32 protein-coding genes and 2 pseudogenes are annotated in these 43857 nt (G+C 60.0%); 9 read left to right on the forward strand and 25 right to left on the reverse strand.

Annotated features, from left to right (window positions below):
* A pseudogene (locus ABHR76_RS02120) lies at window positions 1-203 on the reverse strand (hypothetical protein); the annotation flags it as partial.
* Window positions 204-439: 236 nt separating this feature from the next.
* The gene (locus tag ABHR76_RS02125; protein ID WP_006235238.1) at window positions 440-976 is read right to left on the reverse strand and encodes a PTS sugar transporter subunit IIA; all 537 of its coding nucleotides are present in this window, start codon (window positions 974-976) and stop codon (window positions 440-442) included.
* Between the two features lie 576 nt (window positions 977-1552).
* Here ABHR76_RS02125 and ABHR76_RS02130 point away from each other — a divergent pair.
* On the forward strand, window positions 1553-2725 hold the full coding sequence (locus ABHR76_RS02130; protein ID WP_035136612.1) for a Fic family protein: 1173 nt from the start codon (window positions 1553-1555) through the stop codon (window positions 2723-2725).
* Between the two features lie 353 nt (window positions 2726-3078).
* Here ABHR76_RS02130 and pyrE read toward each other — a convergent pair whose 3' ends face one another.
* Window positions 3079-3759, reverse strand: a complete 681-nt coding sequence (gene pyrE / locus ABHR76_RS02135; protein WP_117655467.1) for an orotate phosphoribosyltransferase — start codon at window positions 3757-3759, stop codon at window positions 3079-3081.
* Window positions 3760-4196: 437 nt separating this feature from the next.
* Here pyrE and mgtA point away from each other — a divergent pair, with 437 nt between their 5' ends.
* Window positions 4197-6965, forward strand: a complete 2769-nt coding sequence (mgtA, locus tag ABHR76_RS02140; protein WP_138113775.1) for a magnesium-translocating P-type ATPase — start codon at window positions 4197-4199, stop codon at window positions 6963-6965.
* 182 nt (window positions 6966-7147) lie between these two features.
* On the opposite strand, the gene ABHR76_RS02145 is transcribed toward mgtA, so the two are convergent.
* A complete protein-coding gene (locus ABHR76_RS02145) occupies window positions 7148-8449 on the reverse strand; it encodes a helix-turn-helix transcriptional regulator (protein WP_346976693.1) in 1302 nt (433 codons plus the stop codon).
* Between the two features lie 440 nt (window positions 8450-8889).
* Between ABHR76_RS02145 and ABHR76_RS02150 the strand changes: the two genes are divergently transcribed.
* The 4 genes from ABHR76_RS02150 to ABHR76_RS02165 all read left to right on the forward strand — a co-directional run bounded on the left by ABHR76_RS02150 (window position 8890) and on the right by ABHR76_RS02165 (window position 13187).
* Window positions 8890-9627 carry a DUF4428 domain-containing protein gene (locus tag ABHR76_RS02150; RefSeq protein ID WP_022094560.1) on the forward strand — a complete coding sequence of 246 codons (738 nt, stop codon included), beginning with the start codon at window positions 8890-8892 and terminating at the stop codon, window positions 9625-9627.
* Between the two features lie 24 nt (window positions 9628-9651).
* A complete protein-coding gene (locus tag ABHR76_RS02155) occupies window positions 9652-10974 on the forward strand; it encodes a hypothetical protein (RefSeq protein WP_346976694.1) in 1323 nt (440 codons plus the stop codon).
* 48 nt (window positions 10975-11022) lie between these two features.
* The gene (locus ABHR76_RS02160) at window positions 11023-12264 is read left to right on the forward strand and encodes an SPFH domain-containing protein (RefSeq protein ID WP_346976695.1); all 1242 of its coding nucleotides are present in this window, start codon (window positions 11023-11025) and stop codon (window positions 12262-12264) included.
* Window positions 12265-12344: 80 nt separating this feature from the next.
* A complete protein-coding gene (locus tag ABHR76_RS02165; RefSeq protein WP_346976696.1) occupies window positions 12345-13187 on the forward strand; it encodes a hypothetical protein in 843 nt (280 codons plus the stop codon).
* A gap of 109 nt (window positions 13188-13296) precedes the next feature.
* On the opposite strand, the gene ABHR76_RS02170 is transcribed toward ABHR76_RS02165, so the two are convergent.
* The 4 genes and pseudogenes from ABHR76_RS02170 to ABHR76_RS02185 form a co-directional block, all read right to left on the reverse strand.
* Complete coding sequence (locus ABHR76_RS02170; protein WP_195919558.1) at window positions 13297-13917, reverse strand: response regulator; 621 nt, start codon at window positions 13915-13917, stop codon at window positions 13297-13299.
* Window positions 13914-15413, reverse strand: coding sequence for a sensor histidine kinase (locus ABHR76_RS02175; protein ID WP_346976697.1), 1500 nt, complete (start codon window positions 15411-15413; stop codon window positions 13914-13916). The genes ABHR76_RS02170 and ABHR76_RS02175 overlap by 4 nt, the downstream gene beginning before the upstream one ends.
* A complete protein-coding gene (locus ABHR76_RS02180) occupies window positions 15410-17293 on the reverse strand; it encodes a histidine kinase N-terminal 7TM domain-containing protein (protein WP_346976698.1) in 1884 nt (627 codons plus the stop codon). The genes ABHR76_RS02175 and ABHR76_RS02180 overlap by 4 nt, the downstream gene beginning before the upstream one ends.
* 139 nt (window positions 17294-17432) lie before the next feature.
* Window positions 17433-18863, reverse strand: a pseudogene (locus ABHR76_RS02185) (6-phospho-beta-glucosidase).
* Window positions 18864-19321: 458 nt separating this feature from the next.
* Here ABHR76_RS02185 and ABHR76_RS02190 point away from each other — a divergent pair.
* Entirely contained in the window at window positions 19322-20428 is a 1107-nt protein-coding gene (locus ABHR76_RS02190) for an ATP-binding protein (RefSeq protein ID WP_138113764.1), read from the forward strand.
* 195 nt (window positions 20429-20623) lie between these two features.
* Here ABHR76_RS02190 and ABHR76_RS02195 read toward each other — a convergent pair whose 3' ends face one another.
* From ABHR76_RS02195 to ABHR76_RS02230, 8 genes are all read right to left on the reverse strand, one after another.
* Window positions 20624-21268, reverse strand: a complete 645-nt coding sequence (locus tag ABHR76_RS02195; protein ID WP_138113762.1) for a DUF4867 family protein — start codon at window positions 21266-21268, stop codon at window positions 20624-20626.
* A gap of 135 nt (window positions 21269-21403) precedes the next feature.
* Window positions 21404-21892 carry an S-ribosylhomocysteine lyase gene (locus tag ABHR76_RS02200; RefSeq protein ID WP_138113760.1) on the reverse strand — a complete coding sequence of 163 codons (489 nt, stop codon included), beginning with the start codon at window positions 21890-21892 and terminating at the stop codon, window positions 21404-21406.
* A 202-nt stretch (window positions 21893-22094) separates the two neighbouring features.
* Complete coding sequence (locus ABHR76_RS02205; protein ID WP_175406100.1) at window positions 22095-23105, reverse strand: LacI family DNA-binding transcriptional regulator; 1011 nt, start codon at window positions 23103-23105, stop codon at window positions 22095-22097.
* A 182-nt stretch (window positions 23106-23287) separates the two neighbouring features.
* Complete coding sequence (locus ABHR76_RS02210) at window positions 23288-24706, reverse strand: 6-phospho-beta-glucosidase (RefSeq protein WP_040360109.1); 1419 nt, start codon at window positions 24704-24706, stop codon at window positions 23288-23290.
* 146 nt (window positions 24707-24852) lie between these two features.
* Complete coding sequence (locus ABHR76_RS02215; RefSeq protein ID WP_138374337.1) at window positions 24853-26301, reverse strand: PTS transporter subunit EIIC; 1449 nt, start codon at window positions 26299-26301, stop codon at window positions 24853-24855.
* 70 nt (window positions 26302-26371) lie between these two features.
* Complete coding sequence (locus ABHR76_RS02220) at window positions 26372-27211, reverse strand: PRD domain-containing protein (protein WP_040360113.1); 840 nt, start codon at window positions 27209-27211, stop codon at window positions 26372-26374.
* Between the two features lie 249 nt (window positions 27212-27460).
* The gene (locus tag ABHR76_RS02225) at window positions 27461-28435 is read right to left on the reverse strand and encodes a nucleoside hydrolase (RefSeq protein WP_346976699.1); all 975 of its coding nucleotides are present in this window, start codon (window positions 28433-28435) and stop codon (window positions 27461-27463) included.
* A 4-nt stretch (window positions 28436-28439) separates the two neighbouring features.
* Complete coding sequence (locus tag ABHR76_RS02230; RefSeq protein ID WP_346976700.1) at window positions 28440-29435, reverse strand: ribokinase; 996 nt, start codon at window positions 29433-29435, stop codon at window positions 28440-28442.
* A gap of 186 nt (window positions 29436-29621) precedes the next feature.
* Here ABHR76_RS02230 and ABHR76_RS02235 point away from each other — a divergent pair, with 186 nt between their 5' ends.
* On the forward strand, window positions 29622-31865 hold the full coding sequence (locus ABHR76_RS02235) for an acyltransferase family protein (protein WP_346976701.1): 2244 nt from the start codon (window positions 29622-29624) through the stop codon (window positions 31863-31865).
* A gap of 543 nt (window positions 31866-32408) precedes the next feature.
* Here ABHR76_RS02235 and ABHR76_RS02240 read toward each other — a convergent pair.
* The 8 genes from ABHR76_RS02240 to trhA form a co-directional block, all read right to left on the reverse strand.
* On the reverse strand, window positions 32409-33605 hold the full coding sequence (locus ABHR76_RS02240; protein WP_271737788.1) for an Nramp family divalent metal transporter: 1197 nt from the start codon (window positions 33603-33605) through the stop codon (window positions 32409-32411).
* 74 nt (window positions 33606-33679) lie between these two features.
* Complete coding sequence (locus ABHR76_RS02245) at window positions 33680-35524, reverse strand: magnesium transporter (RefSeq protein ID WP_195361873.1); 1845 nt, start codon at window positions 35522-35524, stop codon at window positions 33680-33682.
* A 328-nt stretch (window positions 35525-35852) separates the two neighbouring features.
* A complete protein-coding gene (locus ABHR76_RS02250) occupies window positions 35853-37259 on the reverse strand; it encodes a polysaccharide deacetylase family protein (RefSeq protein ID WP_346976702.1) in 1407 nt (468 codons plus the stop codon).
* A 72-nt stretch (window positions 37260-37331) separates the two neighbouring features.
* A complete protein-coding gene (locus tag ABHR76_RS02255; protein ID WP_195361872.1) occupies window positions 37332-38087 on the reverse strand; it encodes a PRC-barrel domain containing protein in 756 nt (251 codons plus the stop codon).
* Entirely contained in the window at window positions 38087-38476 is a 390-nt protein-coding gene (locus tag ABHR76_RS02260; protein WP_035136593.1) for a YtxH domain-containing protein, read from the reverse strand. The genes ABHR76_RS02255 and ABHR76_RS02260 overlap by 1 nt, the downstream gene beginning before the upstream one ends.
* A gap of 136 nt (window positions 38477-38612) precedes the next feature.
* Window positions 38613-39446, reverse strand: coding sequence for a cyanophycin synthetase family protein (locus tag ABHR76_RS02265; protein WP_346976703.1), 834 nt, complete (start codon window positions 39444-39446; stop codon window positions 38613-38615).
* Between the two features lie 24 nt (window positions 39447-39470).
* Entirely contained in the window at window positions 39471-40844 is a 1374-nt protein-coding gene (locus tag ABHR76_RS02270) for a hemolysin family protein (RefSeq protein ID WP_006235739.1), read from the reverse strand.
* 110 nt (window positions 40845-40954) lie between these two features.
* Window positions 40955-41638 (reverse strand): PAQR family membrane homeostasis protein TrhA, encoded by a 684-nt coding sequence (gene trhA / locus ABHR76_RS02275; RefSeq protein WP_346976704.1) that lies wholly within the window; start codon window positions 41636-41638, stop codon window positions 40955-40957.
* Window positions 41639-41824: 186 nt separating this feature from the next.
* On the opposite strand from trhA, the gene ABHR76_RS02280 reads away from it, so the two are divergent.
* On the forward strand, window positions 41825-42790 hold the full coding sequence (locus tag ABHR76_RS02280) for an alpha/beta hydrolase (protein WP_138374333.1): 966 nt from the start codon (window positions 41825-41827) through the stop codon (window positions 42788-42790).
* A gap of 163 nt (window positions 42791-42953) precedes the next feature.
* Here the strand turns inward: ABHR76_RS02280 and ABHR76_RS02285 are convergent.
* Window positions 42954-43857, reverse strand: a 904-nt coding sequence (locus ABHR76_RS02285; RefSeq protein WP_346976705.1) for a DUF362 domain-containing protein, incomplete at its 5' end; no start/stop codon positions are given.

The following is a 43857-nucleotide window of genomic DNA, read 5'->3' on the forward strand; positions in this document are numbered from 1 at the left end:
ATACCCAGCTGCTCGAACTCGTCGCCCGAAGCCTCCTCCAGACCAGAGAGGAAGTCGTCGCCACCGTTCTTGACCTCGTCAAACTGCGTCGTAAGATCCTCGGTGATGAGCTCCTCAACCGAAGGACCTCCACAGCCGGAAAGCACGACCACGCATGCAACCAAGACGGCCATGAGGGGCGCAAGCAGCAGCTTCTTTTTCATGTTGTTCCTCCCAATGAGCGGCACCGCGCTTCCCGGACGCGGCACACGTTGTAATAAGTAAGCCCATACTATCCACTTATGAACACCCTCGGCAACGCGAAGGCGTGGTCGGTTCGTTTTAGCGTCCGAACGGTTTGCAAGCCCGCCCAACGTGCAATAAAACGCTTCCCCACGGTGCAATAAAAAAGGTGGCCGGATAACCCGACCACCCTTGCACATCCTTTGGATGCCGCAGCTTACTTGCGGACGACCTTGACGATGGCATCACCGGCAGCGACGGCGGACTCTGCCTCAACGGCAAGCTCGACGTCGGCGAACTCGGCGGTGTTGGACACGGCCACGACGACACAGTCCTTGTAACCGGCGGCAGCGATCTTGGCGCGGTCGATCTTGAGTATGGGCTGGCCGGCCTTCACGACGTCGTCGGCCTTGACGAAGCCCTCGAAGCCGTCACCGTTCATGTTGACGGTATCGACACCAACGTGCACCAGAACCTCGATGCCGCTATCGGACTGCAGACCCACGGCGTGACCCATGGTGACGGTCACCTTACCGTCGCAGGGAGCGTAGACCAGATCGTCCTCGGGCCACACGGCACAGCCCTTGCCCAGAACCTCGCCACCAAAGACGGGATCGGGCACGTCGGCCATCTTGATGACCTTGCCCTTGACGGGCGAGCACAGCACGTCGGCGCCAGCAGAAGCAGAGATGGAGGCCGGAGCAGCGACAGCCGCGGGCTCAGCCTTCTTCTTGAACATGTCAAACAGACCCATACGTTTTCTCCTCTTGATTAAGCGCAACGTTGTGCGCATGCCTACAGTAATTATAGTGCCAAATGGTTCAAATGCTAAGGTGGGGACTCGAATCGCGAGCCCTTCCCGGTAGTGCTCGTGGGACGAGCATCTCCTTTGCATTGCGGGTCGATAAGCCGAGTATCGTCTGCGCACGGGACGGGCAGAAGCGGGCGCACCAAACCCGATACTTCTTTTCGCTCTCGAGTCCTGCCGCCGCCCCGTCCCTGGCACTTCCTGATACCGACCGAAACGTGCCAAAATAAACCTATCCCTTTTTGGTAGGTTTGGCGAGTGTGGATTTTTGGACGCTTAACTAGCGAACGTGGATAATCTCCCACTTTGAGGCCGTCACCGAGCCAAAACGGGAGATTATCCGCTCTCATTTTGGATAACCCCCCCTGTACCAAGCCGAGCTCCATGGTCAAGTAATAACGACTTCTCGTCATTAGATTGTTTACATCAATTCTAATAACTATTTAATTCTTAAACTCGTTATTAGAATTGATATGATTAGCCTAATAACGAGTTTCCGGCACTAAAGATATGGAGGGCGCGATGCAAATCGAAGAGAACGGCCAGGGAACGCTCCGCAATAATCTATCGGGGAAATTGGCTTACTATTCGTTTTTTCCAACGCCCTTGCAATCATTGAGGCAGCTAAACCTCACCGAGGAAACCTATCGCACGCTTTCCGCATGCTCACGAAAGCTTGGAGAGCTTGAAGGCATGCTCTACTTTGTTCCCAACGCCGACATGTATCTGACAATGTACGTGCGCAAAGAAGCACTCCTTTCTTCGCAAATTGAAGGAACCCAGTGCACGTTTGACGACCTACTTAGTCCATCGCAAACACAACTCCATCATAAAGATGTCGCAGACGTCGTGAATTACGTCCGTGCTGTCGACCGCGGCGTAGAACTGCTCAAAAAGATGCCCTTGTGCACGAGACTTCTTAGGCAAGTTCATGCGGTCCTGCTGGACGGAGTGCGCGGAACGGAGAAGAATCCAGGCGAGCTGCGCTCCTCACAAAACTGGATTGGCCCCTCAGGCTGCACCATTGCAACCGCATCGTTTGTCCCTCCAAACATTGAAGATTTGAGTAACACGCTCCAGGACCTCGAACGCTTTATCAATGAGCCTCAAGTCGAAATGGATCCGATTGTGCGGGCGGCGCTCGTCCATTACCAATTTGAAACTGCCCATCCATTCCTAGACGGAAACGGTCGCCTGGGCAGGCTTCTCATTACACTTATGCTCATCAATGATGGCGTTCTTCATTCTTGCTTGTTCTATCCATCGTTCCAGTTCAAGAAAAACCGAAGCGAGTACTACCGGCAACTCACATCCGTAAGGGAGAGAGGCACTTACGAGGAATGGATAGAGTTTTTCTGCAACAGTCTTCTCGAGAGTGCGAAGGACTCGGTAGGGTCTTTAAAAAACCTTGTTGACCTCCATAACCGTTCCACAGCAACCATTACCGAAAATCTCGGAAGGACTGCTGCAAACGGGCAAAGGCTGTTGGGCATTCTTGAAGAGCACCCCATCGTCGACACCGCATTCATCGCTGCCCAACTCGATATCGGCAGGAGTACCGCGAGCTCGCTCGTCAAATCATTTGAAGAATTGGGTATCCTCCGTCCGCTCGACGAGTCAAGACAGAGATACCGGCAGTACGGGTATGAAGAGTATCTTTCGATTCTCAGGGAAGACGCCGAGCCGATTAGATAGGCATCGCAGCCCAGGCAAATTAAAGCGAGCGTGGATAATCTCCCACTTTGAGCCCGCACACAGGCCAAAAACGGGAGATTATCCACGCTCATTCCTGAGTAGTCATTTATGAACGTCCCCAATGACTAGTCCGGCAACGCCGATGTTTCGGCAACGACAGCGAGCGAGCCGCATTCGGAGCAAGACGACGCCGCAGGTAGAGAACGGACAGCGAGCGGGTCGCATTTGAGGCAAGGTGACGTGAAACGAAAGGGCGCTGACCTTCTGGTCGCGCCCTTGAAGTTGAACGTCAGATTGTCCAAATGCGGCCCGCGCAGCGTCGAGCAGTTACGGCGTTTGGTAAAACGCCGTAACTAACGTGCTCCGTACTGCTCGTAGTAGGCGTCGATGGCGGTCTTGAGCTCGTCATCGATGACGACCTTGCCGTCGATCTCGTGGTTATAGAGGGTCTCGACGACCTCGGCCATGGAGACGATGCTCGCGACGGGGAAACCGTACTTGGCCTCGATCTCCTTCTGGGCGGTGGTCACGCCACCCTTGCCGACCTCCATGCGGTTGAGGGACACGATCAGGCCCTTAATCTCGACATCGGCAGCAGCCTTGACCTTGGGATAGGTCTCGTCGATGGACTTACCGCTGGTGGTGACGTCCTCGACCATGACCACGCGGTCGCCGTCCTGGGGCTCATAGCCCAGCAGGTTACCCTTGTCGGCGCCGTGGTCCTTGGCCTCCTTGCGGTCGCAGCAGTACTTGACCTCCTTGCCGTACAGCTCGTGGTAGGCAATTGCGGTCACGACGGCCAGCGGAATACCCTTGTAGGCCGGTCCAAACAGCACATCAAAGTCGTCGCCAAAGTTATCGTGGATGGCTTGGGCGTAATACTCGCCCAGCTTCTTGAGCTGATAGCCCGTCACGTAAGCGCCGGCGTTCATAAAGAACGGGGACTGACGGCCGCTCTTGAGCGTAAAGCTGCCGAACTTAAGAACGTCGGACTCGACCATAAACTTGATGAACTCTTGCTTGTAAGCCTCCATGCGGGCTCCTCTCGTAATCGCGTACGTGCCTTCCAGTTTAGCGCAGGCGAAGCGTCGATGCGGGCGCGCTTTGGGGCCACGGCATTCTGTAAAGGCTTTGTCAGGGGAAATGGTTTTCCGAACAATGGGGTTGACATGTCAAACCCCCTCATCAAGAATACGGGCGGATTAAAAAGGGGTACGAGATACCCAAAGCGCGCTGCGCTCAGCCTTTAGGAGGTGTGCCATGGAAGGCAGTCCTAGTCGAAAAACCTGCATGTCGCCCTCGGCACGCCGCGAGGACTCCGCACACGCATAAACGCCACCGGCAGATCGCCAAAACCACCACAAAGGCGCGCTGCACCCTTTGTGGGCTCAAGAGCTTGACGTGAGCGACATCTAGGTTTTTTGAAGCAAATACGACACGTACGCTAACTCCCCTCAACAAGGAGGACCCTATGCTGATGCTCAAAACCGTCACGGTACTCGAAGCCATCTCCAAGCGCCGCCGCACGGCGCGCCCTGCCGCTCATACCGGCCTATCCAAGAACACCATATTCGCCGCCACCCATAGTGCCGAGGACGCCCTCGTACTGCTTGACGCCACGGCAAACGGCCTCACCGTCGAGCAGGCAACTGAGCGCCTGAACGCCGTCGGCCCCAACACCATCGAGGCAACGACCAAAACGCTCGCCCGCCGCATCGCCGACGCGTTCATCGATCCCTTCGCCGGCATCCTCGCCGCGCTCGCGCTGGTCTCGCTCTACATCGACGTGCTCGCCGTACCCGAGCCGCAGCGCGACCCCTCCACGGTCATCGTCATCGGCATCATGCTGCTGGTATCGGGCGGTATGAAGTTTATCCAGGAAGCCCGCAGCGGCAATGCGGCCGAGGCCCTCAAGGACCTGGTCTCCAACACTTGCACCGCCCTGCGCGACGGCGAGCGCATCGAGATCCCCTTCGACGAGCTCGTCCCCGGCGATGTAATCCGTCTCTCTGCCGGCGATATGGTGCCAGCAGACGCCCGCATCATCACCGCGCGCGACCTGTTTGTGATCGAGTCCGCACTCACCGGCGAGAGCGAGGCCGTCGAGAAGACCACCGCCGTCACCGTCGTCGAGGGCGCCGACGGCTCCGCACTGCCACTCTCTGCCTGCAAGAACATCGTCTTTACCGGCACCTCCGTGCAAAACGGCGCCGCCATGGCGCTTGTCGTTGCCACCGGCTCGGACACCTACCTGGGCGGCATCGCCAAGATGCTCAACGGGCGCGGCGAAAAAAGCGCGTTTGACCGCGGCGTCTCGAGCGTCTCCATGCTGCTGGTGCGCCTGATGCTCGTTATGGCGCCGGCCGTCTTTGCCATCAACGCCGCCACCAAGGGCAACGTCATCGACGCGCTGCTGTTCGCCACGAGCGTGGCCGTGGGCATCACGCCGCAGATGCTTCCCGTCATCGTGACCACGAGCCTGTCGCAGGGCGCCAAGGACCTCGCCCGTCGCCAGGTTATCGTCAAGGAGCTGCCGGCGATTCAAAACCTCGGAGCGATGGACGTCCTGTGCTGCGACAAGACCGGCACCCTCACCGAAGACCGCATCGTGCTCGAGCGCTACCTCAACACCGATGGCAACGAGGACGCGCGCGTGCTGCGCCATGCGTTTTTGAATAGCTTCTTCCAAACCGGCCTCAAAAACCTTATCGACCTGGCCGTAATCGACCGTGCCGATGTGACGCCCTCGACCGTCGTGCCCGATTCTATGCTGGACCAGAGTCTGCGCGACCGCTATACCAAGGTCGACGAGGTTCCCTTCGATTTCTCGCGCCGTCGCCTGAGCGTAGTTGTCGCCGACGCCCAAGGCAAAACCCAGATGGTTACCAAGGGCGCTGCCGAGGAAATGCTCGAGATCTGCTCCTTTGTCGAGATCGATGGCATCGCTCAGCCGCTCACCGACGAGAAGCTCGCCCAGATTCGCAAGCAGGTCGCCGGACTTAACGCCGAGGGCCTACGCGTAATTGCCGTGGCGCAGAAGACCAATCCGCGCTGCGTGGGCGAGTTTGGCATCGCCGACGAGTGCGACATGGTGCTGATGGGCTTTTTGGCCTTCCTCGACCCGCCCAAAGCAAGTGCCGCGGGCGCCGTCGCCACCCTCGAGGCCAAGGGCGTGGCGGTCAAGGTCCTAACCGGCGACAACGACCGCGTCGCCGCCACCGTCTGCGAGCAGATTGGTATCGATGCGAGCAACGTCTTGCTCGGCTCCGAGATCGATGCGCTCGATGACGCCGAACTTGCCAAGCGCGCCGAGAAAACCCACCTCTTCGCCAAGCTCTCGCCGCTGCAGAAGGCGCGCCTGGTACGTGTCATGCGCGAGATGCTCGGCCACACCGTGGGCTTTATGGGCGACGGCATCAACGACGCCGCCGCCATGCGTGCGAGCGATTGCGGCATCTCGGTCGATTCGGCCGTCGATATTGCCAAGGAATCCGCCGATATCATCTTGCTTCAGAAGGACCTGGGCGTGCTCGAGCGCGGCATCATCGAAGGCCGCCGCACTTACGGCAACCTGCTCAAGTACCTCAAGACCACGGTGAGCTCCAACTTTGGCAATGTGCTGTCCGTGACCGTCGCGAGCCTGTTCTTGCCGTTTTTGCCCATGAGCGCCCTGCAGCTGGTACTGCTGTCGCTGGTCTACGAGATCGTGTGCATCGCACTGCCGTGGGACACCGTCGATGACGCCTGGACTGCCCGCCCGCGTGCCTGGGACGCCGCATCCATCAAGGGCTTTATGCTCGAGCTGGGCCCCGTGAGCTCGCTGTTTGACATCGTGACCTTCGCCGCGCTCTTCTTTGTCGTGTGCCCCGCCGCCGTGGACGCAAGCTGGTCCGAGCTTGCCGCCGCGGGCGACGTCGCGGGTATGGCGACCTTTGCTGCGCTCTTCCAGAGCGGCTGGTTTGTCGAGTCCATGTGGTCGCAGACACTCGTGGTCCACATGTTGCGCTCCCCGCATCTGCCGAGCCCGCGCGACCACGCCGCGCCCGCATTGTGCGTTCTTACCGTGCTGGGCCTGGCGCTCGTCACCTGGCTGCCGGCAAGCCCCATCGCCGATGTGCTCGGCCTCATGCCGCTGCCCACGAGCTTTTTTGGGCTGCTCATTGGCATCGTTATCGCCTATATCGCGCTCACCCAGCTGGCAAAGTGCCGCTACATTGCCCGCCACGGCGAGCTGCTGTAGCAAGTAGACGGAAAACACCCTGCCAGCTGCCGTTGCCACTACCACAGCTGCCAACGCCGCTGCCGCTGCCTCTGCCGCCGCCGCAGTCTATCCCCCCAGCAGTTGCGGTGAAATAGTCCCTAAATTAAAGCCCCGTGACTTTAATTTAGGGACTATTCCACCGCAACTTATTGGGAGGTTAGCTAGTCCTTGGGTGTCCAGGACCAGAAGAAGTTGATAAGGGCCACACGCGAGGCGGTACCGGCCTTTTTGTTGATCGAGGAAATGTGGCGATAGAGCGTGGAGCGCGAAAGAAAGAGCGTTGTGGCGATGTCCTGAACGCTCTGGTCCGAAACGACCAAGACCTCAAGAATATCGCGCTCGCGCTCTGTAAGCCCAAAGGTGGCGACGAAGGCATCAAGGCGTTCATCGGACGTGAGCTCCGCTGCCTCCACGGGCTCGGGGTCGGAGCATGTGGGCGCAAGATCCCCACCAAGATCGTCGGTGGCAAGCGGCAGTCCGTCCCGCATCGCGGCATCATCGGCCCGTTGCCCCAACTGCCCCAGCAGCGTAATCGCAATGCCCACAAACATCACGAGCGCCGCACCGACCGCAGCCAGCACATTTTGACTCGAGATAATCGCCACTGCCGGCGCCGTCACGAACATCGAGCACACGTTGTTGACGACGCGACCCATGCACGGCCAAAAATATGACCAGCGCGCATAGAGCGAGACGGCGGCATATTTTGTGGTAAAGAACACCACGAAAAAGCCCAAGCCCAGATAAAAGATGATCGTGGCAGCAAGCTCGTTGCCGCCATTGCCATCGACGATGAGCACAAAGAACGAAAGCGTGGACAGTATGGCGGCACATGTCATGCCGATATTCATATACGAGCGGCCGTGCAGGTCAAATAGTGCGCCAGCGACCAACGAGCTCACGACAAGCAGCAGGCGCGGCCAATCGCCCAAATCGACGGCTCCGACAGCATGCAGGGTCGTGAAGCCCGCGTTGAGAGCGGCGAATACGCTGGAAAGATACGCCGTCGCCACGGTCAGGCGAACTACGGCGCGACGGAATGCCGCCTTTGCCTCGGGATCGTCATGCCACTTGGCGCCATATTCCAGAGCATCTACCGAAAGTGCGGCGGCGCGCGCCAAGCAGGGCGTTCGCGCAAAGCGCCTCGCAAAATTTGCATGAGCAGTCGATCCGCAGTAGCCCAGCGCGCAGCACGCCACCAAACCGCCGGTAATTACCACCTCAACCTGAACCGCCATAATCAACAGCAGCAATGCCGCCACCAGCAAAACGCCCGTGACGTCACTCGTCGCGTCAATGGCATGGGGACGGCGATAGTACAGAATGGGACGCACAAAAAAGCCAATCACGCTCGCGCCGATGACAAGGCTCTCATAAATAACGACCTCGTTCGGAGACACGAACTCGGCCATGCGCACATCAAAAAGATACTCGCACGCCAAAAACGTGAAGAAGAACAGCACCAGGCATATAATCTCCCGAATGCCCCGACGCAAATATGCGGTTGTGTCTCCCATGCCCCTCATGGTTAACCCCCAGCCGCTCAATTGTCTGGAAATCTATTTTAATAAAGAACCAGTCTCAATATCGAAGCCAGGCTTGAAATGCTGCAAATTTGACCCCAGCCGTTCACGTCACACCGCGGTTTTGAGCCTCATGGACCAGAAGGGGCACGCGCGGCCTCTAGCTCGGCAAGGAGTGTCTCCAACTGCCACTCATTTAAGTACGTCCCCAATGAGTGCCCAATGACTACCCGCGGCAAGGAGTGTCCCTATGTGTCGGATGAAAAATGGGCCATGTGTCCCAGTTGTGGAGACTCCTTGAGCCGTCTGGGTATCGCGAAGGATCGCGCACTCCCCCATCATCAAAAGTGACACACGCTACCAGTTGGTGGGAGGCAACCATGGGCTTCTTTGACAAGATGTTCGAGAAGAAAGAGTGCGCGATTTGCGGTACCGAGCTGGGACTTCTAGGTAAGACAAAAATCAATGAAGGCTACCTGTGCAAAGAGTGCGCCGGCAAGCTCTCCCCCTACTTTCACGGCTATCGCTCCAGCACCGCGGACGACATCCGCGAGCAACTCGCCTACCGCGAGGCCAACGCCGAGCGCCTGGCCTCGTTCAACCCCACGCGCACGCTTTCTGCCGGGCGCACCAATATTATGCTCGATGAGGACGCGGGCCTGTTGATCATCACTTCGCAGAGCCGCTGGCGCGACGCCAATCCCGACATCATCGAGTTCTCGCAGGTACTCGGCTGCGATATGGATATCGACGAGCATCGCACCGAGATCTATCGCGAGACCAAGGACGGCGAGCGCGAGAGCTACAATCCGCCGCGCTATGACCTGGATTACGACTTTAACCTGACCATTCACGTCAACACGCCGTACTTTACCGAGATCAACCTGCGCGTGAACGACTCCACCATCGATCAGCGCGGCTCCATCGAATACCGCGAGGCCAAGCGCCAGGCAACCGAGGTCCGCGACGCGCTGGTGCAGCTGCGCCAGGAGACGCGCGATAGCGTCGTGGCCGCCAAGGCCCCCAAGACCGCGGTCACCTGCCCCTTCTGCGGAGCCACCACCATTCCCGATGCCAGCGGGCGCTGCGAATACTGCGGCGGCGCCATCGGCGCATAGCCTCCGGCAGCGAAAGGACCGATCATGGCCTTCGAGAGCGTCAACTATCAATGCCCCGCGTGTGGCGGCCCCCTTCACTTTGCCAGTGCCGAGCAAAAGCTCGTCTGCGACTACTGTGACTCGCGCTTTGAAGTCGAAGAAGTCGAGGCCCTCTATCGCGAGCGCCAGGACAAGGCCGACGCCAAAGCCGATGCGGCAGCCGCAACGCCCAAGCCCGTCGCCGACGACGCGGTGCAGGAGCTCGCCCAAAACGCCGGCTACATCTGCTCGTCGTGCGGCGCCGAGCTCGTGTCCGACGGCACCGTCGCCGTCACCACCTGCCCGTACTGCGGCAACTCCGCCGTGGCGCCCGGCCAGCTCTCGGGCGACTTCTCGCCCGACCTAGTAATTCCGTTTAAGCTCGGGCGCGATGACGTCACGGCCGCACTCAAGGAACACTACAAGGGCAAGATCTTGCTGCCCAAGAGCTTTGTCACCGGCAGCCACATCGACGAAGTCCAAGGCGTCTACGTGCCGTTTTGGCTTTACGGCGCCCGCGTGGACGGCGAGGTGTGCTTTGATGCGACCAACGAGACCGTAACCGAGGAATCCGACCGCACCGTCACGACCACCGACCACTACGATGCCTACCGCAAGGGAAATATCTCGTTTAAGCGCGTGCCCGTCGACGGATCGTCCAAGATGCCCGACGGCCATATGGACGCCATCGAGCCGTTTGACTACGACGCGCTACGCCCGTTCTCGGTCGCGTATATGCCCGGCTACATCGCCAACCGCTACGACGAGGATTGTGAAACCTGCAAGGCGCGCGCCGAGCGCCGCATGGAGGAGAGCACGATCTCGGCCCTGCGCGAGACTGTTGTCGACGAATATGACGATGCCACGGTCGAAAGCAAGCAGCTCGACTACACCTGGGAAGACAGCGACTACGCCCTATTCCCCGTGTGGATGCTCTCTACCTCGTGGAACGGCAAGAGTTACCTGTTTGCTATGAACGGTCAAACCGGCCGCATGGTCGGCGAGCTTCCCTGCTCCAAGCCCAAGCTCGCCATCGCCTCGATGCTGTTCTTTGTGATTGGGTTTGTCCTCTCCCAGATTCTCTTTATGGGTGGGAATGCCTTCGATCCGGACTACCTCACCTTTGATGTCGAGGGCGTCCTCATCAACATCGTCGCGCCGCTGATCATCGTAATCATCGCAGACGTGCTGCTGGTGGGCCAGCTCAAGACGGCCAACGAGGCCACCCACGCCGATTGCTACTGTGGCGGGCTCGACCTGACCGAGAAGCACGACACCTTCAGCCACACCGAGACCACCGTTGTCATGAAGGGCAACAAGGACGATTAGCCATTCTGACCAATACCACCCGGCCTTTGACGAGAAAGGAAGATCACCATGGGACTCTTGAGAGCTGGATTGGGAGCTGCCGGCGGCGTCATGGCCGACCAGTGGAAAGAATTTATCTATTGCGAATCGATGCCCGCTGACGTCTTGGCTTGCAAAGGCAGCAAACGCACCGGCGGCCGCAGCTCCAACACGCGCGGCGAGGACAACGTCATCTCCAACGGCTCGGTCATCGCCGTCAACGACGGCCAGGGCATGCTCGTGGTGCAAAACGGCAAGATCATCGAGGTTGCGCTGGAGCCCGGCGAGTTTGTCTTTGACACCGGCAGCGAGCCGAGCGTCTTTAGCGGCAACCTGGGCGACTCCATCAAGGAGACGTTCGCCAATATCGGCAGCCGTTTTACCTTTGGCGGCGACGCGGGCAAGGACCAGCGCGTCTACTTTATCAACACCAAGGAGATCATCGGCAACAAGTACGGCACCGCCTCGCCTGTGCCCTTCCGCGTGGTCGACAACAACATTGGTCTGGACGTCGACATCTCCGTGCGCTGCAACGGCGAGTATTCGTACCGCATCACCAACCCGCTGCTGTTCTACACCAATGTGTGCGGCAACGTGACCGATAGCTACACGCGCGATAAGATCGACAGCCAGCTTAAGTCCGAGCTGCTCACCGCCCTGCAGCCCGCCTTTGCCAAGATCTCGGAGATGGGCATTCGCTACAGCGCCATCCCCGGTCACACCACCGAGCTCGCCCGCGCGCTCAACGAGGTCCTCTCGGCCGACTGGCGCGACCTGCGTGGTGTCGAGATCGTGAGCTTTGGCGTCAACTCCATCGCCGCCTCGCAAGAAGACGAGCAGATGATCAAGGACCTGCAGAAGGCCGCGGTCATGCGCGATCCCACCATGGCAGCCGCCAACATCGCCAGCGCCCAGAGCGATGCGATGCGCGCAGCAGCCGCCAACCCCAACGGCGCGATGGCAGGCTTCATGGGCATGGGCATGGCGGGCGGCATGGGCGGCATGAACGCCAGCCAGCTGTTCGCCGCCGGCCAGGCACAGCAGCAGGCCGCCCCGCAGCCGGCTCCGGCGTCCGCGCCCGCCCCGGCTCCCGCCGCCGCACCTGCGGCCGGCGCATGGACCTGCAGCTGCGGCGCCACCAACACCGGCAAGTTCTGCTCCGAGTGCGGCAGTCCCGCGCCCGCCCCGGCACCGGCCAAGTGGTTCTGCCCCAACTGCGGTAGCGAAAACGGTGGCAAGTTCTGCAGCAATTGCGGAACACCCAGGCCCTAGCCCCTCTACCTGGTAATTAGCGGGGGATCCGCCACCCCCGCATTTGCTTCTATGGGTTTCGTTCGATAAAGGAGGACACCATGAAGACAACGTTCAAAAAGTCCGTACTCGCATTTCTGACATGCGTTCTGGCGCTCGCCTTTGCCCTGACGGGCTGCAGCGGCGGCGGCAAAGACCCCAAGGCCAACTTCGTCGGCAGCTGGCAGTACTCGGGTGGAACCTTGGACGGCGAAGAGCTCACCGATGAGTACATGGATATGCTCAAGGAGTGGGGCCTCAACTGTATCCTGATCCTCGACGAAGACGGTACGGGCGTCCTCGACATGTTCCTTGAGGTCGCCGACCTGAAATGGGAGGCCAAGGACGCCACCACCGTAACGATTACCGCCGAAGATGAGTCGCACGACCTGAAGCTCAAAGACGACAAGCTCGTCCTTGAGGTGGACGGCGACAAGCTCATCTTTACCAAGTCCGACAAGGACCTGTCCGGCACGGTGAAGAAGGATCGCGAGGCGGCCGAGAAGGAAGAAGAGATCGATGAGGCAGTCGAAGACGACGACGTCCAGAGCATCGAAATCTCCCCCGCCGTCACCGTCGCCGATGACGACCTGTGCACCATCACCATCACCGAGAAGTTCAAGGACGACTGGGGCGACATCGGCTTTGTTGTTAACATCACCAACAAGAGCGACAAGGACCTGACCTTCTACGCTCCCTCCGGCAAGACCAATGTCAACGGCACCATGAAGGACCCCTGGTTCTCGGCTCACCTGATGCCCGGCACCAACGCCACTGAGGAATTCACATTCTCGAGCGGCGAGCTTGACAGCCTTGACGACCTGGTCAACACGACCATCGGCATCGACGCCTACCTGACCGATTCCTACGAGGACGTCGCCTCTTACAGCGCAACCATCGCGTAGCGGCATGTAACATCAGCCGCGGATTGGCGGACACATCCGCGCACACCAGGCGGGGCCGCAGGAGTTAATCCTGCGACCCCGCCGTTTTTATGCCGATGCGCGACGAGCTTTAGCGCTCCATGTTGGGAACGATGCTGCCCTCGGTCACCGCGTGCACGGCCAGGCGCATGATGTTGTCGTAGCCGGTCTTGCTCAGGATCTCCGAGATGCGACGCTTGATGGTGCCCTCACTCATAAACAGCTCGGCCGCGATCTCGCGACGGCTTTTGCCCTCGCAGGCAAGGCGCAAAATCGATAGCTCGACATCATCGAGTGCCGCCGTACCCGAAAAAATGCTCTCGGGCGGCTTGGGAAACGTGCAATAGCCCGCCAACGTGGAGCGCATCACGGCGAACAGCTCGTCGATACCGACATTCTTGTACACAAAGCTATCGACGCCCGCCTCGCGAGCCTGATCGACAAAGGTGATCTCGGGCATGCCGGTCATGATAATGATGCGGCACTCGGGCAGCTGCTCCTTGATGCGCGCCGCCGCCACGATGCCGTTGGAATCATGCTCGGTGCATACGTCCATCAGTATCATGTCCGGACGCTCCTTGAGCGCGACACCCAAGGCCTCGGAGGCATCGGCGATGGCGGAAACAACGGTCATATCGGGCTGGTCGCCAACGGAGCGCGCCAGGCTCTCGCGCAGGATGGCCTGGTCTTCGACGATTAACACGCGGATCATGAGCTTCTCCTTTGGGACGTGTCGTTGGCGTTAAGCGGGATGGACACCGCAAGCGTAAAGGGCGGGGCGGCGTGGACCTCCAGGCTACCACCCAGATCTTGCGCGACATGCCTCATACCTGGGATACCCGTTCCCTCGCGATACGATACGGGGGCCGGCGCGCCGTCATTAGAGATGGTCATGCGCGCAATGTCGCATCCGTTCGACTCCTCCTGCCACAGGTGCACATGGACCTGGTGGGCCTGCGCGTGCTTGGTGGCGTTGGTCGAGGCCTCGCGGATAATCTGCAAAAAGGCCGCCGCGACACGCGTGTCCTCGGGAAGCGACCCCTCTACATCAATCTGCACGCTCACCAGACCAAAGGCATGAATGATATCGCCAAGCTGCTCCGCCGGCTCGCTGTCGCCGCCGCTGCGTAAGTCGTCGGAGATTGTGCGCAGCAGCGGATCGATCTGCTCGAGCGATTCGTCGTCAAGGCGACCCTCCTCCAGATAGCGATGGAGGATGGACAGGCGCTGACCGATTACATCGTGCACGCGGGCGCGCATGCGCAGGTAGGCAGCATTGTCGGCGACCTTTTTGACCTCTTCGATCTGGGCTTGGAGCTCTTGGCCCGCAAGCTCAAGCAGGTGGTTGGCTTGCGCCAAGCGGTCATGAGCATGCGCGTACTCTGTCACATCAAGACCGATAATGCGCTCGAACGAACGGCCCGAAACCATAACACGATCGCACACAAATAGGCGAATCTCGGCGGGAGAGACCTCGACCACCGCCCGCGCCTCACCAAAGCGGTCCAGATTAATCCGCACACGGTTCCTGCTGCTTTCGGGCATTTGCATGCTAAGTTTGCGCAGGTCGTTCCATGTGCTGCCCATGTCGCGTAGATCGGTTGGCATATGAAGTTCCACCAGGTTTTTGCGCATGCAGCGGTTCATGAGCAGCGGACGGCCCCTCGGGTCTAGATACAGGATGCCTACGGGGATCACGTTGATGGTCTCGATCGTCGAGAACGTGGTGATATCCTCCTGGCGGTTACGGACGTCCATCAAGAGCGCCGCGATGGACCGGAACAGGAAGAACGCCCCCTCTGCGATAAGGACAACGGTCCACGCCGAGCCCATGGCAAAAACCACCGGCGGTGTAACGGCGACAACAAGCAGCAGCTCGACCAGCATGACGGGGCGACGATAGTGCACCATAAGTACCACGCCACAGGCAAAGATCGCGGCATTGAGCCACAACGCTCCGCCCATTGCCCTGGCGCAAACGCCAAGCGGCGCCACCAGATACGAGCCAGACGACGCGAATAAGATGAGCGCCGAAACCACCAGGTGAACCACGAGACTCGCCTCGTAGGCGCAAATCACCTTACGGTTATAGGACGAGCGGCGCGATGCGATGAGCGGGACGTGGATCGTCTGCAGACACGCAGCCAGGGCAAAGACAACATCGAGCGCAACGATTTGGGGAAGAACGAGCGAAATCTGCATCGTCACTCACCCGCCCTCGGCATCAAGACAATCATGTGCAGCTGGCCGGGCTCGCCCTCAAGGCGGTATGCCACGTTGCGCCCTTGCAGAGCGCTTTCGAGCTCTTGCGCAGCGAGCGTCTGCGAAAGATCTTCATCATCGTTGGAAAAAAGCGTGGCGCGCAGCTCGACACTGCATCGGTCATGGTCGCCCAAGTGATACATAAGCGCCGGATGGTCGGTGGTGTAGGCAAAAAACGCAAAGTCATACACGCAATCGTACAGGGCGCTTACCGTACTGGCGTGCAACGGGCGCCGTATGGCGATAATCGAGGCGCAATCGATATCGATGGTGCGCAGGTCACTTGCGAGCTCGTTGGCAATGAGCTGAATGCGGTCGCGGTCAAAACCGCTCTCCCCGTGCTGTGCCAACGTGAGCGACCCCTTGCGCTTGCAATAGGCGACGAGCACCTTGGCGCGTTGCAGCATGCGGTAACGCTCGTGCGAAGACGCTTCGTCGGTCAACGGCGGCAGCGAGCTCAGCAGGTCGTACATCCCTTCGAGCGCGCGGGCAAGCGCCTGGTCCACGTCTTGGACCAGCAAGGTCTCGGCCTCTTGATCTGCCAAATGCGTCTTAAGGTCGTAGTCGGCGGCGAGCAGCTCGTTTTGACGCTGCAGCTCCATACGACGATGTGCCAGTTCACGGTTAAGCTCGTTGAGCTCCGACACGTCTTGGGCAAGCAGGGCCGATCCGCCCAGCAGTGGAAAGGCGCGATACATTACATCGGGATCGGACGCCACGGTAAAGGCATGGGCGCGCCCGTGCTCCTGGGTCCGCAACTCCTCGCGCACGCCTACCGGCATTGGCTTTGACACCGGCGTGGCATAGACCTCCTGCAGATCGCGCGTTAGAACTTTGAGGTCAAGCGGCAAGGTGTCGAAGATGCCAGCGATGTCGTGATACGACGGAATGACACCGCAATCGAGACAGATTTCCATCGCCACCACGCACAGGACGCAATAGACGAGCGAAAAGTTGAGTCTCCATGCCCAAGGCACGCGCAACGCATACGAGATGGCAAAGAATGCGCCACCCAGCAGTACGAGCGCCGCCGTGCCCGAAAAACGCTGGATGCGAAAGGATGAGGACCGACCAACCAGGATAAAAAAGGCCACAAAGTTAAAGGCCGTCCACACAAGGACGGCGAAATAGCCCCAGCCGTAGGTGTAGTCGTTGCTCCAGGTGTCGCTTGTGCGGTCAAAGTGGAAGACCTGCTGGTGAAAATCGTTGGTGAGCACAAATCCGATAAGCAGGATGGCCACAATCCACAGCGCGGCGCAGTAGCGGCGACCCAGGCGGTGTTGCTCCAGGCCCGCAAGGCGCAGACCACACAACTGGTAGAGCAGTGGAATGAGCGTCATGGGCACGTAGTACAGGTACCACAGCACGGTGGCATAGAACGGCGTGAACGACTTGTACTTGAGAATGACTTCGATCATCCACAGGGCGCAGATGGTGGCGATGGCAACAAGACGGCGGCGCAACACATAGTCCAAACAGCGCAGATAGACCGATACGCCCCAAATCGAAAATGCAATTGCGGCGACAAGCAGCGGGAGAGAGCTCGAATGGACGAGCACATCCACGACCTCTTCGGACACCTCGCTATAGGCGGGCACGACGTTAGAAAGTTTGGGGTCGGAGGCGAACAGCGCCGGCAAGACTGCCAAAAGCATGAGGAACAGTGCGGTGATGGCGCCGGCGATAGCAAAGACGCGGTGACGATACGCCTGATGTGTTATGCCAACAAGGAATCGCGGCATGGCAAAGAGCGTGCCGCCCCTGGGATCCGCCACGGGAGCGGATCGGGCGGCCGCGTGGCCGATATGTCGCTCGCGGGTACCCATAGTGCTTTTAGTGTACCGACAGTTGGGTCGAAAAAGCGGGCCACATGTCCCAAAATCCGCAGACGGCAAGGCGCCCGGTGAGCACATACTCGCCGGGCGCCTTGGTTAGGAGGCTATGAAGTTGAGTGTCTCAGCTTCCTTAGGAAAGGTCCTCACCATTCGTTTCAATGACGTGCTTGTACCAGTCGAAGCTCTTCTTCTTGGAGCGCTTGAGGGTGCCGTTGCCGGCATCGTCGCGGTCGACGTAGATAAAGCCGTAGCGCTTGGACATCTCGCCCGTGCCGGCAGACACCAGGTCAATCGGGCCCCAGGTGGTGTAGCCCAGCAGGTCAACGCCGTCCTCGGTCACCGCATCACGCATTGCGGCAATATGCTGACGCAGGTAGTCGATACGGTAGTCGTCGTTGATGGAGCCATCCTCCTCGACAACGTCCCTGGCGCCCAGGCCGTTCTCAACCACAAACAGCGGCTTCTGATAACGGTCGTACAGGTCGTTGAGCGTAATACGGAAGCCCAGCGGATCGATGACCCAGCCCCACTGGCTCTCCTGCAGGTAGGGATTCTTGGCGCCGGCGAAGGCGTTGCCCTGGGTGCGCTCGACATCGGGGTTATCGGCACCGGCGGAGCAACGGGTGCTGTAATAACTAAAGCTGATGAAGTCGACGGTGTTGGCGGCCAGGATCTCGCGGTCCTCGTCGGTCATGCCCACATCGATACCCAGACGCTCGAGCTTCTTGACGGCATAGGCCGGGTAGTAGCCGCGGCTCTGGACGTCGACGAAGAAGTAGTTGTCCTGATTGTCGAGCTGCGCCTGGCGCACATCGCCCGGACGGCAGCTGTAGGGGTAGTAGCTACCTGCAGCGAGCATGCAGCCAATCTTGACCTCGGGGTCGATCTCGTGGGCGATCTTGGTTGCCCAAGCGCTGGCGACGAGCTCGTTGTGGGCGGCCAGGTACTCGACGGCCTCCTTGTTCTCACCCTCCTCAAAGACCAGTCAGGCGCCCATAAACGGCAGGTGCAAGATCATATTGATCTCGTTGAAGGTAAGCCAGTACTTCACCAGGCCCTTGTAGCGGGTAAAGATCGTGGCCGCGAGGTTCTTGTAGAAGTCGATGAGCTTGCGGTTGCGCCAGCCGCCGTACTCCTTGATGAGGTGAATCGGGCAGTCGAAGTGCGTGATGGTCACGAGCGGCTCGATGCCGTGCGCCTGGCACTCGCGGAACACGTCCTCATAGAAGGCCAGGCCGGCCTCGTTGGGCTCGGTCTCGTCACCGTTGGGGAAGATGCGGGTCCACGCCAGACTCATACGGAAGGTCTTAAAGCCCATCTCGGCAAAGAGGGCGATGTCTTCCTTGTAGTGGTGGTAGAAATCGATGCCAGTCTGCGCGGGATAGTAATAGCCGTCCTCGAAGTCGAGCATCTTGCGCTGGCCGGAGACCACCGCGTAGCGCTCGGGGCCGTGCGGAGCCACATCCACGTTGGCCAAGCCGCGGCCGTCCACGTCGTAGGCGCCCTCGCACTGGTTAGCAGCCGTCGCGCCGCCCCACAGGAAGTCATTACGGAAAGCCATGCATCGATCCTTTCATACGCTGTTGTCATAGGCTCAGTATCCCTACAAACAACGCGTCGCTCAACGGCAACGACGCAGGCCGATACTTCTTTTCACGCGCGGGTGCTCGGCAGCCGCCCCGTCTGACACTTTTTGATACCCGCTGCACGCCTAACCGCCACAAAGGGGCACCTTTGTGGCGGTTAGGGGCGCTTTGTCTCGATCTGTAACAGTTAGGCCGCCAAAACCGGGCCTGGTGTTACAGACCGAGATTTTCGGGCAGGCCCTGCAGTTTGTCTAAATCTGTAACAGGTAGAAACGATTTAGCCCGCTAGATGTTACAGATCGAGACGGAAGATTCTAGTCGCAGGCGATGTCGAGGTTCTTGCCGATGAGGCCTACGTAGCCGCCCTCTCCGGCGGGATATTTGACTGAATAGGAAAAAAAGGAAAAAATAGGAAAAAAAGGAAAGGAGACTTATGACTGAAACCATCTTCTCCCCCTCATTTGGAAATCGCCCGTCCTATCTGGTGGGGCGCGGGAACGTGATTTCGACATTCATCTCCGGTCTTGAGCAGGAGCCGGGCAATCGCGACCGAGCCATGCTCATGCTTGGACAGCGAGGCAGCGGCAAGACGGTTCTTCTGTGGGAACTTGCCGACCGCGCACGCAAGCTCGGCTTTGTTGTCGCCACGCCCACCGTGGCCTCCGAGGATATGCTCGAGCGCATTGTTGAGAAAATCCAGGAAGCAGGCGAGCCGTACGTCAATAAACGCCGCCTTCCCAAACTCACGAGCGGCAGTCTAAGTGTTTTTGGGTTCTCGGCAGGCCTCGAGTTCACACGAGACGTGCAGGAGACCAAGAGCTTTCAGTTCAAACTCACACAGCTCGCGCGCAAACTGACCGAGCAGGGACACGGCACCCTCATCCTCATCGACGAGCTCCAAGCAAATTCACCCGAGATCAGACAGCTCGTCACCGCCTATCAAGAGCTCGTCGGCGAGGGACTCAACGTCGCGCTCGTCATGGCGGGCCTCCCGGGAGCAGTCTCCGCGACACTCAACGACCGCGTACTGACATTTCTCAACCGCGCATGCAAAGTCACGCTCGAACCGCTTTCAGTCGGAGATGTCGATGCATATTATCAACGGGCTTTCGAAGAGCTCAACCTTGATATTCCAGGCGATCTTCGCCTCCGTGCCGCTCGTGCAACCCAAGGTTCGCCCTATATGCTGCAGCTCATCGGCTACAACATCGCCAATCGCTGCGAGGCCGGAAAACGCGTAACGCCAGAGCAAGTCGACGGAGCTATCGAAGCGTCAAAGGCCGATTTCGAAAACGATGTTTGTGAAACGACGCTCGCCGCGCTATCGGACCAAGACGTCGCGTTTCTCGACGCAATGATTGATGACGAAGACGCCGTTTCGCGCATTTCCGATGTTGCGAAGCGCATGTCAGTCACACCCGACTATGCGCAAAAGTATCGCCGTCGCCTCATCGACGCCGGCGTTATCGAACAAGCGCGCCGCGGTTACGTGCGTTTCGCTGTTCCATATATGGCTGACTATCTGCGCAGCCAGCTCTAGGCAGCCACCACAATGGGGACAGGCGCCTTTGTGGTGGATTGGGCCCGGTTTGTCTCGATCTGTAACAGTTAGGCCGCCAAAATCGGGCCTGGTGTTACAGATCGAGATTTTCGGGCGGCCTCTACGGTATGTCTCGATCTGTAACAGGTAGAAACGATTTAGCCCGCTAGATGTTACAGATCGAGACGAAAGGTTCTAGTCCACGGCGATGTCGAGGTTCTTGCCGATGAGACCTACGTAGCCGCCCTCGGCAGCCTTGGGGCTGTCAGCATGGCAGAGAACCCACTTGTCGGCCTTCCAGTAGCAGTAGCTGTCGCCAGCCGTGGGCATGTCGGCTGCAGCCTCGGGGCGCGGGCCGTTGGTGCCGGCGGGCAGCGCCACTATCACCTGGAAGCCGCCGTCGTCGACCATGCAGGGCGTGTAGTGAAGCGTGGTGTTGAAAACCTCAACAAGCGTGCCGGCCGGCACGCGGAACGCCTTGACGCACGCGGTATCGAGCTTGCCGTCCTCGATCTCCCAGCGATGCGCCACGAGCAGGATAAAGTCGCGAGCGCCCAGGTTAAACTCGCTGGCGCGGTGATACTCCAGGCAGTTGAGCTGCGTGTTGTGGCCGTTGCACCAGCCCAGCTGGAAGGGGCGGCCGCCAAACATGAGAAAGCCCAGCTTATCGGCATCCTTAACGCCCTCGAGCTCGGGCGCGGAGGCCACATACTTGCTGCCATCGGGGATGGGCGTGGAGGCAAGCGCCTCGAGCACGGGCGACGTAAGCTCGGACGGAACGTTATCCCAAACGTTGCCATAGGACTTGAACTCGGGATCAGAGACAGAGTAGATATGCATGTTCGCTCCTGTTCGTTTGTGTGACAGTATGAACATTCTAGAACAATCTCATTCTGTTTTGAGCACTCGGTATAAAAAAGCGCTCCGCAAAGAGCGGGAGCGCTTCTGGCACAAACGTTATTCCTGCAAGCGGCCTTACGCCTGTTGATAGTGCAGGTGATTCTCGTCGATATCGGCCAGGTCGCGGTCGAGGTAGCGGCGCGCGAGCCAGTTTGCCATGGGGAGGTTCTGGTCCAGGTAGTTACCGCACTCCTCGGGAGCGGCACCGGGGACATCGCCCTCAAAGCCGGCGACAAACTCGAACAGCTCACGCACGAGCGGCAGAATCTCCTCACTCGTCAGCTCACCAAACACGACGAGGTAAAAGCCCGTGCGGCAGCCCATGGGGCCAAAGTAGACAATGCGGCTCGACCACTCGGCATGATTGCGAAGGAACGTCGCGCCCAAGTGCTCGGTGGTGTGGCACTCGGCCGTGTTCATAACCGGCTCCTTATTGGGCGTGGTCAGGCGCAGGTCAAAGGTGGTGACGGCGGCGCCGGTCGCCGGATCGCGGTCGATGCGGCTCACATACACGCCGGGCTCAAGCAGCAGATGGTCAACGGAAAAACTCGCGATGCGCTCCATGGCAGGTCCTCTCGATAGTCAATTTGGGACGGGGCTCTTTTAGCTGGTTTGAATGGTCGCACCAATCATACCAGTCAAAAAAGCCCCGTCCCAAATGAGCTACCCGGGACGGGGATCAATGAGTTTTAAATCCCCGTCCCAGAAAAATCATTCTAGGTAATCTAGAAGGACTTTTCCGCTCTGGGGTCTGGCGCCGTTCCGACTAGATCTCGCGCACGCTTTGGCGCTCGACAAAATAGGTCGATACGGCCGTCTTGCAGGTATAGCTCTTGGGATTGCGGATGTTGCCCACCAGGCGGCGCACCGCGATCTCGCCCACCTCGTGCTTGGGAACGTGCACCGTGGTGAGCGGCGGGTTGGAAAAGGCGCCCAACGACAGGTCGTCAAAGCCGATGATCGAGACATCCTCGGGCACGCGAATACCGTGCTCGTTGAGCGCGCGCATGGCACCCACGGCGAGCACGTCGTTTTCGGCAAAGAAAGCCGTCGGCAGGTCGTTGTGCGAGACGCTGTCGAGCCACGCGCCCATATCGCGATAAGCGCCCTCGAGCGTGGTGCCCAGCGTGACACGCCATGCCGGATTGGCCTCGAGGCCCGCATCCTCAAGCGCTTGGCGATAGCCGCGCTCGCGGTCCTTAAAGTTGCGGATGCGAAGGTCGCCCGCCAGATAGCCGATTTGCTTGTGACCTTTCTCGATAAGGTAGTCCACGGCACGCAGCACCGAATCGGTGTTGGCGATGACTACGGCATCGAAGTACTGGCGATCGCTCCAGCCGTCGAGCACAATCAGGTGGGCGGCAGCGTCGGCGAACAGGGCGTAGTCCTCCTCGCCCAGCTCGGTACCCATCAGCACGATGGCGGCCGACGGGTCGGCGATCAGGCCCTCGACCTGCGGGCGCACGGCGTCCAGGTCGCTAAAGTCGAGCGAGACAAAGCTCGTGCTCATGCCGTGGCGACGCGCCTGGCGCTCCACGCCCTCGATGACCGCGGGATGGAAGGTGCTCTCGTCCAGGATGGCGCCCGTCTTGCGCGCAAGCACAAACTGGATGCTCTCGAGCTGCGTCGACTGCTGATAGCCAAGCGACTGCGCGCACTCCAGGATGACCTTGGCGGTCTCCTCGCTCACGCTGCGCTTGCGGTTGAGCGCGTTGGACACGGTTGCGGGCGAAAAGCCGGTAATGCGGCTGATCTCGCGGACGCTTGCTTTAGCCATCGTTCCCCCTAGCATCGGTCGCGGCCGAGCATCGTGGCTTGACCGCCCCGTGGCTCGGCAACTAAACGACCGCAAATTCAATCTAAACAGAAGAGTAAATGTTTATTAGCTAGTTTAGCCTGTTGTCAAGCAAAGTGGCGCGACTATTCCCCCAACGGGCGCATTTGTCCATCTTAACGTTATTACGCAAGGTCTTCGCCATTGCTTGCTATTACGCGTCGGTACCATTCGAAGCTTTTCTTTTTACGTCTCTCAAACGAGCCCGCACCGCTATCGTCTCGATCGACATAGATAAACCCGTAGCGCTTACGCATCTGTCCTGTGGCGACCGAAACCAAATCGATCGGGCCCCAACAGGTATATCCCATGAGTTCCACCCCGTCGAGCTCGACGGTCTCCCTCATCGCCTCGATGTGGGCCCGCAGGTATTCAACTCGATAGTCGTCTTCTATTTCACCCGAATCTTCCGGCACATCAGGAGCACCCAAACCGTTTTCGACGATGAACAGCGGCTTTTGATAGCGATCCCAGATTTCATTCATGGTGACGCGCAGCCCTTTGGGGTCGATAAACCTCCCCCAAGGCTCCTGTTTTAGATACGGATTAGGCGCCGAGCGAAGAAGGTTCGAATCGAACTGACCTTCCGCATGCGCTTTTGCGACGCGCGTCGAGTAATACGAAAACGAGACGAAATCGACCAGGTTTGCAGCCAGTACTTCGCGGTCATCATCCCGATAGGGCACCTCAAAACCATGGCGGGCGTATTCCTTGAGAACATAGCTCGGGTACGCACCGCGCACCTGGACGTCGGTAAACATGTAATGGCTGCGATTCTCAGCCTGCGCAGCCAGCACATCGTCCGGATCACATGTAGCCGGATAGAAGACACCTGCGTTGAGCATGCAACCGATCTTCGCCCCGGGGCACAGTTCATGACACGCCCCGACCGCACGGGCACTCGCAACCAATACATGGTGCACGGCCGTGTGAACCGTTGCATAGCGATTCTCCCCTTGCTCGAAGATGATCCCCGCCGCCATAAAGCACGCCTGCGTCATGATGTTGATCTCGTTAAAGGTCAGCCAATAATTGACCAATCCCCGATAGCGCTCGAACACGGTACGCGAATATCGATCGAACAGGTCGACCAACCTGCGATCGCGCCATCCGCCATACGCATCGACGAGATGCATGGGGACATCATAGTGGTTGAGCGTCACCAAAGGCTCAATGCCATGCGCGCGGCACGTCCTAAAAACATCCTCGTAAAAGGCAAGGCCTTCTTCATTGGGCTCGGCTTCGTCTCCTTTGGGAAAAATGCGGCTCCAGGCGATCGATAAGCGCAGGCATTTAAAACCCATCTGGGCAAACAGTTCAATATCCTGCTTGTACCTATGGTAAAAATCAATGCCTTTGCGAGCGGGATAGAAGCTGTCGGGTGCCAACGCACGCGGATCAAGGTCTCCCCGCATGACGTCCATGCGTTGATCGCCAAACGGCAGCATGTCGGAATTGGCTAAACCGCGACCGCCTTCGTTCCATCCTCCCTCGCACTGGTTTGCAGCCAGAGCCCCGCCCCATAAAAAATCTTCTCTAAACATTATGGTGTCGTCCTTTCTATCAAATTCCCGGCCCACGCTGTCGAACGCAACGGACTCGGCAAGTGCCGCGCAACAGCACAGTACCGTTGCGCGGCCAAGGGGTCGGACCGCGCAACGGCTGGGGAGCATATTTGTGCAGTAGCCTCTTATGCCTCGACGGATTCAACAGCCTCAGAATCGCCGCTCTTGGACTTCAACGGCATCTTCTCCTGTCCTTCAAATCCAAAAACCATCGCCAACGCAAACGTCACGGCACCGCCAGCAAGACACCCGATGGTGCCGGGGATGATATCCTGAGCAAACATGAGCACGTTCATCCATGGGAAACCAACGCCAGTGAAGATATAGACGTTGGCATGAAGAAGGCTTACCAGCAGACCACCGACAGCACCACCAATCATGTTCCAGGCAAGAGCTTTCTTGTCGCGAAACAGGATGCCGTAGATGATGGGCTCACTCACGCGACCGAAGGCATAGGTGATGAACAAGTTCCAGCCCGTGGCTCGATTCTCCTTGTCCTTAGCGCGCAGGCCATAGGCGAGCGCGATGGCAAGCGTGGTGTAGGCTACAACCGCGGCGCCGGGGTATAAGATGGCGTCGTAACCGTTCTGGAGCGCGGCGGGCAATATGGCGGTATAGATCGGCACGTGCATGCCGGTGGCGATGATCAGATTCCAGAATGCGCCGATAACCGCGGTCGCAGCGGGACCGGCAACAGAGGCGAGCCAAATGATGAAATCGGCCACAAGGCCCATGACAAATTGGACGGCAGGGCCGCAGAGGCACAGCGCGACCGGCAACATCACGAGCACCGTACCCACGGGTACGATCAGAACGCGCAACATATCAGGCGAGATCTTCTTAAAGAAGCGCTCAACATAGGACTGGGCCCAGGTGATCAAGATGACCGGAAGAACAGCCTGGGTGTAGTTGACGAGCTGCATGGGGATGCCGAAGACGCTGAAAGGCTTTCCGTCCTCAACAATAGCGAGCATGTCGGGGTAAATCATCACAACGGCGATGAGCAGTGCCAGCACAGGACTCGTTTTGAACTTCTTAGCCGAGCTATAGGCGGCAAACACCGGGAAGTAGTAATACGCCGCATCGCCCACCAGGGAAAGGATCCGATACAGGTCGCTCGTTTCGGACATAAAACCGGCGCCTTCGGGCCCAAACAGAATAACGAGCATCTTGAAGATACCGGCGACACAAAAGATCGGAAGGATCGGGGTGATAGCGCCGCTCACGGCATCGAGCAGCTGATTGAAGAGGTGCTTGGGCGCCAAGCGCTCCTTCCAGCTAAGCTGAGGGCCATCGAGTTCCTCGTCAATCGATACCGTGACCTCGAATCCGCCCTGCTTACAAACCTCGTCGTAGACCTTGTCGACCGTGGGCCCGATCACCAGCTGCACCTGCCCTCCGGCGTGCACGACGCTGATGATAGACGAGATGTCCTCAAGCTTCTCATCATTCGAGAGGCTTTCATCCTTGAGGCTGAAGCGCAGGCGCGTCATGCAATGCGTAACCGAAGCCACGTTTTCCGCCCCGCCCACAGTGGAGAGAATCTGCTCTGCCACCTTTTTGTAATTTGCCATCATTGGCTCCTTTGCACAATCTTGGCTTACTGTTCGAATCGGCAAAGGTCATGCCCCGAATGGCTACGGGTTACAATCCTTTTTTGGAGATGATCCGGTTGAGATGGATCATCAGATAGAGTTCCTCCTCCTCGGAGAGCGTGGCGTCCCACGTTTCACGACAATAGGAACCGATATGCTTCACGCACTCTGCCAACTGCGGAAACTCCTCACGAAAGTTCTTGTACATCTGCATGTTGGCGCTGTTCAGCGACTCGCCGGCTTGAATGCGCTTGAACAGGTACCGCAGATGCGTGGCGAAGCGGGTGAAATCAAAGGAATCGCGGTCGACAATAATGCGGAAATCGCTTTCGAGAATCTCGATAACGTCCTCGAGCATATCGTCGAACTGCTTTGTGGGCTCGGCCGTGGCTTTGACGGCTTCAACAACCCGTGCGTTCACGAGATTCATCGCAATACTGGCAATCTCATCCTTGGGAAGCCGCTCTCCGAGCTCCTTCTCGAGTCGCATGACGATAAACTGGGCAGCCTTGTATTCCTTCGGATACGTCTCCCGCACTTCATAGGCAAGAGGCATCGCGATGCGGACCCCCTTTTGGGCTCGCGCAACGGCAAACGACAGGTGATCAGCCATGAACAGCGTCGCATTGGTCGAGAGGTCGTAGGGCAGTTCGTTGGCAACGATGTCCATAACTTTCGCCGCAAACATCACGATATCCGAGGGAAGATCCCTCATGACATCTTGTCCTTTAGGATCAATGTCGTAAAACGTATGCTCGATTTTAGAAAGAGGGAGCTCTCGAGGAAAATCTCCGCCGAAACCGACGCCCCTGCCCATGGCGATGACATCTCGCCCCTGTCCGTCACGGCAAAGAACCGCGTTGTTGTTAAGCTTTTTAATTGCAAGCATGGTGAACCTCCTTTCAAGAACACTCACAGAAAAAGGCATGATAGCCAATAGCAGTGCTATTGCGGTCATGCCTTACGTAACAATCCGTGTTGTATTGCTCTTGGGCATGCCTCCACACAGGAGTAACAATCCAAGATGCAAAATGCATTATAGCGCTCTCCCCGCCCCGGGGACCATCGGGCTGGCGAACGGTAGATGTCGGCCCGCCAGCGGCCACATCGAGCAGATGGGCGTGCTTCGATCCCGAGCCTAGCCTAGGATGCGGGCCATGCGCGCCTTGAACTCGGACAGAAAGCGCGGGGCGTCCACGGTGAGTGCCACAAGCGCGCTCTTGTCGGGGTCGGACAGGCGATGCTCGTCGCAGATAGTGCGGCCGCGATACTCGCCGAGCAGGTCGACGCGCAAGTTGCAACCAAGTGCGCCCACGAGCGTGGGATCAATCGCCACGGCAACGGCAAGCGGATCGTGCAGCGCGCAGCCGCCCAGGTAAGGGGCGTTCATCTCGTACGAGCCAATGTAGTGCTCGACCATACTCGCAAATGCGCAGCCCGCCATGGTGCCCGAGCCCGTCCAACCGGCAATGTCGCGGCGCGTCAGCACCACGCGATGCGTCACGTCAAGACCAACCATGGTGAGTTTGCGGCCCGAGCGCAGCACGGCGTCAGCGGCCTCGGGGTCGCTCGCCATGTTGGCCTCGGCACCGGCGCTCACGTTGCCGGGCACGGTCAGGGCGCCACCCATCACCACCACGCGGCCGATAGACATCATCGCCGCCGCGTCGCGCTCAAGGGCGAGCGCCAGGTTGGAGAGCGGACCGGTCGCCACATAGACCAAGTCGGGACCATAGGTACGCGCGGCATCAATCAGGTAATCGACCGCCGCATTGCCATCGGCCGACGTCGCGCCCACCGGCTCGTACGGCGAGGCGGGCACGCTTGCGCCGCCGATGCCGTTCTTGCCGTGGATAAGCGTGGTGGACGCCGGCGGCGTGTAGGGTTCGGTCGCCTTCACGGGACGATCGGCGCCCAGGTACACCGGCACCTCGGGACGACCCAACAGGTCGAGCACCGCCAGGCAGTTGTGCGCCGACTGCTCGACGCGCACGTTGCCAAAGCACGTGGTGATGCCCACGAGTTCCACCTCGGGGCTCGCGATGGCATAGGCAAGCGCCATCGCATCATCCACACCCATATCCAGATCAAGGATCAGCTTCTTGGTTGCCATTGTTCTACTCCGCTTCTCCGTCTACATCCAAACCGTCTAAACCAAACTTGTGCTCGACTTCCGCACGCGTGGGAATTGATTGCTGAGCGCCCAGGCGCGACACCGTCACCGCCGAGGCGCGAGCGCCCGCCGCCATGCACTCAAAGAGCGGCAGGCCCTCCAGGCGAGCCGCGGCAAGCGCACCGATAAATGTATCGCCCGCGGCCGTCGTATCGACCAACGTGCTCGAGAGCGCCGGCATGCGCAGCGGCTCGCCGTCATCGCCGAGCGTAACCGACCCGGCGCCGCCCAACGTGATGACCGCAGCTCCGGCACCCTTGGCGAGCAGGGCATTGAGCGCCGCGACGCAGCTCGCATCATCCGCGGGCAAGATGCCCGTCAGCACCTGGCACTCAGTCTCGTTGGGACAGACCAGGTCGACCGCAGGCCAGGCCTCCGCAGGCAACTCGCAGGCAGGCGCCGGATTAAAGACCGTATGGAACCCGAGCTCGTGAGCGCAAACAAGCGCCTCGGCCGTCGTCGCAAGGTCACATTCGCCCTGGGCGATAAAGACGCTTCCGGCAGCCGGGGCAATATCGCTGGCGTCTCCGTCGAGCTCATCGGCTACCAGACGCCTCAGCGCGCGGGCAACATCCTCGCCCGCGAGCGCATGGTTGGCACCCGGCGACAGCACGATGCGGTTGTCACCCTCGCAGCGAATGATGGTCGCCGTTCCCGTCTCCACGTCATCGCGACGCGCTACAAAGACACAGTCCACGCCGGCGTCTTGGAGCCCCGCCACGAGCGACGTGCCAAATGCGTCGCAGCCGACCGCGCCGATCATATGCGTGTGCGCGCCCATGCGCGCAGCAGCGACGGCCTGGTTGGCGCCTTTGCCGCCGGCGTTGGTGATAAACCCGCTGCCGCCAACGGTCTCGCCCGCACGCGGCATGCGCTCGCACGCCACCGAAAGGTCCATGTTCATGCTGCCGAACACCGCAACGATGCCGCTATCTGCCATGGAAACCTCCTCGTCCGCGGGCTCTGCACCCGCCGTTGGCCGTCAATCGTGCGCTCTCGCGCCTCTATAACTTTAGTTCACTTTGATGTGGACGCGCGCTTGAGCTTGCGCCGGCAGCAAGCATTCACAGGAGCAGGCGGTTACAATGAAGACGTGCTGATTATTCTCGTCATTGGATGATGTTTTATGGAACAATTCCCACAATCGAGCCCACGCGGACCGCGCCGCGCGCCCGATAACCAGGCGCCGCACGAACGCCCGCGCGCCGACCGCCGCACCGGCGAGTCGCGACGCGGCCCGAGCCCGCATCGAACGCCCACCAACAAGGACGCCCATGCAGCCAAGACCAACACCGGCGCCACACACTCGTCCGCTACCGACAAGCAGGCACCCGCTCGTCCCAAGTCCCGCTACATTCCTGCGCTCGACGGCCTGCGCACGCTTGCCGTCGTCGCGGTGGTGCTCTATCACCTCAACCTCACGTGGGCTCAGGGCGGCCTGCTCGGCGTCACGATCTTCTTTGTGCTTTCGGGCTATCTGATCACGCGCTTGCTGCTCAACGAAGTCGCTAAGACCGGCCGCATCGACCTTAAGAGCTTCTGGATTCGCCGCATCCGTCGCCTGGTCCCCGCCGTGGTAACGGTAGTGTTCGTGACCTGCGCGCTGTGTACCATCTTTAACCACGTGATGCTCACCAAGATGCGCCCCGACATCCTGCCGTCGCTGCTGTTCTTCAACAACTGGTGGCAGATTGCCCAAAACGTCTCGTACTTCAATGCCCTGGGCGACCCCTCACCGCTCACGCACTTTTGGTCGCTTGCCATCGAGGAACAGTTCTACCTAATTTGGCCGCCACTGCTGTTTGCCATGGTATCCATGCATGTGAGCAAGCCCAACACGCGCCGCGTGGTTCTGGGCCTTGCCGCGGTATCTGCCCTCGCCATGATGGCGCTCTATAACCCCGCCGCCGACCCCAGCCGCGTGTACTACGGCACCGACACCCGTGTGTTCTCGCTGCTGCTGGGTGCCTGGATGGCCTTTATCCCCGATCGCGACCTGGCGCCGGTGCGTCTCGCTCGTCGTTTGGGGCTCAATCGCCTGGCCGGCGCCGCCAAGCACGGCAAGAACGCCGAGGGCAAGCCTGGCGAGAAGGCCGACGAATCAGCCGAGACCGCCCCGGCACAGCCGAGCGCCCTCGTGCGCTTTTGGTCCTCGCCCGCATCCATCGATGTGTTGGGCGTCGTGGGCCTGGTTGGCCTTGCCGCCATGGTCGCGCTCACCAACGGCTACACCGCGTTCCAGTATCGCGGAGGCACGCTGCTGTGCTCGATCCTCACGCTCATGGTCATTGCCGCCTGCGTGCAGCCCCAGGGAATGGTTGCCCGCGCGCTGTCCGCCGAGCCGCTCGTGTGGGTTGGCAAGCGCTCGTACAGCATCTACCTGTGGCACTATCCGCTGCTGTTGCTCATGAACCCAGTCGCCAACATCAACGATACACCGTGGTGGCAGTACATTTTGCAGGTGCTGCTGGTGGTCGCCGTGGCCGAATGCTCATATCGCTTTATCGAGACGCCGTTTAGAAAGGGCGCCTTTGGGCGCACCGTATCCGAGTTCCGCGACGGCACCGCCACGCCCGCCAACTGGGTGCGCGCGCACGTCCCTGTCTGCGCAGCCTGCGCCGTTGTGTTGGTCGTTGCGCTGGGCGGCCTGATCTTTGTGCCCGAGACGTCTGCGCTGAGCGGCGAGGGCGCCGAAGTTCTGAACAAGGAAGCCAAGAATACCGCACCCACCGACCAGCAGGCGGCCGACGACACCGACAAGGACAACGACGGCTTCCCCGATGGCTCCTACGATCTGCTTATGATCGGCGACTCCGTGTCGCTGCGTGCCGTGGACACTTTTGACGGCGTTTTCCCGCACAGCCATATCGATGCCGAAAAGGGCCGCCAGTTTGATGCGGGCCGTGCGACATTTGAGGGCTATATCCAGCAGAACCTTGCCGGCAAGATCGTGGTCTTTGCACTGGGCACCAACGGCTTGGTAACCGACGACCAGATCGACGCCATCATGGCCGATGCAGGAGATAAGCGTATTGTGGTGTTTGTGAACACGCGCAGCCCGCAGCCGTGGGTTGGCTCTACCAACCAGGCCATCGCCAACGCCGCTACGCGCTACAAGAACGTGCGCGTTATCGATTGGTACGGATACAGCGCTAACCGCAACGACCTGTTCGATGGCGATGGCACGCACCTATCGACCACTGGCGTGACTGAGTACCTCAACTTGATCCACGATGCCGTCAAGAAGGACCTGCCCGTACACCCCGAGGATCACGTCAACGATCCGCAGCCGGCAGCCGTCAAGTCTGCCACCGACGCGCTCGTCAATGCGCTCGCTCTCAAGCCGCACAAGTTGGGCACCGACAAGTAACCTGCAGCGCAAACTTCCCACATCCGGAGGGGGCGTCTGCCGTGGCAGACGCCCCCTCCGGCAGTTAGGGACGTTCCTTATGTGCCGGTACCTAGGGACACTCCTGGCGCAGCCAATGAAGACCTCTACGGATGAATTCCAGGCCGCTCCGTCGCTCCAGACATCGTTTCCGCGCCTCGCGCCTGCCCCAAACAATCAAAACAAGCCCTTTTCGCCGCACCCTCAAAGGTCTGTGGGCAAAAAAGGGCAAATATGAGTACTGTTACCATTTTAGTAGCAGGCAAAACCACCCAAAATGACGTCCGAGCGAACCCTACAACCCCCTAAGACAGCCAACCTGACTGGTTTAAGGCGTATTGGAGCCAATTTTAATGAACATACTATAGGTTATGTTTATTATCTTCTTGAATGTAAATGCTATTCACTTAGCAACAGTACTCATATTTGGCATTTTTTGCCCACTGCCATATAACTAACACCCTATAGCAGACAAAAACAGGCCGCAGCCCATCGCTGCGGCCTGTTTGGAGTCCAAAAGAGGCGCTAAGCGCTGTAACCCATCGCCTGCAGAACAAACATGACGACCGTGAGCACCGTAATCACACCGATAGTCGCCCAAGTGAGCACATTCCACACGCGGCCGTTGCGGTTAGTGCCCATAATGTGACGGTCAGCGGCAATAACCACCTGGAACACCAGAACCACGGGCAGTAGCACGCCATTGATGACCTGCGAGGTCATCATAATCTGGAACAGATCGACGCCGGGCATAAGCACCAGCACGGCAGAGATACCGATGATGGCCGTAATGATGCCGCGATAGACCGGAGCCTCGTCCCAGCTGCGGTCGGCACCGCGCTCCCAGCCAAATGCCTCACAGATAGCGCTCGACGTAACGCCCGGCAGCACGCAGGCGGCCAAGAAGCTCGCCGCGACCAGGCCCGAGGCAAACAGTACCGTGGACCACTGACCCGCAATAGGCTCCAACGCGCGGGCAGCATCGGCGGCATCGCTAATCTGAATACCCGCCGGGAACAACACCGTACCGGTCGTGATGATAATAAAGCCGGCAATGACATCGGCGGCAAGCGAGCCGCTCACGGTATCGATGCGCTGCAGCACGATATCGTCCTCGCCCGCGTTCTTATCGACCACGTTGTTCTGCGCCAAGAAAATCATCCACGGCGCGATGGTGGTACCGATCGTTGCGACCACGAGCGACACGTAGTTGGGATCATTTTGAATGTTAGGCACGACCAGGTCGACCGCGACCTCGCCCCAGTTGGGGCCGGCCATAAACGCGGCGACGACGTAGGTCACGAACACGCAGCTTACCAGCAGCAAAATCTTCTCGATGCGCTGGAAACTGCCCGACATGGTAAGCATCCACACCAGCAGCGCCACGAGCGGCACCGAGATGCTCGCCGGCACGCCAAACAGAGCAAGGCCACTCGCGATACCCGCGAACTCCGAGATGGTCACCGCCGTGTTGGCGATCAACAGCGCCGCCATGGCCAACACGCTCTTGCGCACGCCAAAGCGCTCGCGAATGAGCGACGCCAGGCCCTTACCCGTGACGCATCCGCAGCGCGCCGCGGTCTCCTGCGTCACGATAAGCAGCACGGTCATGACGGGAAGCATCCAGAGCATCTTGTAGCCATAGCTGGCACCCGCGCTGGAATACGTTGCAATGCCGCCGGCGTCATTGCCCGAAAGCGCCGCCAGCAGACCGGGACCCATAGCGCCAAAGATGGCCGCGATGGTCAACTTTTGCTTGGTGCCCGACTTTTGCTTGGTATTTTGCACGCGACCACCTAACCCATGACCGACATGGTGAGCAGCACCGCAGCGGCGCAGTACGCTACGCACGAGATCATGACGGCAATAACGTTCATGGCAGTGCCCGACGTGTTGAGGTCATGCTCGTCACGCCAGAACAGCACCATCAGGTAAATCACGGCGCTCATGTTGCCAACCAGGCAAATGATGGCAGCGATATTAAAGCACCCGGTAAAGAGTTGCTCCTCAAACATGGGCGCATCGGGGAACGCAGCGGTGCGCACCAGCTGGGCGCACAGGTAGGTCACGAGTGACAGAATCAGGCCCATGCCCGTGCTCTGGAAGAAGAACCCCAGATACGGCTTGGGCTCGTCGTCGTGACCGTCATACTCCAGGAAGTAGTTCTTGACGAACGACACCATGCGCGAGGCCGCCAGCAGTACGAGTGGCATGGCGCACATGGGGAACACCACCAGATGCGCGGAGCCGAGCGCCGTTCCCAGCACGGTCGCCATGATGCACGACGCGATGCCCCATACAACAACCCAGTACTGGCGATGCACGAACCAGCTGAGCACGTTCGTCGAGTCGTCCGACGCGCTATCGCCCGAGCCGACACCGGCGATCTGCAGGTCCTCCTGATGCTCCTCAGCGATAACGTCCATGGCGTCGTCGAAGGTCACGATACCCAGGATATGACGGTTCTCGTCGCAGACAGGGATGGCAACCAGGTCGTACTTGGTCATCTCGTCCGTTACGTCTTCCTGGTCCTCGTCGGGCGACACATAGACCAGGTCGCGATAGGCCAGCTGACCCAGCGTGGCGTCGCGGTCGGCTACGATCAGCGTGCGCAGCGAAAGCACGCCGGTCAGCATGCCGCTCGGATCCTCGGTATAGACGTAGTAAACGCTCTCGAAGTCCTCGTCGAGCTCGCGAATCGCCTCGATGGCGTCACCGACCGTCGCCGTGGCGGGCAGGGAGACAAACTCCGAGGTCATGATGCGGCCGGCGGTGTTGTCCTCATACCCCAGCAGGTTACGAATCGCCTTCTCCTCCTTGACGCCCATCAGGCGCAGAAGCTTCTCGGCCTTCTCGTAATCGAGCTCGTCGATCAGATCGGCGGCGTCGTCCGGGTCCATCATGGCCAGCATCGACGATGCGTCGGTGTCGGACAGGCCCTCGAGCATCTCGGTCATAAGCTCGTCGTCATCGAACTCCGAGATGGCCTCGGCGGCCTGGGCAGTATCGAGCTGCGCAAACACCTGCGCACGCAGGCGCGGGTCGAGCTGCTCGATAATGTCGGCGATGTCGGCAGGGTGCAGCTCGCCGAGCGTCTTGTGCGACACCGAGAGTTGAATGTTCTTGGTCGAGCGGTCGAGCAGGTCCATGTAGGACCAAGCGATGATGTCCTCACTGAGCGGCTTGCCCAGGTGCTTCATAAAGCCTTCGACGATATGCTCGAGCGCGGGGCTGATGGCGCGTAGCAGACCGCGGGCACCGACCTCGGCGCCCAGCAGGCGCAGCTGGTTTTCGCCCGACATGGAAAACTTGATGTCGTTGACGCGCACGACCTTCATGCCCTGCGTGTCGACGATCTGCTTGTTGAGCACGTCGCGCGCCAGCAGGAGCTCGGTCGGCTGCAGGTACGAAAAACGGATTTCGGTGGCCGACGTCTTAAGGTGTACGCCCGTCTCGTCGATACGGTCGACCCATTTGCGCCAGCTGATCATAAACGGCGTCTTGCCGGGGCCGCGGAACGCGAGCGACGTCACGTGCGGAAAAACTTCGCCGGTAGCAATGCCAAAATCGTTGACCACGCCGAGCTTTTCGCCGTCGACGTCCAAGACCGGCAATTTGAGCATCTCACTCAGATAATTCAATGGTGCTCCCCATCATTATTCCCCCGGACGCGGCCGCGCGTGCGGCGTCCGGGGGCTTCTGGATATGTATACGCATGCGCGGGCGGCACGCCGCTCGACGCTTACACCCCGTGCATGCGCAGAAAGCACCTGCATGGGGTCATCGACTGTATGGTCGAGGTTTGGATTTCACCTGTAACCTTTCTCTTGACCCTCATTAACCGCAGTAACTATAGCATCAGCATCGCCCTGCGGCATCGAATTTATGCGCTGCACATTGCAGGCATACCAAACGCTGACGCATCCGTGACATAGCCGTTGGGGACGTTCTTAAACGACTACCCAATGACTACTCTGTGGTGTCGTCGTCCTCGGCAAGTTGGGGGAACACGGCGTCCTTGGGCATGGTGACCTTCGTCAGCGAGGTGAGCTTTTTGCTCAGCGACGTGTCCGTCTTGACCAGGTCGCTGAGCGTCACGATCTTGTAGCCGTCGGCAATGAGGCCGTCGATAATCTGCGGCAGCGCCTCGAGCGTCTGCTCGGCGCATTCGTCTCTATCGGTGAGCAGCACGATATTGCCCGGCGTCACCGAATCGAGCACCGTCGAGACCTGCTCGTCGGCACCGTTGAGCAGCCAGTCGCCCGAGTCAATATTCCACGAGACCACGGCGGAGACCAGGTCCATCGCATCAATCCAGTTTTGTTCGTCAAAGGCAGCGTAGGGAGCACGCAGCAGCATCGTCTTCACGCCGGTCGCCGACTTAATCGCATCGGTGCCTTTCGTGATCTGTTCGCGTACCGCCTCACGGTCCTGACCCTTGAGCGAATCGTCGCTGTAGCTGTTGGATCCGATCTCGCACCCGGCGTCGACAATCGCCTTGGCCGTGGCAGGCGAGGCCTCGGCCGCATCGCCCGAAAGGAAGAACGTCGCGGTGACGCCCTTTTCCTTGAGCACCTGCAAGATCTGTTTGGTGGCGCCGCTCGGACCCTCGTCAAACGTCAGTGCCACGTACTTTTTGTTGCCCTTGGGCGCCACGCTGGCGCACGCAACAACGCAATCGGTGGCGGGCACAACCTCGCCGCGGTCTTGCGTCTTGCCTGACCGCTCACCAACCCACACCTCGGATCGGCCCTGGACACCCCATGTCTGCACATACTCGATAGCGCCCGTGCCCTCGACCTTGAGCTTGGGCTCGATAACCGTAGCCTGAACCTCGTGCTTCTCGTAAGTGTTACGGCCATCCTTGACCGTCACCTTCTCGCCGCCCTCGAGTTCGCGGCTATCCCATTTGCCCTGCTTCACGCGCTTGCCGTCGACCTTCACCGACAGCTTTTCGCCCCCATGGCGCTTGAGCACGCTGTCATCGACGGCCAGCAGGTCGCCTGCGTCGTAGGTGTCAGTCAACTCCTGGTCGTCGATGAGATTCTGCAGCGTAGAGCCCACACGCACCGCGGTCTTCTGGCCGTTGAGCTCCACGTCCACACTGCGGTTGACGTAGCCCACGACGGCAGCGATAAACAGCACGAGCGCGCAACCCACGGCGATGAGCGCGTAGGGCAGGCGAGACGAACGACGGGGCGTACGGCTGTTGCCGATGCGCGCACTGCGGTCGCTAAAGCCGCGGCTATGGTTGAGATACATCGCGCCGGGCTTACGGTGACGCTTGCGCTGACCGCTGGGCAGCTGCCCCAGGTCGCGGCGCGCCGTCGGACGCGCACCCGAACGCCCGTTTAAGTTGGATCCGTTTTGGCGCATGTGCCCTCCCCCATAAACACAGCAAGCCGGAGCAACAGGTCTCCGGCTTGCCTCCCATCATTTGGTACGTCGCTATTTTGTAGCTTTTGACGAGCCTCCGCTCGCCTTTTGGTATTCGTCCTTAAAGGCCTTGAACATGCCGCGCGTCTTGCCGAGCTGCTTGCCCAGTGCGCGACTGCCCTTGTCCACGGCAACCGATCCCTTGTCGTCGAGCACCTTGGCGCCCTTTTTGACCTTGTCGCCCACCACGACGCTGGCCTCGGCGGCCTTGGCAGCCGCACCGCCCGAATACCCGAGCGACTTGACCTCGTCCGAGACGACCATCGCGCCGTTCTCGTAGCCGCGCAGCATCGTCGGCGGCACCTGCGTGTCACCAACCAAAACACTCGAAGCAGCACCGGCGGTCACATAGAATGCCTGCACGATGCCCGAGCGCGGCTTGAACTCAACGTCCGAGCAATAGCCCACGACGTCGCCCGATTCCGTGCGCACGTCCATACCGACCCAGATGATGCAATCGTCCAGGTTGATGTCGAGGCGCTTGGCCGCAGCGGTATCGTAGGTGCCCTTGACGTCGTCAACCGCGATGGCGCCCTCGTAGACACCAATGGCGTCGAGCGCTACGAATCGGTCGGGACGCTCGATCATACCCGCGATATCGGACTGGCGGACCATAAAGCCGACCACGCGCGTACCGCCCGGGGTAAAGACCGGAAAGTGAATCTTTCCGAGCTTTTTAGGGCTGCGCGGTGTGCCGTCCTTTTTGGTACGCTTGTCCTCAGTAGGCTTGCGATAGATCTTGGCGCCGACAAAATCCCCGGCGCGCATTATGCCTCGGTCGAGGGCTCCGCAGCCTCGGTATCAGCCTCGACGGCGTTCTCGACCACGACGTCGGCGGCAGGCGTCACGTTGCCGCCCGAAATGGCGTCGTTGAGCTGCTCGCGCAGCTGGTCCATGCGCTCGCGGGCCAGGTCGACCTTGGCGCGCAGGTCGTCGGTCTTGGCGTCGACCATCGGGCCAAAGTCATTCACCGCAGCACGGGCCTCCTCGGCGCTGTGCTCGTAGGTGTCGCGCATATTGTCCCAGGCGTCGTTGGCGATATCGGCAGCCATGGCGCGGGTCTCGGCGCCCGAGCGCGGGGCCAGAGCAACGCCGACAATAGCGCCGGCAGCGGCACCAAAAAGTGCGCCGGAGACAAAGCTGAAAGTCTTACCCATGATCATTCCTCTCCTGCGGGCACGTCGGTGCCCACCGTTTGAATGCTGTCCATTATACCCGCAGCGCATCACTTGCCGCTCCGCTCATCTGCGTACGGCAAAGGCGCAGGTACGTGATGGTGATAAACGCGTAGGCCTACTCCTGGGGCATAGCCGGCATGGCCACCGTGGCACCCGGGTCCTCGCCGGCGCCGTCCACGAGCGGCAGGCCGCCCTCATGCGCAGGTCCTGCCGGAACCGTCGCAGCACCGCCAAAGACGGCAGCGGAGGCCTCGTGGTCCTCGGCAACCGCGCCCTCGGTATCAATCGCCACCTGGGGCTCGTCGTCAAAGTTGGGGACGCCCTGGGGCTCGGCGGGAACGGGCTCGGCGGTCGCATCGGCAACGAGCTCGGCGTCGACCGGCACATCGCCCTCGTCAGCGCCCTCGTCCTCGGCAGCATCTTCGCCGTTCGCAGCGGCGACGGCCTCGTGAGGATCCTTGCCCTCGGCCTCGGCGCGCATGCCCAACACCAGGTTGCGCAGACCCGCGACCGTGCCTTCCACGTCGGGGGCAGGCTGGTCGGCGTGCAGGTACGCCCAGTCCATCATAAAGGTGGCCGACGACAGCGCACCAATGGCCAGCGCGTCATCGGGGCACGAAAGCTCAACCTCAAAGACGCGCTCGTCGTGCTCGCTTACGCGCGTGCGGCCGCACGAGATGCTACCGGCAAGACCGGTCTCGTTCATGAGCTCAACCGTCACGTGCTCCAGCAGGTGGCAGAGCTCGGTCTGGCCCATGCAGTCCTGGAACTCGCGACCGGAATCACCCAGGCACAGGTGCTTGGCAATCGCCGGCACCAGGTAATACACGCGCGCCGTAGCCTCGATATCCTCCGAGGTCATGAGCGGCATGCCGGGGTTCACCAGCACGTGCGCGCAGATCTTGTCCTCGCTGACGGTGACCTTAAGGATGTTGAACAGGCCTGCCATAACTCTCCCCTACTCTTCCTTGCCCTACTCGTCGCCATCGTGCGGATCCACAGAGCCCGCACCCGACGCCGCCGGCTTCTCTGCCGAAGACTCGGAATCCTTCTTATCGGTTTCGGCCGGAGCGATCACGCGAATGAGCGAGATGCGCTGGCCACGCATCGACTGCACTTTAAACTTGTACCCCGCGACCTCAAACACCTCTCCGATGTCGGGCACCGAGTCGCAAAGCTCCAAAATCCAGCCGGCGATGGTCTCATAATCATCGCTTTCCTCGAGCGGCCAACCAAGCTCAATCGCGTCATCGCACGAAAAACGCCCATCGACGAGCCACTCGCGGCGCGAAAGGCGCGTGAGATACTTGTTGTCGGGGTCGAACTCGTCCTCGATCTCGCCGACGATCTCCTCGACGATATCCTCGATGGTGATAATGCCGGCCGTGCCGCCGTACTCGTCCACGACCACCACGATCTGGTCGTGCGAGGTCTGCATCTCGGACAGTAGCGGCAGGATGTCCTTGGTGTCGGGCACAAAGGTGGCGTCGCGCAAAAAGCCGGCGATGGGCTGGTCACCCTTGCCGTCGAGCGCGGGTTGGATCAGGTCCTTGATGTGCGCAATGCCGGCGACGTTGTCGGGATCCTCGTGATAGACGGGGATGCGGCTGAAGCCGGTCTGGCGCATGGTGGACAGCACGTCGGCGACCGTCTCGTCGTCCTCGCACATGGTGGTGTCCACGCGCGGCACCATGACCTCGCGGGCAACGGTATCGCCCAAGTCAAAGATCTCGTGGATCATACGCTTTTCCTCGTCGAGCAGGTCGTCCTGCTCCGAGACCATGTACTTGATCTCTTCTTCCGAGACGTTTTGGCGGTCGTCGGCGCTCTTGATGCGCAGGATGCGGGCCAGGCCATCGGAGCAGGCGCCGGTCAGCCACACGAGCGGACGGGCGATCTTTTGGAAAAACGACAACGGTCCCACGACCTGCTTGGACACGCCCTCGGCATTGGCCAGGCCGATGCGCTTGGGGACGAGCTCGCCGATCACGATGGACACGAAGGCGACCGCGACGGTGATGATGACCGGCGCCAGGCCGCGCGCGATGGCGGAGAGCGGCGCGATGCCAAAGCTCATGAGCCACGTGGCGAGCGGGTCGGACAGACTCGTCGAGGCGACGGCGGACGAGGCGAAGCCCACGAGCGTAATGGCAACCTGGATGGTGGCGAGCAGCTGGTCGGAGTCGGCAGCCAGCTTAATGGCACGCTCGGCGCGCTTGTCGCCTTCCTCGGCCTCGTGCTCCAACACGGCGCGCTTGGCCGTGGTGAGCGCCATCTCGGACATAGAGAAGTAGCCGTTGATGAGGGTCAAAACGAGGGTGGTGATAAGGGAGATGGTTATGTCCATCGGGAGTTTCTCGAACCTCCAAGATTCGGGACGTCAGGTTAAAACGTTGATGGCGGATACGGCAATTGCACCGGCGCCCAAACGAGAACGCGGGCGCGCAGGCGTGGTCGCTAGATTACGAAGAGGATCACCGCCATGAACTGGAAGATGCTGCCGGCGAGCACCCACAGGTGAAACACGCTGTGCAGATAGCGCACGTTTTTGGCGATATAGAACGGCACGCCCGCGGTGTAGCACACGCCGCCGACGGCGAGCAGGGCAAGTGCCACGGGGTTGAGCAGCGCAACAAGTTCGGGCAGCTTAAAGACAACGAGCCAGCCCATCAGCAGGTAGACCAGGCCGCTTACCCAATGCGGCTGGCGCTCGCGTAGGAAGCACTCGAGGGCGATGCCGATGATGGCGATGGCCCATACGGCAAAGAACAGCACAGCGCCGCCGTCGTTTGCGAGCGTGATGAGGCAAAACGGCGTATAGCTGCCGGCTATGAGCAGGTAGATGCAGCTGTGATCGATGATGCGAAACACGCGCTTGGCGCGAGCGGGCTGAATCGCGTGGTAGAGCGTGGAGGCCAGATATTCGAGAATAATGCTGACGCCATAGACAATCGCCGCGGCCATATGGGCCGGGCCTCCGCCGCGCAGGGCGGCGAATACGATCAGGAGCACCAGGCCCGCGATACCCAGCAGGCAGCCGACACCATGGGTGACGGAGTTCATGATCTCCTCGCCCGCCGTGTAGTGTGGAACGGCCGCGGTCTTGGGTCGCGGCTTAGAACTGTCGCTCGAATCGGACATGCCGGTTACATCCTCCAACGTAAAGAGTTCTCAACACTATATCAAAGCGTCTGGGTGCGTGCGAAATTTGCACCATACGTGACCCTTTGTTTACCCATTCTTTGCCTGTTGACGCATCAACGGCGAACGTCCATAATGCGCTTGCATTAAATGTTGATGTATTAACATCTTATAGGAGAATACCGCATGGCTCAAAACGCACGTTCCCATCGAAAGCTCAAGATAGCCGGCATCGTTGCACTAGTGGTTGTCGTTGCGCTGCTCGGATTTGCCGGCAACTTTCTGTTTGACTTCGCGCTGAATCCCCGCGCGCCATACACCATGAAGATGATGCAGGATAGCAAGAACGACAAAGAAGGTGAGCAGCCGGATGCCGAGGATACCGAGGCGCGGGCGTGGTTTAAGGAGAACCGCGAGAGCAGCAGCCTCACCGCGGACGATGGGACCGAGCTTGCCGCCTGGTATTTTGCTGCGTCGGAGAGCGCACACGACTACGCCGTCTGCCTGCATGGATATACCAACGAGCCCATCGGTATGGCCCGATACGTCAAGCGATTCCACGACCGCGGCATGAACGTACTCGCACCCGCCGCCCGCGCCCACGAGCGCTCCGGCGGCGACTATATCGGCATGGGCTGGCCCGAACGCCTCGACATCGTCGCATGGATCGAGCGAATCGTTCAGGCTGACCCCAAGGCGCGCATCCTGGTCTTTGGCGAATCCATGGGCGCGGCGACCGCCATGAACGTCGCGGGGGAATCTCTGCCCGCAAACGTGAAATGCATTATCGAGGACTGCGGTTATACGAGTGTTTGGGACGAGTTTTCTCTGCAGCTCAAGGACGTGTTCGGCCTGCCCAGCTTTCCCTTGCTCGATGTAGCAAACTTGGTGTGCAACGTGCGCGCGGGCTACGACTTTCATAAGGCGAGCAGCGTGGAACAGCTCAAGCGCGCGACGGTTCCCATGCTGTTTATCCACGGTGACCAAGACACCTTTGTGCCGTACAGCATGCTCGACCAAAACTACGACGCGTGCGCCAGCAAGGTCAAGCAAAAGCTCACCGTCCATGGCGCCACCCACGCCAAGAGCGCGCAGGTCGACCCCGAACTCTACTGGAACACGGTCGACGACTTCCTCGACGAGTATTTTTAGGCAAAAAGCAACGTCTGGGGTTTTGTTGCCAAAAATCGGTTTGTGGTCGGCGCTATTCGATTTTCCTCGCACTTCCAAAAAGCCGCCCGTGGGCGCTGTGCTCACGGGCGGCTTTTGCTCAACTTACGCTACAAAGGCGCTTATTTTGTCCAATAGCTAGGCGCTACTTGACCTCGATAAGCTCGTACTTGCTCGTGCCCAGGCCGATCTTCTCGGCATGCGCGATGCACACGCGCCAGTCGGTGTCGGGATGCGTGATGCAGAAGGGATCCTTGGCCTGCTCGCCCTCCAGATGCTCGTGGTTGTGCTCCATCTTGGCCGCGCTATCGGTGAGCTCGGTGTTTGGCAGCGGCTCGGATGCCATGACGGCATCGGCGCAGGCCTGGTCGATGGCGACCGGGTCGAAGCTCGCGAACATGCCGATGTCGTTGACGATAGGCGTATCGTTTTCGGGATGGCAATCGCAATTGGGGCTGATATCCATGGCAAGCGAGATATGGAAGCTCGGGCGACCGTCGACGACGGCCTTGGTGTACTCGGCGATCTTGCAGTTGAGCACGTCGGCCGCGGCGTCATAGCCGGGCTTGATGCAGTCCTGGTTGCATGCCGCAATGCAGCGACCGCAGCCCACGCAGCGATCGTGGTCGATGGTGGCCACGTGCACCGTGCGGGTGTTGCCGTTGGCAAGCTCGCGCTCGCGGGTGTCGTTGAACGAGACAGCGTCGTGCGCGCAGATCTTTTCGCAGGCACGGCAGCCAACGCAGTGCTCGGTCGAGACGTTCGGCTTGCCGGCGGCATGCTGCTCCATCTTGCCGGCGCGGCTGCCGCCGCCCATGCCCAGGTTCTTCATGGCGCCGCCAAAGCCGGCCTGCTCATGACCCTTAAAGTGGGTGAGGCTGATCACGATATCGGCATCCATGAGCGCCTGACCGATCTTGGCCTCGTGCACGTACTCGCCGCCCTCGACCGGAACAAGCGCCTCGTCGGTGCCCTTGAGGCCGTCGGCAATGATGATCTGGCAACCCGTAGCATACGGGGTAAAGCCGTTCTGGTAGGCGGTATCGATG

This window comes from Collinsella aerofaciens (assembly GCF_039752985.1).
Classification (GTDB): Bacteria; Actinomycetota; Coriobacteriia; order Coriobacteriales; family Coriobacteriaceae; genus Collinsella; species Collinsella aerofaciens_BT.

Coding starts and splice junctions, on each gene's coding strand:
- ABHR76_RS02260 (WP_035136593.1), bottom strand. CDS start 38,476: ATGGGTAAGACTTTCAGCTTTGTCTCCGGCGCACTTTTTGGTGCCGCT.
- pyrE (WP_117655467.1), bottom strand. CDS start 3,759: ATGGAGGCTTACAAGCAAGAGTTCATCAAGTTTATGGTCGAGTCCGAC.
- ABHR76_RS02215 (WP_138374337.1), bottom strand. CDS start 26,301: ATGGCAAATTACAAAAAGGTGGCAGAGCAGATTCTCTCCACTGTGGGC.
- ABHR76_RS02200 (WP_138113760.1), bottom strand. CDS start 21,892: ATGGAGCGCATCGCGAGTTTTTCCGTTGACCATCTGCTGCTTGAGCCC.
- ABHR76_RS02225 (WP_346976699.1), bottom strand. CDS start 28,435: ATGGCAACCAAGAAGCTGATCCTTGATCTGGATATGGGTGTGGATGAT.
- ABHR76_RS02125 (WP_006235238.1), bottom strand. CDS start 976: ATGGGTCTGTTTGACATGTTCAAGAAGAAGGCTGAGCCCGCGGCTGTC.
- ABHR76_RS02150 (WP_022094560.1), top strand. CDS start 8,890: ATGGGCTTCTTTGACAAGATGTTCGAGAAGAAAGAGTGCGCGATTTGC.
- ABHR76_RS02195 (WP_138113762.1), bottom strand. CDS start 21,268: ATGCATATCTACTCTGTCTCTGATCCCGAGTTCAAGTCCTATGGCAAC.
- ABHR76_RS02205 (WP_175406100.1), bottom strand. CDS start 23,105: ATGGCTAAAGCAAGCGTCCGCGAGATCAGCCGCATTACCGGCTTTTCG.
- ABHR76_RS02160 (WP_346976695.1), top strand. CDS start 11,023: ATGGGACTCTTGAGAGCTGGATTGGGAGCTGCCGGCGGCGTCATGGCC.
- ABHR76_RS02255 (WP_195361872.1), bottom strand. CDS start 38,087: ATGCGCGCCGGGGATTTTGTCGGCGCCAAGATCTATCGCAAGCCTACT.
- ABHR76_RS02265 (WP_346976703.1), bottom strand. CDS start 39,446: ATGGCAGGCCTGTTCAACATCCTTAAGGTCACCGTCAGCGAGGACAAG.
- ABHR76_RS02210 (WP_040360109.1), bottom strand. CDS start 24,706: ATGTTTAGAGAAGATTTTTTATGGGGCGGGGCTCTGGCTGCAAACCAG.
- ABHR76_RS02240 (WP_271737788.1), bottom strand. CDS start 33,605: ATGGGTCCCGGTCTGCTGGCGGCGCTTTCGGGCAATGACGCCGGCGGC.
- ABHR76_RS02130 (WP_035136612.1), top strand. CDS start 1,553: ATGCAAATCGAAGAGAACGGCCAGGGAACGCTCCGCAATAATCTATCG.
- ABHR76_RS02250 (WP_346976702.1), bottom strand. CDS start 37,259: ATGCGCCAAAACGGATCCAACTTAAACGGGCGTTCGGGTGCGCGTCCG.
- trhA (WP_346976704.1), bottom strand. CDS start 41,638: ATGTCCGATTCGAGCGACAGTTCTAAGCCGCGACCCAAGACCGCGGCC.
- ABHR76_RS02280 (WP_138374333.1), top strand. CDS start 41,825: ATGGCTCAAAACGCACGTTCCCATCGAAAGCTCAAGATAGCCGGCATC.
- ABHR76_RS02180 (WP_346976698.1), bottom strand. CDS start 17,293: ATGGGTACCCGCGAGCGACATATCGGCCACGCGGCCGCCCGATCCGCT.
- ABHR76_RS02190 (WP_138113764.1), top strand. CDS start 19,322: ATGACTGAAACCATCTTCTCCCCCTCATTTGGAAATCGCCCGTCCTAT.
- ABHR76_RS02170 (WP_195919558.1), bottom strand. CDS start 13,917: ATGATCCGCGTGTTAATCGTCGAAGACCAGGCCATCCTGCGCGAGAGC.
- ABHR76_RS02155 (WP_346976694.1), top strand. CDS start 9,652: ATGGCCTTCGAGAGCGTCAACTATCAATGCCCCGCGTGTGGCGGCCCC.
- mgtA (WP_138113775.1), top strand. CDS start 4,197: ATGCTGATGCTCAAAACCGTCACGGTACTCGAAGCCATCTCCAAGCGC.
- ABHR76_RS02165 (WP_346976696.1), top strand. CDS start 12,345: ATGAAGACAACGTTCAAAAAGTCCGTACTCGCATTTCTGACATGCGTT.
- ABHR76_RS02220 (WP_040360113.1), bottom strand. CDS start 27,211: ATGCTTGCAATTAAAAAGCTTAACAACAACGCGGTTCTTTGCCGTGAC.
- ABHR76_RS02230 (WP_346976700.1), bottom strand. CDS start 29,435: ATGGCAGATAGCGGCATCGTTGCGGTGTTCGGCAGCATGAACATGGAC.
- ABHR76_RS02270 (WP_006235739.1), bottom strand. CDS start 40,844: ATGGACATAACCATCTCCCTTATCACCACCCTCGTTTTGACCCTCATC.
- ABHR76_RS02235 (WP_346976701.1), top strand. CDS start 29,622: ATGGAACAATTCCCACAATCGAGCCCACGCGGACCGCGCCGCGCGCCC.